The organism is Nonomuraea longispora (assembly GCF_004348345.1).
Classification (GTDB): Bacteria; Actinomycetota; Actinomycetes; order Streptosporangiales; family Streptosporangiaceae; genus Nonomuraea; species Nonomuraea longispora.
Genome location: NZ_SMJZ01000047.1, coordinates 1 through 46,737 on the forward strand (window position 1 = coordinate 1; position 46,737 = coordinate 46,737).

Below are 46,737 nucleotides of genomic sequence, written 5' to 3' on the forward strand. Positions count from 1 at the left end.
CCCCGCCACCCCGCCGCCGCCCGTCAGCTCTGCAAAATCATGGGTTTCGAGGTGGACGGCAGCGTGGCGGACTACCTGGAGGTGGGCCGGCACATACCGTTCGTGCGCTTCACCTTGGCAACGTGACACCCGCCCCACATCCCGCGTGCGGGGGCGTCATCGCCGGCCGTGGCGGGCGACCGTCCCGTAGTCGCGCGCCGGCATTCATGCGGCGTCCGCATCGGCGGATCATCCGAGCCGGGCCGGCGCCCACCGACCTCGCGGGTCCCGAGCCGCAGGACCTGGTCGGCATGGTCCGGCGTACTCATCAGGCGCGGGGCCGTACGGTGGGGGCCAGCGTACGGTGCCGGAAATTTTGCCAAAGCCCTGGAACGTCTGCGCACACGGCGGTCCAGGGCTTCTCAAGGTAAAAACACATTGCATGGGGATTTATACCGCTTGCAGCGTTTATGGGGCTGTATATACCTTTCTGGGGATTACGGCAGAGGCCGACGGTGATCGTTAGCCCAGCCCTTTGCCGCGACATTGACAGGCCGAATCCGCACAGCGCGGAACCGGGGACCCACCTTTCCGGGGTGAATCGCACGCCGGCCGACGGCCGCGTGCGTAGGGCACTTCCACGTCCGAACCCGTCAGCTAACCCGGTAGGCACATGGAAGCAAGGAGTCAATCCCCCATGCGCGAACTCACCCGACGCCTCACCCTTTCCGCCGCCGGCGCCCTGCTCGCCGGAACCGCCGCCCTGTCGGGCGCGACCGCGCCCGCGTACGCGTCCCCCGTCGAGCCGGACTCGGCCCAGGCGGCCCAGCAGCCGACGCTCACCTACGGCCAGGACGTGTCCAACTACCAGCCGCAGCACGACTGGGCAGCCAGCCCCGCACAGTTCGGCATCATCAAGGCCACCGAAGGAACCGACTTCCGTGACGCCGCCTTCGCCCGGCACTGGAGCGAGCTGGGCAAGAAGGGCATCGTGCGCGGCGCGTACCACTACGGGCACCCCGCCAACGACCCCATCGCCGAGGCCGAGCACTTCCTGTCCATGGTGAACTCGCAGTCCTCCCAGCCCGGTGACCTGCTGGTGCTGGACCTGGAGACCACCGACGGCAAGTCCGTCGAGGAGGTCAACGCCTGGGCCAAGGCCTGGCTGTCGCACGTGAAGGCCGAGACGGGGGTTACCCCGATGTTCTACAGCGGCTGGAACTTCGCCGACACCCACGGCAAGGGCCTGGCCGAGTACCCGCTGTGGGTGGCCCACTACAGCAAGCCTAAGGGGATGGTGACGCCGCCCGCCGACTGGAAAACCTGGACCATCCACCAGTACTCCGACTCCCCCGTCGACCAGAACGTCTCGGCGCTCTCCCCCGACGAGCTGCGGGCCCTGGGCCGCGCCTCCGCCTGACGCGCGGAGGGCCGGCCCGCCCTCCGCGCGCCGGTCAGGCCGCGTACGGGTCCCCGCCCGCGCGGATGCGGCCCGCCATGGCCTTGAGCGCGTCCAGCGCGGTCAGGTACGTCAACGGGCCGAACGAGACGCGGGCGACGCCGAGGGAGGCCAGCCTGTCCAGGTCCATGCCGGGCATGCAGGTGACGTTGACCGGCCCGGCGACGGCCTCCACCAGGTCGCCGACCACCTCCTCCGACGGGGCCAGGATGGGGAAGACGCAGTCGGCGCCGGCCTCCAGGTAGCGACGCCCGCGTTCCGCGACCTCCTCGGCCGACGTCGAGCCGGTCAGGAACACGTCGATCCGCGCGTTGATCACCAGGTCGGGGCCCGCCTCCCGGAGCGCGGCGATGCGCTCGGCCTGCGTGCCGGCGTCGACCAGCCCTCCACCCGGGTAGTCGGTGTCCTCGATGTTGAACCCGGCCGCGCCGATGGCGGTGAGCCGTTCGACGAGCTCGCCGGCCGGCAGGCCGTAGCCGCCCTCGGCGTCGACGGTCACCGGTACGTCCACGGCCCTGATGATCCTGGCGGCCATGTCGAGCATCTCCTCGACAGGCGCCTGCTGGTGGTCGCCGCGCCCCAGCAGGGCGGCGATGGACGCGCTGGCCGTCGCCAGGGCGGGGAAGCCGGCCTCGGCCACGACGGTGGCGCTGCCCGCGTCCCACACGTTCGGCAGGATCAGCGGGTCACCGGGCTTGTGCAGGTCACGCAGGAGAGCGGTACGGGTATCGGTCATGATCGTTCCTTGACTGTGAGGGTCATGTCCCTCTCATGACTCCCGCGGCCCTCGCTTCGTGACACCTTCCCGGTGTGATCGCGGGCACACAGTCCGGTACGTCAGCGCTCGCCCGGCCCGGCCGGCGGTTGTTCGAGGGCGGAGTGCCGGCGGCTGTAGGCGAAGTAGATGACCAGCCCCAGCACGAACCAGGCGGCGAAGCGCAGCCAGGTCACCGGATCCAGGAAGGTGATCAGCCAGATCGAGAAGAGCACCCCGACGGCCGGCACGACCGGCATCCCGGGCGTGCGGAACTGCCGGCGCAGGCCGGGCCGGCGGTAACGGAGCACGATCACGGCCAGGCACACGACGACGAACGCCAGCAGGATGCCGATGTTCGTCAGCTCGGCGGCCTCCTGGATGGGCAGGAACCCGGCGATCACGGCGGAGGCGACGCCCACGATCCAGGTGACGCGCGAGGGCACGCGCCGTACCGGGTGCAGTTTGGCGAACCACTGCGGCAGCAGCCCGTCACGGCTCATCGAGAACCACACGCGGGTCACGCCGAGCATGAACGTGAACATGACGGTGAGGATGCCGATGATGGCGCCCACCGCGATCACCGACGCCAGCCCGGACAGCCCGACCGAGACGAACGCCGAGGAGAAGCCGCTCTCGGGGTCGATCTCCCGGTAGTTCTGCATGCCGGTCAGCACGAGCGTGGCCAGCACGTACAGCACCATGGCGATGATGAGGGAGTAGATGATCGCCTTGGGCATGTGCCGCTGCGCGTCGCGTGACTCCTCGGCCGCCGTGCTCATCGCGTCGTAGCCGAACACCGCGAAGAACACGGTGGCGGCCCCGGTGATGGCCCCGCCGATCCCGTACGGGAAGAAGGGGTGATAGTTGGCGGTGTTGATGTGGAAGAAGCCGACCACGATGACGAGCAGCACGACCGCGACCTTCAGCCCCACCACGAACGTCTCGAACCGGGCGGCGGCGCGGATGCCGAGGTTCAGCAGGAAGGCGATGAGCAGGCAGAGCAGCACCGCGAACAGGTCCACCACGCGTCCCTCGCCGGTGCCGGGGGCGCCGAGCATCCACGCGGGCAGCCCGAACCCCAGCTCCTGGACGAGGAAGCCGAAATAGCCGGAGATGCCGATGGCGACGACCGCGACGATCGCGGTGTACTCCAGCAGCAGGTCCCAGCCGATGAACCAGCCGACGATCTCCCCCAGGACGGCGTACCCGTAGGTGTAGGCGGACCCGGCCTTCGGGATCATTCCCGCGAACTCGGCGTAGGACAGCGCGGCGGCGGCGCTGGCGACACCCGCGATGAGGAACGACACCAGCACGGCGGGTCCCGCGGTCTCGTTGGCGACCGCGCCGGCCAGCGCGAAGATGCCCGCACCGATGATGCCGCCCACGCCGATGGCGGTCAGCTGCCACAACCCCAGTGTCCTGGCGAGTTCCCCCTCGTGTTCGGTGGCGATCTGCTCCACCGGTTTGCGCCTGAAGACGCCTCGCGAAGTGACCATGACGCCTCCCAGCCGATCGCGGCCCCCGTGCATCCGCCTGCCCGCCTGCGGCGTCAAGTAAGCTCACGCGCCGGACAAGGGCGCGCGGGCGGCACCCGGCCAGGATGCCGCCCCGTTCACGCCTCAGGGCATCTTGTACTCGGCCGCCTGGCCGCAGTAGCTGGTTCCGAACGGGGAGTTGCTGTAGCGGCACACCTGCACGACCACGCGGTCGATGGAGGTGACTCCGGTCGCGTCGCGCCACAGGTGTGGGGGCGTTCGACGTGGAGATGACCTTGAGGTGGCCGCCGAGGCGGCCACCTCGGCCGACGCGGTACGCCTGGCGCGCGAGCACCGGCCCGACATCGTCGCCTCCGCGCTGACCGAGGACACCTCCCGCCACGCGGCCGCCCACCGCGCGTGGGAGGCGGGCTGGATCCAGCCCGCCGTCACGGGGCCGACTTGATGTTCTTCATCGTGAAGTTCGACGTGACGCCCCTCACGCCCGGGACCGTCATGACGTACTGGCTGAGGAAGGTCTCGTAGGCGGCCAGGTCGGCGACGGCCACGCGCATGAAGTAGTCGGGGGTGCCGAACAGGCGGCGCAGCTCGACGACCTCCTCGGCCTGCGCCAGGGTGCGCTCGAAGCGCTCCACGGTCCCCGCGTCCTGCGAGTCGAGGGTGAGGTCGATCAGCACCTCGAAGGACCTCCCCACGGCGGCGGGGTCGATGACGGCCCGGTAGCCGCGGATGACGCCGTCGGCCTCCAGCCGCTGGACGCGTCTCAGGCACGGCCCCGTGGTGAGCCCGACCCGGTGGGCCAGCTCGACATTCGTCAGGCGCCCTTCGCGCTCCAGCTCGCTGATTATTGCTCGGTCGATCGCATCCACGGTGAGAAGATTGCACCACAAGCCGCTTGACGGGCAATTCCGGCAACCACATGGCACGTGTTTCGCGAGACCATTGAGAAGTGCGAGAACACGTTCCCCCGCAGGTCACCATGTCCCTCCCAGCGTCCCTCCCAGCGTCCGTCCCAGCGTCCGTCCCAGCCACCCGGCGGCAGCAGCTCGCCGCGGGGGTGCGCGACTCGTTCTCCGCCGGGCTGGGCATCCTCCCGCTGGGGGTCGCGCTCGGGCTGATGGTCGTCCAGGCCGGCCTGCCCTGGTGGCTGGCCCCCGCCCTGTCGCTGTCCGCGTTCGCCGGCTCCGTGGAGCTGCTGGTGGTGGGGATGGCGGCCACGGTCACGCCGCTGGGCGCGATCGCCCTGACCGTCCTGGTGGTCAACTTCCGCCACGTCTTCTACGCCTTCTCCTTCCCGCTGCACGTGGTCAGGCACCCGCTGGCCAAGGCGTACGCCGTCTACGCGATGATCGACGAGGCGTACGCGGTCAACGCCGCCCTGCCCGAGGCCGAACGCTCGGCGCCCCGGCTGCTGGCGATGCAGGTCGCCTGCGAGGCGTACTGGATCGGCGGCGGCCTGGCCGGCGTCGCGCTCGGCACGGCCCTGCCCGGCCCGGTCAAGGGCCTGGAATTCGCCCTGTGCGCCCTGTTCACCGCGCTCGCCCTGGACGCGGTCCGCTCGCGCAGCGAGCTCCCCTCCGTCGTGCTGGCCGGGGCGAGCGTCGCGGCAGCGCTCGTGCTGACCCCGGAAGCAGCCCTGTTCACCGCGCTGCTGCTGTTCCTCGCCCTGCTGCTGGCCCGCCACGCGCTCGCCGCCCGCCGGAACGCGGGCCGCCCCCAGGAGGTGGCCGGCAGTGCCTAGCACGCCCTACCTGCTCGCCGTCCTCGCGATCGTCTTCGGCATCACCTTCGCCCTGCGCGCCGTTCCCTTCGCGGCGCTGCGCGGGCTCCGCACGTCGGCGACGGCACGGCACCTGGCGATGTGGATGCCGGTGGGCATCCTCGCGATCCTCGCCGTCACCGCCCTGCACGGCACCATCACCGCGGAACCACGGGCGGCGCTGCCCGCGCTGCTCGCCGTGGCCGTCACCGCGGGCGCCCATCTCGCCTTCGGCCGCCGCACGATCCTGAGCGTCGGCATCGGCACCACCGTGTACGTCGTCCTCGTCAACGCCTTCTGACCCGGGCCGGGGTCAGCGTACGACGGTCGTCTCGTACGTCTCGATCGCGTCGCCTCCGAACGTCAGGACCGCCCCTCCGGCGAAGGCCGCCACCAGAGCCGCCACCAGAGCCGCCGCCGCGGCGACGACCCGCCACCCCCGGGTCGGCGCCGCCCACCGCCGTGGCGGCCCCTCCGTCGGCCACTCCGGACGGGCCGACGGAGCGGCTGCCGGAGCGGCCACAGCCCCGGCGATGGCGGCGCGGGCGTCCGCCCAGGCTCGCACCTGCTCCTCGTCGAGGCCACAGGCCCGGACGAACGCCACGAGCACCTCGTGCCGGGGCAGCCGGTTCCTGCCGAGCATGGTGGAGGCGGTGGAGGAGGGCAGCACGTCCCCGGCGGCGGACGCGCGGCGTTCGAGCTGCCGGAAGCTCTGGCCCGACCACGCCTTGAGCCGGCGGAGTTCCTGCATGAATGCGGCCTCGCCGGTGACCGGTGGCGGCGGCGGTGTGGTGGTCATGATCGGCTCCTGTGTCGATCTGCGGGTGCGGGCCCGGGACGCTGACCTGGACGTACGGTGTCCCGTACGAACCCGGACACCCCGACATGTTGATCAGTCCTGGCGGCGAGAGTCAACTGGTGCCTTCCGATCGCTGGAGGCCCCATGCGTACAGGTGCGCTGCTGTTGCTCGTGCTCGCGATGACCGCGTGCTCGCCCGCCGCCGACGAACCGATATCCGACTTCCTGGCCAGGACGCTGCCGGAAGGGCCGGGCGGCACGGTCATCGCGGCGCGCGGCGACCGCATCGTGGACTGTGAGGGCTTCGGCCTGGCCGACCGCGCCGCCGGGACCCCCGCGGCCTGCGACACGGTGTACGACGTCATGTCGATCACCAAGCAGTTCACCGCGGCCGCGATCCTGAAGCTCGAGACGATGGGCAGGCTGCGCACCAGCGACCCGATCAGCGCCCACCTCGGGCAGGTCCCGCCCGGCAAACAGGGGATCACCGTGCACCACCTGCTGACCCACACGGCGGGCCTTCCCGAGTCGCTGGGCGACGACTACGAAGTGCTGTCGCGCGAGGGTCTGCTGGCCCGGGCGCTGGCCTCCGCACCGCTGTCGGCCCCCGGCGAACGGTTCCGCTACTCCAACGCCGGCTACAGCGTGCTCGCCGCGATCATCGAGAAGGTCTCCGGCCTCGGCTACGAGGAGTTCCTGGCCGAGCACCTGTTCGCCCCCGCCGGGATGACCAGCACCGGGTACGTGCTGCCCCACTGGGACCGCAGCCGGATGGCCGTGGAGTACGACGCCGGTGGCCGCGCGAAGGGCCGGCCCGACGAACATCCGCGGGCACCGGACGGCCCCTACTGGAACCTGCGCGGCAACGGCGGCATGCTGTCCACCGCCCGCGACATGTTCCGCTGGCACCGCGCGCTGATCGGCGACACCGTCCTGCCCGGCGGTGCCAAGGACAAGCTGTTCACCCCGTACGCGCCGATGCCCGACTCCGACGAGTCGTACGCGTACGGCTGGAGCATGCACGGCACCGGCGACGGCCGGATCGCCTGGCACGACGGCGGCAACTCCTGGTCGCTGGCGTCGTACGCCAGGTCGCTGGACGACGGCGTGATGACGTTCTGGGTCAGCAACCACGCCTACCGCGACTCCCGGTGGAACCTGGAGGACGTGCAGGAGGATCTGACGCTGGGCATCCTGGACCGGGCCCGCGCCTCCGCCGCGTGAACCCCGGGCCGTCGCCGGGGCCCGCCCTCGCGGCCCGTCGAGGCGACCGGTCAGTTTTCGAGAAGCATCGCTCTCATAGCGACCCATAACCTGATGACCATGCACATCACGGTTCACACCACCTCCATTCCGCACGACCCGGCGAGCCCCGCGCTCCGGCGGACGGCCTCGCGCCGCGTCCGGGACCCGCGCTGAGCCGATCCGCCGCTCATGGTCTCGCACGCGCCTTCCGTGCTCCGACGTCTCGTCCCCGCCGCCTACCGGCCGGTGCTCGCCCACCGACTGTTCCGGCGGCTGATCCTCGGCTTCGCCGTCTCCTATCTCGGGGACGGCATGAGCTTCGTCGCCGTGGCATGGCTCGCCATCGAGCTCGCGCCGCAGGCGAGCGCGGGGTTGTGGGTCGGCGGCGCGGTGGCCGCGTACACGATGCCGGGCGTGGCCGGCGCGCTGGTGCTGGGCCGGCGCCTGCGACGGGTGCCGGCCAGGTGGGTGCTGCTCGCCGACAACGTGGTGCGCGGCGTGTTCCTCGGCGTCGTGCCGCTCGCCTGGTTCGCGGGGCTCCTCAGCCTGCCGCTGTACGTCGCGCTGCTCGCGGTCTCGTCCCTACTGCACGCGTGGGGCAGCGCGGCCAAGTACACGCTGCTGGCCGAGCTGCTGCCGGGCGAGCATCGGCTCGCCGCGAACACCCTCGTCAGCTCGCTCGAATTCGCCGCCACGATCGCCGGGCCCGCGATCGCGGGTGTGCTGGTGACGTACGTGAGCACGGCGCTCGTGGTCGGCCTGGACGCCCTCACCTACGTCTTCCTCGCCGTGGTCGTGCTGCGCACCCGCCTGCCCGGATCGGGGCGGGTCTCCCCCGTCGACCGGACGGCCGCCCGCGGCGGGCTCGCGTTGTTGCGCTCCCATCCCGAGTTGCTCGGGCTGCTGACGCTCACCTGGTTCTTCAACCTGCTGTACGGCCCGGTCGAGGTGGCACTGCCGCTCCACGTGACCCACGATCTGGGCGCGCCGGGCACGCTGCTCGGCCTGTACTGGATGGTGTTCGGCGTCGGAGCCGTGTTCGGCGGGCTGGCCGTCGGCGCGCTGCGGCGGCTGCCGCTCTGGCCCGTGACCGTCGGCATCGTGCTCGGCTGGGGGATCCTGCTGCTGCCGTTCGGGTTCGGCGCGCCGACGGCCGTGACCGTCGTGTGCTTCGGGCTCGGCGGCGCCGTCTACGGGCCGTTCGTGGCGCTGTCGGTGACGCTCATGCAGGCCAAGGCGCCGCCGGAGCACCTGGCCGCGATGCTGGCCGCCCGCAGCGCGGCGCTGCTCACGGCAGCGCCGCTCGGCACCGCTCTGGGCGGGCCGGTCACGACGGCGCTGGGCGCGCAGGCGACGCTCGGCGTCTCAGGACTCGCCACCGTCGTGCTCGGAGCCCTCGCGTGCGTCCTGTTGCCGGCCGGCCGCCGCAGGCGGTGAGCAGGGCGGCCGGGACCGAGCGCTGGGGCGCCTTTGGCCCGGCCGCACGCCTCCGCCTATGTGGCCTTGTGCCTGGCAGTCGCCTGGTCGCGTGCGACCATGACGGTGACCCGGTGCACCAGCCATTCCAGCGGCCCGCGCTGGATCCATCGCAGCCACAGCGGCGAGAAGACGAAGGCGAAGACGACCATGCCGGCGAACAGGGTGAAGGCGTAGGGCGGGTCGCCGGCCGTCCGCTCGATGACGACCTGGTGGGCGGCGTACCACGTCAGCGACAGGCTTCCCGCGGCGGTCAGCGGCAGCAGCGCCCGCTGCCAGCCCGGCCGCTGCAGCAGCGTGAGGAACCCGGCCAGCAGCAGCAGGCCGACCCCGACCATCATCGGCGCCATCGGGATGCTCAGCGCGTACAGCTGGTGCGGCGGCAGGGTCAGCACCGACGCCCACGGCTGCACCATCGGCCCGCCCGCGGACTTCATCATGTCCGCCAGCGCCCGCTCGGCGCCCAGCGGGACGAGCGCCACCCACGACACCAGCCAGGAGACGGCCACGAGCAGCGCGCCGCAGCCGGCCATCTTCGCACGCACGGCGCGGCTGCGCAGGTCGAGCCGTCCGATGGCCAGCCCGGCCAGCAGCAGCGGGATCGCGTACGGCGTCTGGAAGCCACCGCCCAGTAGCAGCTGGTGCACCTTCGCGAGCCAGTCCTGCGGGTTCAGCAGCACCGCCAGGCCGAAGGCCTGCTCGGCACCGGCGCTGTTCATCGGGGAGATGGCCCAATCGCGGCCGTGGTTGAGCACGATGAAGCAGAAGACGGGGAGCGCGGCCCCGAGGACGCCGGCGGCCGCCAGCAGCGTGCCCGGGCGCAGCCGTACCAGCGGGATCAGCAGCAGCAGCCACACGGCGTAGAATTCGAGGATCGACAGGTTCATGCCGGACAGCTGATCCACGCACAGGCTGATCAGGAACAGCATGACCGCGCGGACGGCCAGCCGTTTCCTGGCCGTCGCCAGCCGGTCGCCGCCGAACGGCGCCGGCCCGCCGGTCATGAGCGCCACCGAGATGCCGGCCATCAGCACGAACAGGCTCATCGAGCGGCCGGAGACGGTGTGCTCGACCCAGTCGAGCACACCTGGTTTGTCCGGCATGGGAGCGGGGCCGAGCCAGCCGGTCGGGCTGACGTGCATGTAGACCATGCCGACGATGGCCAGCGCCCGCACGGCGTCCAGCCCCGGCAGCCGCCCCCGTGGGGGCCGGGAGCTGACCGTCGGCTGAGCGCCCGGCGGGGCGTCATGGGGAACGTCCACGGGATGGTTCATTTCTGGTAGGCCTCCCAAGACAGGGGCATGGTCCCGGCTTTCTCCGCCTGCTCGGCGAATTCGATGTCTTTCTCAGTGCGTCACGGAATTTCTCCGCGGGGGAACGCCTCGCGGCTTGCCGGCGGGCGCTTCCCGGCCGCCGTACCGGCCCTGACGAGCAGGCCGGTACGGCACTCGGCTCCTCGAAGGAGCTTCACGGCGTCCACCGTAAAGGCGGTGGCCGTCGATTCATTTCAGCTTTCACATCGAAATGCCAGCGGTAATCCATAGGTCTTGTAACAATGCGCGGCAATGTATTATCTGCGGCATGTCGTTGAGAAAACCGCTCGCCGTCGCGGGCGCCGTGCTGTGCGGGCTGGCCCTGGCCGGGTCGGCTGTCGTGGCCGGGTGCGGGATCGATCCGCGGGTGCGAGTGGAAGGGCAGCCCAGCCAGGGCACGGCCTCGCCCACGCCGGCGCAGACGGCCGCCGGCACCCGGTCCGACCTGGACGGGATGCAGGTGCTGAGCGAGGATCCGCGCCTGGGCACGCGGGAGACGGCCGCGATCAGACGGTGTGAGCACGGCAGGTTCCCCGTCCACGCCGAGGAGGTCTCCCTGTCCGGCGACTGGGGGCACGTCGACCTGGTGGTCGTCACCGTCTACGTCTGCCCGGGCCGCGCCTGCGGCTATGAGGGCACTCGTGGCACCTACGTCTACCGTCTCACCGGAGGGCAGCCGGACCGGCGCGTCTACGCCCACGAGGGCGTGGGCAGCCGCGTCGAGGTCCGCGACGCCGCCCTGGTCCTGGTGCGGCCGGAATACCGGCCGGGCGACGCCGCCTCCTGCCCGACCGCCACGAGGGAGACGCCGCTTCGCTGGAGCGGCCGCACGCTCGTCCTCGACGGCGCGTGAGACGACACGAAGGATGGACAGGGATTTCATGGACGCCGCCGAGACCCCGCACGTGCTGTTCGTCGAGGACGACGAGGTGATCCGGGAAGTGACCCAGCTGACCCTCGAACGCGACGGCCTGACGGTCACGACCGCCGCCGACGGGATGGCCGGGCTGGAGGCCTTCCGCGCCCGCACTCCCGACGTGGTGCTGCTGGACGTGATGTTGCCCGGCATGAACGGCGTGAGCCTGTGCCGGCGCATCCGCGAGGAGAGCCTCGTCCCGGTGATCATGGTGTCGGCCCGCGACGACGCCGTCGACGTCGTCGTCGGCCTGGAGGCCGGGGCCGACGACTACGTCACCAAGCCCTTCGACGGCTCGGTCCTGCTGGCCCGCATCCGCGCGGTGCTGCGCCGCACGACGCAGGGCGGCGCTCCAGCCGGACGGCGGGCCCGCCCGCTGCGCTTCGGCGACGTGGAGATCGACGTCGACGGCATGCGGGTGCTGCGCGGCGGCAGGCCGGTGGCGCTCACCCCGACCGAGATGCGGCTGCTGCTGCGCTTCGCCGAGTCGCCCGGCGTGGTGCTCAGCAGGGACGTGCTGCTGGAAAGCGTCTGGGACTACGCTTACGGCGGCGACTCGCGGCTGGCCGACATCCACGTGCAGCGGCTGCGCACCAAGATCGGCGGCGACCGCATCGAGACGGTACGCGGCTTCGGCTACAAGCTGCGCGCGGAGGGCGAGTGAGGTTCCCGCGCGCGAGGGGTCCACGGCGGATGAGCCTGCGCTGGAAGATCAGTGCCACGGTCGCCGCGGTCAGCGTCGTCGTGGCGGTGGCGCTGAGCCTCATCGTCCATCTCGCCTACGCCCGCAAGCAGGCCGACGACGCCCACCGCCTGCAGGCCGAACGCATCCAGCTGCTGCTGCGCGAATATCACCGCGGCAGCCAGCCGGCCTTCGGCAGCCGGCTGGACGACCCGGCCGTGCCCGCAGACCTGCGGGCGGCGGTGCGCGGCGGGAAGGTCGCCACCGCGCTGCGCCAGACCTCCGAGGGCACCTTCATCTGGGCGGCGGCCGGCACCGGCGACCACGTGCTGTCCTTGCGCTCCGACTACCGGGACAGCCTCGGCGACCTGGCCGCGCTCGACCGGGTCCTGCTGCTGGGCTCGGCCGCGGTCGTCGCCGGCGGCACCCTGGCCGGGATCGCGATAGGCGCGCGGCTGTCGGACCGGCTGCGCCGGGCCGCGACCGCCGCCCGGCACGTCAGCGCCGGCGACCCCACCGTCCGGGTGGGCGCGGCGATCGGCGGCCGCTCCCACGACGAGGCCACCGAGCTCGCCCACGCCGTCGACGCGATGGCCGGCGCCCTGCAGGCCCGCCTCGAAGCCGAACGCCGGGTCACCGCCGACATCGCCCACGAGCTGCGCACCCCGCTGACCGGCCTCACGACCGCCGCCGAGCTGCTGCCGCCCGGCAGGATGACCGACATCGTGCAGGAGCGCACCAAGGCCCTGCGCGCCCTCGTCGAAGACGTGCTGGAGGTGGCCCGCCTCGACACCGCCACAGAGCGCCCCGCCCTGTCCGACGTCGCGCTCGGGGAGTTCACCACGCACCGCGCGGCCGCTCTCGCACCGGACGCGCGGGTCGTGGTCCGCGTCGGCACCGTCGTGGCCACCGACCCGCGCCGCCTGGAGCGCATCCTGGCCAACCTGCTCACCAACGCCACCCGGCACGGCCGGCCGCCGATCACCGTGGTCGTCGACGGACCCCGCGTCACCGTCCGCGACCGTGGCCCCGGCTTCCCCGGCCACCTGCTGCGCGACGGGCCGGCGAGGTTCCGCAAGGGCGGCGACCGCACCACCCCCGGCCACGGCCTCGGCCTGACCATCGCCGCGGGCCAGGCCGCCGTCCTGGGCGCCCGGCTCACCTTCGCCAACCCGCGGGAAGGCGGCGCTCTGGCCACGCTCGACCTCGCCCCCGCCGCCGGCGGCGAACCCTCCCCGTGATATGATCGTTTTGTCATGGACACTCATGACACTTCCCGGCCTCACGTCGTGCTCGCGGGCGACCCCGCCGGCGCCGCCGCCCGTTTCGTGGCGGCCATGAACACCCACGACCCTGCGGCCCTCGACCACGTCTACGAGGACGACGCCGTGCTCGTCCCCGTCCCCGGCCATCCCGTCGCCGGCGCCGGCCTCCTGGCCGCCAACGAGCACCTGCGGAGCTTCGGCCTGCCGATCGAGGCGTGTCCCAGGCACGTGTACGTCGCCGGCGACATCGCCCTGCTCATCGTCGACTGGTCGATGCGCGGCACCGCGAGGGACGGCAGCCAGATCGACCTGTCCGGGACGGCCACCGACGTCGTCCGGTGCGGCCCGGACGGCCGGTGGCGCTACGTCATCGACAACCCCCACGGCACGGCCTCACCGCCGCTGAGCCCCTGACCGGCCGCCGCCCCTGACCGGCCGCCGCCTCGTCCGCCCGGCGGCCCGTCGGGTGGGCCGCGGCGCCGGCTGGGTCAGTCGCCGGTGAGCCGGGCGCGGTCGACCTTGCCGGTCGGGTTGCGCGGCACCGACGGCACGAACACGATGTCACGCGGCACCTTGAAGCCCGCCAGCTCCGCCTTCACCGCGCTCCTGAGCTCGTCGGCCGACAGGGTGACGCCCTCCTCCGCGACCACGTACGCCGCCAGCCGCTGGCCGTACTCCTCGTCGGGCACGCCCAGCACGGCCACGTCGGCGACGCCCGGCAGGCGGGCCAGGAGGTTCTCGACCTCCTGCGGGAAGACGTTCTCCCCGCCGGAGACGATCATGTCGTCGTCGCGGCCGTCGATGAACAGCAACCCTCGCTCGTCCCGGTGCCCCAGGTCGCCCGTGCTCATCAGCTCGCCCGCCCGCGCGCCAGACGCCAGTCCGCCGCCGACCAGGACCCGCCCCACCTCGCCCGGCGGCAGTTCCTCCCCGTCCGGTCCCGCGATCCGCACGGTGGCGCCGCGCGGCGGGCGGCCGATCGTCTCGGGGGCATCCCGCAGGTTCCCGGGCGTGGCGAGGGCCACCCAGCCGGCCTCGGTGGAGCCGTACAGGTTGTGCAGCACCTCGCCGTAGGCGTCCATGAACGCGGTGGCGAGGTCCGGCCGGAGCGCGGCGCCGCCGGAGACCACCACCCGCAGGGCGGGCAGGTCGCGGGGCTCGCGGGCCAGCAGCCGTGACAGCATGGCGGGCACGGCGACCAGCGCGCCGGCCCGGTGCCGCTCCAGGGCGTCGAGCACGGCGTCGGGGTCGAATCGGCGCATCAGGATGACGGGACATCCGAGCACGAGCGCGACCGCGTACCAAAGGATGCCGAGCCCGTGGAACAGCGGCGGCGCGATGAGCATCGGCTCGCCGCCGCGCACCGGCACGGTGGCGAGCATTGAGACGAAAGGCTCGGCCAGTTCCGCCATCGACAGCCGCCGGGGCGCGCCCTTGGGCAGGCCGGTCGTGCCCGAGGTGAGCAGCACCAGCCGTCCCGGCCGCCTCGGCACCGGAGCGGGCGGGGCGCCGGAGCGCATGAGCTCGTCGAGATCGTCGGCGCGCCGACCGGCGAAGTCCACCGGCGGCAGGCCGGGCGCGGCGATGAGCACGCCGACCTGTTCGCGGCGCAGCACGTCGCGCAGGGCCGGGCCGGCCAGCCCGGTGTTGAGCAGCAGCAGGTCCGCGCCCAGCCGGGACACGGCCGCGACCGCCTCGGCGAACCCTCGGTGGTTGGGCCACATGACCGCCACCGTGGTCCCCTCTCCCACGCCGAGCCGGTGGTACAGGCCGCCGGCCAGCGCGGCGGCGCGCTCGTCCAGTTCGGCGAACGTGAGCGCTCCGTCCTCGTCCAGGATCGCCTGCCGGTCCGGCCAGCGCGCCGCCGCCATCGCCAGCCCGGCGGCGGGGGTCACGTGGAAATGCCGGTACGCCTCCACCACCCGGGCGAGCGCGGCAGGGTGGACCGGGCGCAGCAGCCCGTTGCGGGTGAGGGCGACCGCGGCCTCCGCGCCGAACTCGCCCAGCTCGATCAGCCTCTCGATCATCGACGTACCCCTAGGCCTTTCTCACCGGAGGAAGTACGCGTACCCGCTCAGCCTGTACGGGAACCTCGCGGTGCCGCGATCAGCCGCCGCCGGGCCCGACGTCGCGGCGTGAGCACGCACCCGGCGCTTGACACCGCGCGGACGGCACGGTTGTAATGCTCGACGTGTCGTGTGACGCCGCCAGGTGGACGGCGGCGGGTGGGCGGCACCTGACACCCGGGGGTTGATCTTCATGTGCACGGACCTCACCTGATCCTTCCGCGAACCGCGTGACGTCTCCGTGCCCCTGACGGCGCCCAGCGCCCGGCACGGACCCGCATGAGTCTCCCCCGGCTCATCCCCGCGTGCCCGCGGCCACCGATGCCGCCGCCACGCCATGCTCACCCACGCTTGTCCACCTGATCGAAGGGATCCTTCGTGCAGCTCGCACACGTCTCCATCACGCCCGAAGCCAGGGCCGCCGTACGCGCCCGGCTGGGAACGCTGTTCACCGACCCGCCCACGCTCGACGCCGACGCCGACGTGACCCCCGTCCTGCCGCGGACCGGCCGCGTCCCCGGCATGTGGGTCACCGCGCCCGGAGTGACGCTCGACGCGGGCGTCACGATCTACGTGCACGGTGGGGGCTTCTCCCACAGCAACCCGGCCATGGAGCAGATCATGGCCCATCGCCTCTCCCAGGCGACGGGCCGCCCCGCCTTCGCCGTCGACTACCGGCTCGCGCCGGCCCACCCCTACCCCGCGGCCGTCGATGACGTGGTGGCCGTCCACCGGAGCCTGCTCGCCCAGGACGTGCCCGCCGGGCGGATCCTGCTCGCCGGCGAGTCGGCCGGCGGGACGTTGCTGCTGTCGGCGCTCCTGGTGCTCGCCGAGGCCGGCGACCCCCTGCCGGCGGGCGCCGTGGCGGTCTCCCCCATCACCGACTTCACGGATTCGAGCCCGTCCATCCGCACCAACAAGGGCCTCGACCTCATCGACCCGGACATCATGGGCCCCATCGGCGAGCAGTATCTCGCGGGGGCCCGGCCGGACCAGGCGCCGCAGTCGCCGCTCTACGGCGACCTGCGCGGGCTGCCGCCCCTCCTGATCGTCGCGGGCGGCGACGAGGTGCTCCTCGACGATTCCCGGCGCTTCGCCGAGGCAGCCTCCGCCGCCGGCGTCGACACGGCGCTCGACGTCTACGACGGCATGCCGCACGCGTTCCACGCCGTGGTGTTGTCCCCGGACGACGCTCACCTGCCGACCGCGACGACGTTCCTGCGGCGGGTGGCGGACTGGACGGCCCGGACCTGAACCGGCCGGGCCCTCGGTCACTGCTGGCCGGGGCGGCGGGCCGGAGCCGGGGCGGGACGTACGGCGCCGCCGGCGAAGCGGCCGGGACGGAACGGCGCCAGCAGCGCGGACTCCTCCCCGAACAGCTCGCCCGCCACCTCGTCCATCAGCAGCGGCGCCAACGTCACCCCGCTGTGCGTGGCCACGGTGTACACGCGCCGGCCGGCGTCGGCGAAGCCGGCCACGGTGAGCCCGTCGCCCGGCATCGCCCGCTGGCCGACGACCGCCCGCTCGGCCGTGGCGCCCCCGGTGGCGCGCAGCACCTTCGGCAGCAGGCCGAGGATCTCGTCGACGACCTCGCCCGGCACCGGGAGCGCCGGGTCGGCCAGCCCGTCCAGGCGCAGTGACTGCAGCAGCAGCCGGCCGCCGCCGTCGGGGCGCAGGTTGAGCGCGCCGGTGGTGAGCACCCGGGACAGCCGGGCGGGCACCGGCGACGTGGTGACCAGGAACCCGTTGGTGACCGTCCCGGACACGGCCGGGTCGAGCATGGGCACGTCCACCCCGGCCAGCGCGGCCACCTGCTGCGTCCAGCGGCCGGCGCACGTCACCACCACGTCGCCCGCGTACGTGCGCCCGTCGGCCAGCGTCACCTTGGCGCCCGCGCCGGACGCCTCCACGGCGGTGACCTCGGCCCCGCACTCGACCACCGCGCCACGGTCGCGCGCCTCGCCGAGCAGCCGGCCGAGCAGCCGCAGCGGCAGCACGTACGCCTCGCCGGGGAAGAACACGTACTCGGCGTCGCCGGGCGGCGGCACCAGGTCGGGCTCCAGCGCCCGCGCCCGCCGGGCGGTCACCCGCTCGACGGGGTAACCCATGGCGAGCAGCCGCCGTACGCGCTCCTCCAGCAGGCCCTTGTGCTCGTCGGTGACCGCGCATTCGAGGTTGCCCGTGGGGAAGTGCCAGTCGCCGGGCAGCTCGTGGTGCGCCCAGACGGCGGCGTGGTTGAGGTCGAAGTACTCCTTCGGGGTCTTGTTGTTGGCGTTGACCCAGGCGACCGAGGTGGACGTCGTACCGGAGCCCGGGGTCCGGGCCTCCAGTACGGTGACCTGCGCGCCGCGCCGGGTGAGACCGGCCGCGATCGCGGACCCGACCACCCCCGCACCGATGACGACGACTCGCACAGTGGCTCCTCTCACTTGTGGTCGGTGTCGGCGCCGAACAGCCTGGCCACGCCGACGAAACGTTCGATGACGACGACCGCGACCACGGCGAACAACACCATCAGCGTGCCGATGGCGGTGACGGTCGGGTCGTAGTCGTACTGCATGTAGTTGAAGATCCGCACGGGCAGGGTCTGCAGGTCGGTGGTGACCACGAACAGAGCGACGGTGAGATCGTCAAAAGAAGTAATGAACGCGAAGAACGCGCCCCCGACCAGCGCGCCGCGCACGGCGGGCAGCGTCACGTGCCAGAACACCAGGAACGGCGGCGCGCCCAGCCCGGCGGCGGCCTTCTCCGCCGACCGGTCCAGCCCGGCGAGCCCGGCGAGGACGAGCCGCACCGCGTACGGCACGGTCAGCACGAGGTGGGCCAGGAGCAGCGTGAGCGGGCTCGACGCCAGCCCCATCTGCGCGAACCACTGCAGCAGCCCGATGCCGAGCACGATCGTCGGCACCGCGAACGCGCTGGACAACACCGCCTCCAGCGCGCCGCGGCCGGGGAAGCGGTAGCGGTGGATGGCCAGCCCGCCGGCCAGCCCGACCACCGCGGAGATCGCCGCCGCGGCCAGCGCCACCCCGGCGCTGAGCACGAACGACGACAGGAACTCCGGCTTGCCGAACACCTCCGCGTACCAGCGCAGCGTGATGCCCTGCGGCGGGAACGTCACGTACGAGGTGGTGGTGAGCGAGGAGGCCACGGTGACGGCGACGGGAGCGATGAGGAACAGCCCGACGAGGACGGCGAAGACCGTGCCGAGCGCGCGGGTGAGCCGGGTCATCCGAACACCACCTCCCCGCGCCCCCGGCGCAGCAGCCGCGAGTAGCCGAGCAGCAGCCCGGTCGTCACGACGACCAGGACGAACCCGATCGCGGCCGCGTACGGCCAGTCGAGCGTGGTCGTCGCCTGCGTGTAGACGAAGTACGGCATGAGCTTCACCTTCGGCCCGCCGAGGATCGCGGGGGTGACGAAGCTGGACGCGGTCAGGCTGAACACGATCATGGCCCCGGCCAGCATGCCGGGAGCGGACAGCGGCAGCGTGATCCGCCAGAAACAGGTCCAGCCGGACGCGCCGAGCCCCTTGGCGGCGGGCACGAGTGTCGGGTCGATCCGGTCGAGGCTGCCCATCAGCGGCAGCACCATGTACGCCAGCATCACGTGGACCATGCCGATGAGCACCGCCGTGTCGTTGTAGAGCAGCTGCGGCGGGGTGATCCCGAACCACGCCAGCACACCCGCGACCGGCCCGTTCGGCCCGAGCACCACGAGCCAGCCGTACGCGCGGATGACCATGCTGATCAGCAGCGGCGACAGCAGCAGCAGCGCCAGCCAGTTGCGCACCCGGGGTGAGCGGCCGCGCATGTAGAGGGCGAACGGGTAGCCGATGAGCAGGCAGCCCACCGTGGTGAGGGCGGCGACCTTGAGGGTGTTCCACAACACCTCCCGGTAGAACGGGTCGCCGAGGAAACGTGCGTAGTTGCCGATCGTGAACGCGCCCGTCTGCGTCCTGAAGCTGTTGGCCACCAGCGTGAACAGCGGCGCCACGAACAGCAGCGCGAAGATGACGATGGCGGGCAGCGCGAGCAGCAGGCCCGTACGCCGGCGCGGATGGTTCGCGGGTCTGCTCACCTGGTCGCCAGTGAGGCGTCCGACGGCCGCCATGCGCAGGTCACCTCCTCCCCCTCCGCGGGCACCCGCGCGTCGAACGGCAGGGCCGCCGTCACGTCGCCCGCCCCGGTGGCGACGACGCAGCGGATGCGCGAGCCGAGGAAGCGGGTCTCCCGCACGGTGCCTGTGAGCCCGTCGCCGCCGGTCTGGACGCGTACGACCTCGGGCCGCACGTAGACGCGCACGCAGGCGCCGGGAGCGGGCGGGTCGCCCACCGGGGTGGCGCCGACCCGCGCCCCCGCGACCTCGCAGGTGTCGCCGCCCGTCGCGGTGCCGTCGAGGGCGTTGACCTCGCCGATGAACTGCGCCACGAAGTCCGTGGCCGGCCGCAGGTAGATCTCCCGCGGCCGGTCGAGCTGGTGGATGACGCCGTCGGCCATGACCGCGATCCGGTCGGACACCGCCAGCGCCTCCTCCTGGTCGTGGGTGACGAGGATGGTGGTGGTGCCGATGCGCCGCTGCAGCGCGACGACCTCCTCGCGCAGGCGCACCCGCAACTGCGCGTCGAGGTTCGAGAACGGCTCGTCGAGCAGCAGCAGGTCGGGCTGGATGACCAGGGCCCTGGCCAGCGCGGCGCGCTGCTGCTGGCCGCCGGACAGCTGGCGCGGGTGCCGGCCGGCCATGCCCTCGAGGCCGGCCATCTCCAGCACCTCCTCGACCTGTCTCCTGCGCGCGGCCGCCGGCACCTTCCGCATCCGCAGGCCGAACGCCACGTTGTCGGCGATCGTCATGTGCGGGAACAGGGCGTACGACTGGAAGACCATGCCCATGGAGCGGCGGTGCGGCGGAGTGCCGGTGACGTCGGTGCCGTCCACCTCGATCACGCCGCCGTCGGCGCTGAGATGCCCGGCCACCATGTTGAGCGTGGTGGTCTTGCCGCAGCCCGACGGCCCGAGCAGGGTGAGGAACTCGCCCGGCTCGGTCTCCAGGTCCACCGCGGAGACGACCTCCTTGCCGCCCAGCACCTTGCGCACGCCGTCCAGGCGCAGCCGCCCGCGCCGCGCGGACGGGTCCGCGGCCATCTCGGTGGTGCTCGTGCTCATCGAGCGTTCACCCTCCTGCCGGGTGGTGCGGGTCTTCACGACCGCTCAACCTCCTTCGTCCACCGGTCCGTCCACGCGGACCGCGCGTTGTTGACGACGGTCCAGTCCAGCGGCTTCATCTCGGCCGCCTGCTCGGGGCCCACCACCCGTTCCGCCACCGCCGGGTCGAGCTCGGCGTCGGTGACGGTCGGCCCGTCGTAGCCCTCGGCGGCCAGCTTGCTCTGGATGCCCGGCTGCAGGAGGGCGTTGACGAACTGCTGCGCCAGGTCCGGGTGCGGCGCCTTGTTCACCACGTTCGCGGTGGCCAGCAGCGGGATGGCGCCGCCCTCCGGATGCACGAACGCGATCGGGAAGTCCTTGTCCGCCAGCGTCTCCACCCGCGACCCGCCCCAGACGGAGGCGACGGCCTGCCCCTGGAGGAAGTAGTTGGACACGTCGGCCGTGGTGTCGAAGGTGAACGCGTTGGCCGCCACCTTCTTCACGCCTTCGAAGCCCGGACCGGCGTCCCGTTCGGAGCCGCCGTCGGCGCGGGCGGCCAGCATGAGCGCGCCCACGCCGTACGTGTTGCTGATCGACGGCAGCACGACCTTGCCCTTGAGCCTGGGGTCGGCCAGGTCGGCCAGGCGCTTGGGTGCGGGCACGCCGTGCTCGGCGTACCAGTCGCGGTTGTAGGCGAGCCCGGTGGCGGTCAGCGCGAAGCCGACCCCGACGTCCCCGTCGAGCCTGGCCACCTTCTCCACCTTGCCCAGGCGGGTGACCTTGGCCGGGTCGAGCCTGGCCAGCAGCCCGGCCCCGGCCGCCTGGGCCTGCGGCCCGTCGTCGATGAGGGCCACGTCGATCTGCGGCGCGTCCTGCTGGGCCTTGAGCTTGGCCGCGGTGTCGGTGGAGCTGCCGGCGATGTAGGTGACCTCGCAGCCGCAGGACTTCTCGAAGCCGGGCAGCACGGCCTGCTCGAAGGCCTCCTGGTACGAGCCTCCGTAGCCGGCCACCACGAGCCTGCCCGGCGAGGCGGCGGGGGTGGGCGGAGCGCAGGCCGCGAGCCCGGCGAGGGCCAGCGCCGCGGCGAGCAGCCTGGTCATGACGATTCGATCTCCTTGTTCCAGCGGTCGGTCCACGCGGAGCGGCTCTTGTTGATCGTGGCCCAGTCGAGCTTGCGCAGGTCGGCGGCGCGCTCCTGGCCGACGACCTGCTCGGCGAGCGCGGGGCCGAGGGTGACGCCCTCGACGACCGGGCCGTTGAAGTTGGAGGCGGCCATCGCCTGCTGCGCCGACGGTTCGAGCAGCGTGTTGACGAACTTCTGCGCCAGGTCGGCGTGCGGGGCCTTGTTCACCACGTTGACGGTGGCGATCAACGGCAGCGCGCCCTCCTCCGGGTAGACGAACTTGATCGGGAATCCCTTCTTGGCCAGCGTCTGCACCCGCGAGTTGCCCCACACGGTGGCGACGGCCTGCCCCTGGAGGAAGTAGTTGGACACGTCGGCGGTGGTGTCGAACGTGACGGCGTTGGCCGCCACCTTCTTCACGCCCGTGAAGCCGGGGCCGATGTCCTGCTCGGAGCCGCCGCCGACCTTGGCCGCCATGAGCAGGGCGCCCAGGCCGTACGTCTGGGTGATGGACGGCATGACGACCTTGCCCTTGAGCTTGGGGTCGGCGAGGTCGGCCAGGCGCTCGGGGGGCCGCAGGCCGTGCTCGGCGTAGTAGTCGGTGTTGTAGGCCAGGCCGGTGGCGTTCAGGGAGAAGCCGACGCCGACGTCGCCGGGCAGGCGGGCGAGGTCGATCACCTTGGGCAGGTTCGTGACGGTCTTCGGGTCGAGCTCGGCGAGCAGGCCCGCCTCGACCGCCTGGTTCTGCACGCCGTCGTCGATCAGCGCGACGTCGATCTGCGGCGCGTCCTGCTGCGCCTTGAGCTTGGCCACGGTGTCGGTGGAACTGCCCGCGATGTAGGTGACCTTGCACGAGCAGGTCTTCTCGAAGCCGGGGATGACCGACTGCTTGAACGCCTCCTCGTACGAGCCGCCGTACCCGGCGATGACCAGGGTTCCGGGTGCGGCGGACGGCGTGGGAGGGCCGCAGGCGGTGAGGGCGAGGGCTCCGGCGAGGAGCACGGCGGTCAGCGATCTGGATGTCATGGCGACCTCCGCAGGGTGCGGTTCGGGGCTAGGTGGCCGATGTCGCGCGCGGTCGCGCCGTTCTCGACCAGGTCGGCGACGATGTCGCCGAGGACGGGGGCGAGCTTGAACCCGTGCCCGCTGAACGCCGCGGCCAACACGGTGCGGCCGTGCCTGCCGAGCAACCCGTGCCCGTCGGGGGTGAAGGCGTCGCAGTAGGTCGCCACCCGCACCGGGTCGGGGCCGAGCCCCGGCAGGGTCCCGGCGACGGCGCGTGCCACCTGCCGGACGTAGGCGACGGGCACGCTGCGGGCCAGCGCGGCGGGCGAGGCGATCTCCTCCCAGGGCACGTGCAGGTTGATCTTTACGCCCGCGCCGTCGACGGCCGGGAAACACGAGTAGGCGGGCTCGCCGACGCGGATGGCGACCGGGCACCGGCCGGGGTCGAACAGGCTCTCGTCCCGGCGCGGGAACCACGTCGAGGTGATGGCCCTGGTGGTCAGGGCGCGGGCGAGCGGCTCGGGCAGCAGGCCGCTCGCCGCCGCCCACGGGCCGGGGGCCAGCACCGCGTGGGTGAAACGGTGTTCGCCGTCCTCGGCCAGGACGGTGACGCCGTCGGCGTCCTCGCGCAGCTCGCGCACGGGTGTGTAGCGGGCCACGCGCGCGCCCGCCCGCTCGGCGGCGGTGGCCGCGGCGCCGACGGCGGGTTCGGGACGCAGGAAGCCGGCGTCGTGGTCGACGACCATGATCTCGCCGTCGCGCAGGGGGTGCTCGGGCACCCGCCGCCGCGCCTGCTCGCCCTTCAGGACCTCGACGGGCAGGTCGTGGGCGCGGGCGGCGTCCAGCACCGCGCGCATCTTGGGGTGCTCGCGGGGCCCCGCCGTGACCCCGCCGACCGGGGCGAGCAGGCGACGTCCCGAGGTTCGCTCCAGCTCGGCCCACAGGCCGCGTGCCTCGCGCAGCAGCGGAACGTAGCGGGGCCCCTCCTTGTAGGCCGTACGGAAGATGCGCGACTCGCCTCCGGCGGCCCCTCTGTCGTGGCCGGGGGCGTAGGCGTCGAAGCCGACGGCGTGGATGCCGCGCTCGGCCAGCCGCCACAGGGCCATCGAGCCGACGGTGCCGGTGCCGACGACGGCGACTGAGGTCATGGCTCCACTCCTTTGGGGATGGGGTTTCCGGGCGTTGGGTTTCCGGCGTGGCGAGAACCAGGCCCGGCGCCGGACCTGTCGGGAGGAGGTGATTCAGCTGTGGTCGGTGGAGCCGCTCAGGTCCGTCTCCACGTAGAAACGCTCCGAGCGGGGCGGGACGATCATTTCCACGAGCTCCGCGATCTCGCCCTGCCTGGTCCAGGTCTCACGGGTCCAGCGGAACGCGGGGGTGCCCGCGGGCACGCCGAACGCCTCCGCCTCGGCGCCGCCGAGGACGTGCGGCTCGACGTACATCCTGGCCCGCACCAGCTCCGTCCCGCGGTCGCGCAGGTAGGCGTGCGTGGTGAGGGGCTCGAGCGGCTGGTCGAGCAGGTCGGGCGCCAGCCGGAACGGCAACACGTGCAGCTCGGTGTTGATCACCTGGCCGGTCGTGTCCATCTTGTGGCGCTCCATCTGGACGACCGCCTCCTCGCCCGGGACACCGGGCAGCCGCAGCCGCGCCGCCTGCGCGGGCATCACCCGAGCCGAGAGGACCTTGTGGTCGCCGTGTGTCTCCGGCCCCTGGATCAGCAGGCCGGTGAAGCGGAGCAGGTTGTGCCGGCCGACGGCCTGGGCGACGAAGCTGCCGCGCCTGCGGAAGCGCACGATCAGCCCCGCGTCGGCGAGGTCGCGAAGGGCCCGCTGCACGGTGATGCGCGAGACCTCGAACTCCTCGCAGAGCTCGGCCTCAGTGGGGATCCGGGTGCCCGGACCCCAATGGCCGCTGCGGATGCGCGCCTCCAGCGCCCTGCGGATCTGCACATGGAGCAGGAGGTCACGTTCCGACATGCCAAAATACTCGCTGTAGCATTTAGTTATGTCAATAGAAGATTTGACATAACTTATCCGCGTATGCCGTGGTGAGACGGTCACCGTTTCCCCCGACGGCCAGATCGGACGTCCTACGCTGGCCTCATGGACGCCGAACTCATCGCCACGGCCGGCGAACTCTGGGACGCCGATCCCGGCTGGCTCAACACCGCCTCCTACGGCCTGCCGCCGCGACGCGCCGCCGACGAGCTCCAGGCGGTACTGACCGACTGGCGGCACGGCAGCAGCGACTGGGCGCCCTGGGACACCTCCGTCACCCGGTCGCGCGCCGCCTTCGCCCGCCTCATCGGCGTTCCCGTGGCCGACGTGTCGATCAGTTCCACCGTCTCCCAGATCATGTCCACGGTCGCCACGGCACTGCCGCCGGGCGCGCGCGTCGTCGTACCCGAGGTCGAGTTCACCAGCAACCTGTTCCCCTGGGCGGTGGCCGCACAGGTGGAGACCGTCCCCGCCGACCGGCTGGCCGACGCCGTCGACGGCTCCACCAGCGCCGTCGCCTTCAGCCTCGTCCAGTCCGCCACCGGCCACGTCGCGCCGCTCGCCGACATCGTGGCCGCCGCCCGGGACTGCGACGCGCTCGTCATCGCCGACGGGTCGCAGGCCTGCGGCTGGCTGCCGGTGGACGTCGCCGGTGTGGACGCGCTGGCCTGCGCGGCGTACAAGTGGCTGATGGCGCCGCGCGGCGCCGCCTTCGGCTACCTGTCACCACGCCTGCGCGAGCGCATGCGGCCCCTGGCCGCGGGCTGGTACGCCGGCGCGGACGAGGGCGGCTCCTACTACGGCCCGCCGCTGCGCCTGGCGCCCGACGCCCGCGCCTTTGACCTGTCGCCCGCCTGGTTCTCGTACGTCGGGGCGGCCCCCGCCATCGAACTGCTCAACGAGCTCGGCGTCCAGCGCGTGCGCGACCACGACGTGGCGCTCGCCAACCGTTTCAGAGCCGGTCTGGGCCTGGAGCCCTCCGACACGGCCATCGTCTCCGTGGACGCCCCTGGCGAGCGGCTACGGGCGGCCGGGGTCCGCGCGGCCGTACGGGCCGGGAAGGTGCGGGCGAGCTTCCACGTCTACAACACTCCCGACGACGTCGACCGCGCGCTCGACGTGCTGATCTAGCGGACCCTGAGCGGAAAGCCGGCCCTCGTCATCTCCCCGGGCAGAGCACCGCTTCCGCGGCCTGACCGACCATCGGCCGCACCCCGTCGTTCCGGACGCTGAGCGTGACCGACATGGCGAACTGCAGGCGGCCATCGGCCGACACGTAGGTGGGCGCGTGGAAGCCGGGCGCGCCTCCGACGATCTCACGCAGCTCGAACAATCCGCCGCAGAGGCGCTCGCCGTCCGGCGGACCGGGGCGCTTGCGCCCGTCGATCACCTCCTGCAGCCGGGGCGGCAGCAACGTGCCCTGCGTGTAGGCGCGGTGGAAGTCGCTGACCTCCTCCGCGGTGGAGACCACGCCACCGGCCGCCCACAGATGGCTGGCGTTGATCCGGTCCACGTCGTGGAGCCCGCCCTGCTCGTCGGGTAGGTAGCCGTGGTTGTGCGGGCCCCTGATGCCCTCGGGCGGCTTCGCGGGCAGGTAGGTGCGGTGCATTCCCAGCGGGGTGAACAGCCGCCGGTCGAGCTCGTCGGCCAGGGTGTGGCCGGTCAGCCTCTCGATGATCATGCCGAGGAGGATGTAGTTGGTGTTGGAGTAGGAGGCCTTCTCACCGGGCTCCTGCTGCCTGGGCACGCCGCGGGCCAGCCTCACCAGGTGGGCCGGCCGGACGTAGGTCGTGAAGTCGAGGGGGTCGATCTTGCCCGACTCGAAGTAGTTGGGGACGCCGGAGGTGTGGTCGATCAGCTGCCGGACGGTGATCCTGTCGGCCAGCTCGACCAGGTCCTGCTCCGCCGTCTCCGGCAGCACGTCGGCGAGCGTGTCGTCCACGCGGAGTCTGCCCTCGCCGACCAGCTGCATGACCACCGTGGCGACCATCAGCTTGGTCTGCGACCCGATGCGGTAGCGGGCGCCGCTGGACACCGTCCCGCCCTTTCCGTCCAGCAGGCGGGAGCCCGCGGAGCCCTTGCCCACCCGCTTGCCGTCGACGTACAGCTCGCCGAGCGCGCCCACCACCCCGTCGGCCGCCGTCAGGGTGTCCAGGGCCCGCTGCGCGTCCCCGAACCTGGGCCGGCCGGCGGCCGTTGCGGCGGCGGGCGGCACGGCGGCGCCCAGCGCCAGCACTGCGCACGCCAGGCCGGCGATTCGAGTAACGATCGCACGGTTCATAGCGAAGTCCTCTCTGATCGAGCGGTCCGGGGAGACCCGGCAGCCGCACGCAGGTGATGACCGCCGTTGTAGCGCGAGCGCTGTTTCGGCGCCGTTTCCCGCCGTACCGGCCCGCCCCCCGCGCGTCCGGGATCGGGCGGCGGGCCGCCCCGCCCGCGGGCATACTTCAAGGAAGCTCGAAGCATGACAAGATGATCAAGGACTCTCCTGTTGGACGCCGAAGGCCCGGGAACTGGGCCCCCGGCGATGGTAGAAACTTGGTGCGATGCCCACTATCTACGATGTCGCCCGCGAGGCCGGCGTGTCCGCGGCCACCGTCTCCCGCGTGCTCAACGGTGCGAGAACGGTCGACCCCGCCATGGTCGCACGGGTGCTCACCGCGGTCCGCGAGCTCGGCTACCGCCCCAACGCGGTGGCCCGCAACCTGCGGCGCAGCCGCACCACGCTCTGGGCTGTGATCATCTCCGACATCGGCAACCCGTTCTTCACCGCCACCGTCCGGGGCATCGAGGACGTCGCCCAGCAGGCGGGCTACTCGGTCGTGCTGTGCAACAGCGACGAAGACCCGGCCAAGGAGGAGACGTACGTCGCGGCGGCGCTGAGCGAGCAGATGGCCGGTGTGATCATCGCGTCCTCCGGGAGTGCCAAGGCGGCCAGGAGCCTGCTCGACTCTCCCATTCCGGTCGTCGCCATCGACCGCCAGCTCCCGCGCGGCGAGGTCGACACCGTCGTGGTCGACAACGAGGCCGGCGCGGCCACGGCCACCCGGCACCTGCTCGACGCCGGCTACCGGCGCGTCGCCTGCGTCACGGGCCCCGAGGGCGTGAGCACCGCCGACCTGCGTCTGCGCGGCTACACCTCGGCCCTGTCGGCGCGCCGGCCGCCGGGAGAGCCCTTGATCGTCAGGACCGACTTCCGCGAGCAGGGCGGCTACGACGCCATGGAGTCGCTGCTGTCCTCCGCCGAGCGCCCCGACGCGGTGTTCGTGGCCAACAACCTCATGACGGTGGGCGCGCTGCGGTGCCTGGCCGACCACGACGTACGAGTGCCCGCCGAGATGGGAGTGGTCGGGTTCGACGAGATCCCGTGGGCCGACCTCGTCCGCCCGTCACTCACCACGGTGGCCCAGCCGACCTACGAGCTCGGCCGGATGGCCGCCCGCCTCCTCGTCGACCGCATCGCCACGCCCGCGGGCCGGCCCGCCAGGGTCGTCCTGCCCGCCGAACTGCGTCCCCGCCAGAGCAGCGCCCTCCAGAGCAGCGCCCTCTGACCGCACCGGCACACCCGCCGCGATATGCCGCCCCGCACCCCTAGACCCACCTAAACGCCTGGCCCTGGCGTCCTTATGGGGCAGGCCCTCTTGTTTGTCCATATATGGGCCTCTATCGTCGCAATAGGCTCTCATTCTCGTTAAATGAGCAGTAATACTCATTATTTGAGAAAGGCAGTGTTGTGGACGAAGGAGACCAACCGCCGCTCGCCGGGATCCGGGTCCTCGAACTGGGCAGCTTCATCGCCGCGCCGTTCGCCACGCGGATCTTCGCGGACTTCGGCGCCGAGGTCGTGAAGATCGAGCGGCCCGGCACCGGTGACGAACTGCGCGGCTGGCGGCGCGACAGGGGCCGGACGTCGATGATGTTCCGTACCATCGCCCGCAACAAACGTTCCGTCACCGTGGACCTGAGCACAGGCGAGGGCCGCGACATCGCGCTCGGCCTCGTGCGCCACTGCGACGTTGTCGTGGAGAACTTCCGTCCCGGCACGCTGGAGCGCCTCAGGCTCGGCTCCGACGAACTGACCGCCGCCAACGCCGACGTCGTGCTGGTCCGCATCTCCGGGTACGGGCAGACGGGGCCGTACCGGGACCGGGCGGGGTTCGGCGGCGTGGCCGAGGCGTTCGGCGGCCTGCGGCACGTCACCGGGCATCCCGACCGCGAGCCCGTCCGGCCCGCCGCGCCGGTCGGCGACGCCCTGGCCGGCCTGTACGGCGCGATCGGCGCGCTCATCCTGCTGCTGGCCAAGGCACGGGGACGCCCGCACGAGGGGTCGCGGGTCGTGGACGTGGCACTGTACGAATCGGTGTTCATGGCCATGGAGTCGCTGGTCCCCGACTACGACGCGTACGGCGTCGTCCGCCGCCGCACGGCCGGCAACCTGCCCGGCGTAGTGCCCAGCGGCATCTATCCCACCAGCGGCGGCGGATCCGTGATCATCGCGGGGAACTCCAGCGGCGTGTTCGGGCGCCTCATGGCCGCCGTCGGCCGCCCCGATCTCGGAGCGGACCCGACGCTCGCCGACGGCTCCGCCCGCGACGCCCGCGAGCCCGAGCTCAACGGGGCCATCTCGGCCTGGACCGCCCGCCACACCGCAGCCGAAGCGGTCGAGCTGCTCAGCCGTGCCGGGGTGCCCGCCGGGCCCATCTACGACGCCGCCGACATCGCCGGTGACGAGCACTACCAGGCCCGCGACATGCTGCGCCCGATCAAGGTGGCCGTCGACGGCGAGCCCGAGGAGATCCGCTTCCCCGGCGTGGTGCCCCGCGTGCCGGGCGCGCCGGGCGACGTACGCTGGCCAGGCCCCGACCTGGGCGCGCACACCGACCAGGTCCTGGGCGACCTGCTCGCCTACACGACCGAGCGGCTCGGCGAACTGCGCGCCAAGAAGGTGATCTGACATGCCCGCCCCTGGGCGGCACCCGGAGGAGGACCTGCCGCTTCCCGGTGACGTGACGATCACGGACGTCGTGCTCAGGGACGGCCTGCAGGACGAGCCCGTCGTGGTCGCCGTGCCGGACCGCGTCGCCGTCGCCGCCGCGCTGGCCGCCGCCGGGGTGCGCGCGATCGAGGCCGCCTCCTTCGTCAACCCGGCCAGGGTGCCGCAGATGGCGGGCGCGGAGGAACTGTTCGCCGCGCTCCCCCGCGGCGGCCGCGTGCGTTACAGCGCGCTCGCGCTCAACGCCCGGGGCGTCGCCCGCGCGGTGGCGGCGGACGTCGACGAGATCGTGCTGGTCGTGTCGGCGGGGCAGGGGCACAGCCTGGCCAACGCGGGACGCGGGGCCGAGGAGGTGCTCGCCGGCTTGCGGGACGCGGTGGCCGGCCACCCGGGGGCCGCGTTCACCGGGGCTGTGTCCACCGCGTTCACCTGCCCGTTCGACGGCGAGATCCCCCCGCACAGGTTGCTCGACGTGGCCCGCGGCCTGGCCGGGATGGGCGTGACCCGCATGGTCCTGGCCGACACGCTGGGCACGACCCGCCCCGAGCGGATCGCCCGTACGCTGGCCGCGGTCCGCGCGGCCCTGCCTGACGTGGAGTTCGGGCTGCACCTGCACGACGCCAGCGGCCAGGCGCTCGACACGGTCGACGCGGCGCTGGAGCTGGGTGTGACCCGCTTCGACGCCGCCGCCGGCGGCTACGGCGGATGCCCGTTCGCCCCTGGCGCGCACGGCAACCTCGCCACCGAGCGCCTGGTGGCTCACCTGCACTCCCGCGGGGTGCGCACCGGCATCGACGAGGACGCCCTCGCGGACGCGGTGAGCCTGGTCAGGAAGTGCCTGGCCCGCGGCACGCCCCTGACCTGAACGGACGTGGCGGCTTCCGGCCACGCCCGCGACGTGGGCGGCGCCCGGCAGGTCTCGCCTGTGTGACCTGCTTGCCGAACACGCGTGAAAGGGCCGGCCCGGGAAACGGGCGGAAAACGGCCCGGAGTGCCGCGGAGCAGACGATGGACCGTCCGGGAGGCGTCCGCGCAGGTCACGCGGAGATATCGATTCCTGTATTCGGCAAGCGGTGACGCAGGATTCTTGACGCTACGCGGGCTGACTTCTACATTTTCGGAGAAATCGATTGCTCCTTTCGAGCACTCCAACTCCAGGAGGATGCGAGATGTCGGCCTTCGCGAGAGTGACCCGCCGATCGCTGCTGCGCGGCGGGGCCGTCATGTTAGGTTCCGCCGCGGCGGCGCCGCTCCTGTCGGCATGCGGGGGCGGCGGCCAGGGCGGCAACCCGAAGGAGTTGACGTTCTGGAATTTCTACGGCCCCAACCCGCAGCCCGACGCGCAGAGCAAGTGGTTCACCGACCTTGCCGCGCAGTGGAACGCCAACAACGAGGTCAAGGTCAAGCTGCACTACATGCCCGTGACGGAATACCTGGCAGGCAGGGCGTTGCAGACCGCGTTCTCCGCCGGGGAGGGGCCGGACATCTTCCTGCTCAGCCCAGGTGACTTCCTGCGCTATCACAACGGCGGCGTGCTGACCGACCTCACGCCGTACCTCGGGCCCGACCAGATCGCCGACTTCGCCGACGGCGCGCTCGACACCCGCAAGGTCGACGGGAAGGTCTACGGCCTGCCGATGGAGCGGGAGCCGCTGGCCGTCTTCTACAGCGTCGACGCCTTCGAGCAGGCGAAGTTGTCGGAGGGCGACCTGCCGAAGACCTGGGACCAGCTGCTCGACGTGGCCGGCAAGCTGACCTCGAAGGACCGGTTCGGCCTGCTGTTCGAGACGATCCCCGGCTACTACCAGAACTTCACCTGGTATCCGTTCATGTGGATGGCCGGCGGCTCGGCGGTGCCGGAGAACGGCGGCCCCGGTTTCGACTCGCCCGCCGTGCACAGCGCGCTGAAGCTCTGGCAGGACGGCATCACCGCCAAGGTCTGCCCGCGCAAGCCGCAGGGCGACGGCGGCACCGACACCCCGGCCAACCTCGGCGCCGGGTTCGCCGCCATGCAGCAGACGGGCATCTGGGGCGTGTCGCAGCTCGCGCAGAACAACGCGCAGAACAACAAGGACTTCCGCTACGGCGTCTTCCCGCTGCCCGTTCCGGAGGGCGGCACCTACACGACCTCGGTCGGCGGCTGGGCTTTCGTGGCCAACGCCAAGGGCGCCAACCCCGAGGCCGCGGCCAAGTTCATCGCCTGGGCCCTGGGCGCGAACGACGCCGAGGGCGTCGAGCGGGGCCGCCGGTGGAACACGGTCGTCAAGGCGAACCTGCCGGCCCGCACGTCCGTGCAGGAGGCCGCCAAGTCGGCCGGCGCCTTCGACGATCCCGCGCTCAAGGTCTTCCTGGACAAGGTCGTCCCCGGCTCCCGGGGCGAGCCCCGCTACACCCCAGAGGTCTACAAGGCCGTGTCGGACGCCATCCAGGCCACCCAGCTCGGCGGCGCGGATCCGGCGAAGGCGGCGGCCGACGCCGCGGCGAAGATCGACACCTTCCTGAAGGGTTACAAGGGTGCGGCGATGTTGTGAGCGGCGTTCCCGGCCCGCCGCGTGCGCGCCGCCCGGCGACCGCCTGATCAGCGGAGAGGGGCGATAGAGCATGGCGACCGTTGCCGACTCCGGCACGGCGGTGCGCCGGCCGTCCGGCGCCGCGCCGCCCCCGGTGTGGAACCGGCGCAGGCGCGAGGCGCTGGCCGGCTACGCCTTCGTGGCGCCCGACCTGCTCGGCCTGATGATGTTCGTCGGGCTGCCCATGGTCCTGGCGATCGGCGTCTCACTGTTCAACGCGGACGGGTTCGGCGGCTACACCTACGTCGGCCTGGACAACTTCCGGCAGATGGCCGGGGACACCCAGCTCTGGCAGAGCGTCAGAGTCACGGTCACGTACACGGCGGCGTTCGTGCCGATCGGCTTCGTGGTCAGCCTCGGCCTCGCGCTGCTGGTGCGCGACCACTTCCCCGGCGTCGGGCTGGTGCGGACGTTGTTCTTCGTGCCGCACGTGATCAGCCTGGTCGTCGTCGGCATCGCCTGGCAGTTCCTGCTGGTGGACAAGCAGGGCGCGGTGCCCACGCTGCTGCGACCCGTGGGGCTGGGCGACACGTCCTTCCTCGGCGATCCGTCGCTGGCGCTGGGGTCACTGGTGGCGATCAGCATCTGGTTCCTGATGGGCTACAACATGCTCATCCTGCTTGGCGGGCTGAAGGACATCCCGAAGGAGTACGAGGAGGCGGCCGCCATCGACGGGGCCGGCGCGTGGCAGAACTTCCGCCACGTGATCTGGCCGCTGCTCCGGCCCACCAGCTTCTTCGTGCTGGTCAACTCGGTCGTCGGGTCGGTGACCGGGCTGCAGGCCTTCGACCTGGTCTATGTGCTGACCCAGGGCGGCCCCGCGGGCAGCACGTCCAGCGTGGTCTTCTACATCTACCAGCAGGCCTTCACCTTCAACGACCACGGCTACGCGGCGGCTCTGACCACGGTGGTCGTCGGATTCCTCGTCGCGGCCACGGCCACCATGTTCGGGCTCACGAAGGGAGGCCGGTTCGATGCCGGTTAGGCTGCGCGCGATCGTCGGATACGTGCTGGCCATGGTCACCGTAGCCCCGCTCGTCTGGCTGCTGGTGGCGGTGCTGAGACCGGCCGACGAACTGTTCGAGGTGTCGCTGCCGAGCAGGCTGACCCTGGACAATCTGCTCTATGTGCTGACCGAGGTGCCGATCGGCCGCTACATGCTCAACAGCGCCATCGTCTCCGTGGCGGTGACGGTGATCGCGCTCGTGCTGCACTCGATGGCGGCGTACGCGCTGGCCCGGCTGCGGTTCCCCGGGCGACGCGTGATCTTCTCCATGATCGTGTCCACGCTGCTGGTGTCGCTGCCGGTGATCCTCGTGCCGCTGTTCCTGGTGGCCAGGGAGCTGGGGCTGCTGGACACGTACGCGGGGCTCATCCTGCCGGCGATCTTCCACGCGTTCGGGATCTTCCTGCTCCGGCAGTACTACCTGACGATCCCGCGCGAGCTGGAAGAGGCGGCGGATCTCGACGGGTGCGGATATCTCCGGCGCTGGTGGCAGGTGGTGGTGCCGCTCAGCCGCCCGGTCCTCTCCTCACTCGCCGTGCTGTTCTTCCTGGCCAACTGGAATGCCTTCCTCTGGCCGCTGACCGCCACCCGCGACCCCGAGCTGCGCGTGGTGCAGGTCGGGATCTCCACCCTCCAGGGCCAGTACGGTTCGGCCTGGAACTATGTCCTGGCCGCGACGGTGATCGCGGCCGTGCCCACCTTGGTCGCTTTCGTGCTCGGCCAGCGCCGGCTCGTCGAGGCGATCAAGACCTCCGGATTGAAGTAAGGATGGAAATCAGCATGACCTATGGCGACTTCGGCAGCAGCCTGCGCGACCTGCCCCGGCTGCGGGCCTCCAGGCGCAGGCGCGTCTCCAGTTATGACCGCACCGGCGGCAACGACGACCGGCTGAAGGTGGAGGCGGGCACCACCGTCACCCTGGCCGACATCGAGGGCCCCGGCTCGATCAACCACATCTGGTGCACCGTCGCGCTGCCCAAGAACGGACCGGACGCGGCGGACCTCGACTACCTGCGCCGCCTGGTGTTGAAGATCACGTGGGAGGACCAGGAGCACCCCAGCGTGCTGGTGCCGCTGGGCGACTTCTTCGGCATGGGCCACGCCAAGACGGCGAACTTCGTCTCGGCGCCGCTGCAGATGAGCCCGCAGGACGGCAAGGGGTTCAACTCGTGGTTCCACATGCCGTTCGCGAGCCGGGCGAAGGTGGAGCTGATCAGCGAGCTGTCGTCCCAGCCGGTCTTCTTCTACTACTACATCGACTACGAGGTGTTCGACTCCGCCGCCGACGACGTCGGCTACTTCCACGCGCAGTGGCGCTGCGAGCGGCCGACGGACGGGATCGACCAGGGCGCGCAGAGCAACCGCGAGTTCCAGGTGGAGGGCGTCAACGACACCGGTGACGGCAACTACGTCATCCTGGACGCCGAGGGGCGCGGCCACTACGTGGGCTGCGTGCTCAACATCCGCAACCTGCGCGAGACCAGCGACTGGAACTGGTACGGCGAGGGCGACGACATGATCTTCATCGACGGGGAGCCGTTCCCGCCGTCGTTGCACGGCACCGGCACCGAGGACTACTTCAACACCGCCTGGTGTCCGACGCAGACGTACCACGCGCCGTACCACGGCATCACCATGCCCGGCGGCGACAACTGGAGCGGCGAGGTCTCGCTCTACCGCTTCCACGTCGAGGACCCGATCACTTTCACCGAGTCGATCAAGGTGACGATCGAGCACGGCCACGCCAACAAGCGCTCTGACGACTACACGTCGGTGGCGTACTGGTACCAGACGCTGCCGCACAAGCCGTTCGGGATCGCGCCCGTCGAGCAGCGCCTTCCGTTCCCACCCCGGTAGTAATCGATTTCCAAGACCCGCGCTAGACTGCCGTAGCACAGCCGCCGGGACTTGCCTGCCACGAGATGGGACGAGGTTGCTCAAAATCCAAGATGTCGCGCGACATGCCGGGGTCTCCGCCGCGACGGTCTCCCGCGTGCTCAACGGCCGTTCCACGGTCAACCCCGAGCTCGCGGCCCGCGTGCACTCCGCCGTCAGGGAGCTGGGCTACCGGCCCAACGGCGTCGCGCGCAACCTCAGGCGCCGGCAGACCACGCTGTGGGCGGTGCTCATCTCCGACGTCGGCAACCCGTTCTTCACCTCGCTGGTGCGCGGGGTGGAGGACGGCGGGCGGCAGTTCGGCTACTCGGTCGTGTTGTGCAACACCGACGAGAACCGCGCCAGGGAGGCGGAGTACATCGCGGTGGCGCTGGCCGACAACATGGCCGGCGTGATCATCTCCCCCGCCGACGACTCCACCGACATCAGCGCCCTGGTCGCCGCGGGCACCGCCGTGGTGACCATCGACCGCGAGCTGGCCGAGACCGAGGTCGACGCCGTGCTCGTGGACAACGAGAAGGGCGCGGAGATGGCCACGGCACACCTGCTGGAGTCGGGCTACCGCCGCATCGCCTGCATCACCGGCCCCCGCCGGATGTCCACGGCGATGCGGCGGCTGCGCGGCTACCAGCGGGCACTGCGCGCCTTCGGGCTGCCGTCGGACCGTTCCCTGGTCCGCCACGCCGACTTCCGCGAGGAGGGCGGCTACTCGGCCATGGCGGCGCTGCTGGACGAGGGGGTGGAGGTCGACGCGGTGTTCGCCGCCAACAACCTGATGACCGTGGGCGCCGTGGAGTGCCTCACGGAGCGCGGCGTGGCCATCCCCGCCCAGGTCGGCGTGATCGGGTTCGACGACATCCCCTGGGCGCGGCTGTTCAGGCCGGGGCTGAGCACGGTGCGGCAGCCCACGTACGAGCTGGGGCGGGCGGCCGCGCAGCTGCTCGCCGACCGCATCGACAACCCGGCCAAGCCCGCTGCCCGGATGGTGCTGCAGACCGAGCTGCACCCCCGCGAGAGCTCCAGCCCCCGCGCCTGCTGACCTTCCGGATCACCCTCGACTCTCCCGCCGCTGTTACCTGGTAGCGCTACCAGAACGCGGCTCCCGACACCGGCCTTTACTGTTGTCATTCTGTGACGTGAGGCGGCATTGACGGTTCCAGGGGTGCGATCTAGCTTGGGTGGAAATCGATTTCCGAGCAATCGATTTCCGAACCTGGAGGTCAAACACCCGTGGCACGTATCGGAGTGCTGAGCATCTCGGACGGACGCGACTTCGTCGCCCGCGATCTCGTGGACCACATCGGCGCCGCCACCACCGCCCTGGCGGAGGCGTTGCGCAAGGAGGGGCACGAAGTCATCGTGGCTCCGGAGATCGTGTGGACCAACGAGCTGGCCACCTCGCAGGCCCGCTGGCTGGCGGACCAGCGGCCCGACCTGACGATCTTCAATTACGCGGTCTGGGCCTTCCCGCATTTCACGATGCTCGCCGCCGAGGCCACCGCGGGCCCGCTGCTGCTCATGGCCAACATCGACCCCGCCCAGCCCGGCATGGTCGGCATGCTGGCCGGCGGCGGCGGTCTCGACCAGGTCGGCCGGGTGCACGCGCGGGCCTGGGGGGACATCGAGGACCCCGCCGTGCGGAACCGGGTGCTGACCGAGGTGCGCGCCGCCCAGGCCGTCCAGGGGCTGCGCGGATCGACGTTCGGCCGGATCGGCGGCCGGCCCATGGGCATGTACACCGCCGTCGCCAACACCGACCAATGGATGCGCACCTTCGGCGTGGACGTCGAGGAGATCGACCAGTGGGAGATCGTGCGCCGCAGCGAGAACGCGTCCCAGACCCGTGTGAAGGAGGCCCGAGAATGGCTCGAGACCAAGGGCAACGTCCACTACGACGGCAAGCAGCTCACGCCTGACCTGCTCGAACGTCAGATCCGTACGTACTACGCGATGCGCGAGCTCATCGACGAGTGGCGGCTGGACTTCTCCGGCATCAAGGGCCAGCCCGAGCTGACCACCCACTTCTGCACGATGGACATCGCCGAGGCCTTCCTCAACGACCCCTACGACTGGGAGGGGCCGAAGGAGACCCACGTCTGCGCGACCGAGGCCGACATGGACGGCGCGCTGAGCATGCAGATACTCAAGCTGCTGAGCGGCGACCCGGTCCTGTTCGCCGACGTGCGCCACTACCACGCCGACAAGGACGTGTGGGACCTGTGCAACTCCGGTCAGCACGCCACCTGGTACGCCGCCCGCTCCGACGACCCCGCCGAGAACCTGGCGAAGACCCACTTCTACCCCGAGGTGTTCTTCTTCCCCGCCGGCGGCGCCAGCGTGCACCACCTGGCCGCGCCCGGCGCCGCCACGTTCGCCCGCCTCACCCGCAGGGACGGCCGCTACCGCATGCACGTGATGCGCGGCGACTTCGAGCTGTACGACGACGCCACGAACGAGGCCATGGCCAGGCAGTCGACGTTCGAGTGGCCGCACGCCTTCACCAGGCTGCACGTGCCTGCCACCGAGTTCCTCGGGCGGTTCGGCTCCAACCACATCCACGCGGTGCCCGGCGACTACGTCGCCGAGCTGGAAGCGGTCTGCACGCAGCTGGGTGTCGAGTTCGAGGGGTTCGGCGATGCGGCTTAGGCGGCTTAGGCGGTTCAGGCGGCTCAGGACGACTCTGCTGGCCACCGTCGTGGCGGCCGGGGCGTTGTCGGCACCCGCGCAGGCACAGGCGCAGGCGGCGCCGGGCAAGGGCCCGGTCGGGTGGGAGGTCTACCGGCGGCTGGACCGGCTGCCGGAGCTGACGACCGGCGTGCAGACCAAACAATTCTCCAGCTTCGACCGCACGGCGGACAACAACGACGGGTTCGAGGGCACGTACTCGTGCCTGAGCACCTCGGAGAGCGGCTGTGTGCTCGCCGAGCACACCGGCGCCGGCGAGGTGCAGGCCCTCTGGTTCACCAGGGACGGCGGCGACGTCACCAAGACCGGCACGATCACCATCGAGCTCGACGGCCGCAAGGTCGTCGAGGCGAGCCTGCAGGACCTGGTGAACGGCGAACTCGGGGCGCCGTTCACCTATCCGCTCGTGGGCAACGCCGACCAGAGCTCCGGCGGCGTCTACGTCGAGGTGCCGATGCCGTACCGGAAGTCGATGCGCATCACCACCGAGCACAACCCGCTCTTCTACCACGTCTCCTACCGCACGTTCGCCGACGCGGAGGGCGTGCGCACGTTCGACCCGTCCGACAAGGCACGGGACGTCATCGACCGGCTCAAGGCCGGCGGCGACCCCAAGCCCGCGCTCCCGGGAGCTCGCACCCAGGACACCACGATCGACCTGGCCCCCGGCAGGTCGGTACGGCTCGCCCGCACGCAGGGCTCCGGCCTGCTGTCGCAGGTCAGGGTGCGGCTGCCCCAGGCCGAGCAGGTCCTGCCCGAGACCGAGGCCGACGAGGGGCGGGCGTTCGGCAAGGGAGGCTCCAGCGAGTTCACGGTCGCGATCGACCCCGGCAACGACGGGGTGCGGCTGACCCGGCGCATCGACCCGGCCATCGGCAAGCAGGTCGCCAAGGTGCTGGTGGACGGCGAGGAGGTGGCCCAGTGGCCGCCGAGCACGACCGGTGCCTCGGGAATGTGGGCCGAGGAGTCCGTCGACCTGCCGGCGAGCGCGACCAAGGGCAAGTCGAAGATCACCGTCAAGAACGTGTTCCACTCGTCGGACCTCGACTACAACGAGTTCACGTACTGGGTGGACAGCGGCGGCGAGCGCACGGACACCGTGGACGTCGGCGACGCGGCGGACGAGGCTGCGCACGGCTACACGATCGCCGGGCAGACCTGGCAGGGCGAGCGGACCTTCGCCTTCCCGATGGAGGAGGAGCAGCTCGCCAGGGTCAAGGCCGCGCAGGAGGTGCTGCAGAAGCTACGGCTGAGGATCACCTTCGACGGCGAGCGCACCGTGGACGCGCCAGTCGGCGAGTTCTTCGGCAGCGGGCACGCCATGATGCCGGTCAAGTCGCTGATGTACGCCGTCGACGCCGGGACGAGCACGATGTCGGCCTGGTGGCCGATGCCGTACAGGAAGGGCGCGACGGTCGAGCTGCACAACGGTTCGGGGCGGGCCATCGACGGCGAGGCGTCGGTCACGTCGGCCAACCACCCCATGGCAGGAAATATCGGTTATTTCGGCGCACAGTCGCATGCCGGCGCCACCACGCCCGGCAAGAGCTGGCCCTTCCTCAAAGCCACCGGCCAGGGCAAGTTCGTCGGCGTCAGCCACACCATGCGCGGCCCGACCAACCGCAACTACCTGGAAGGCGACGAGCGCGTCCACGTGGACGGCTCGCGCACCCCGCAGATCCACGGCACCGGCAGCGAGGACTTCTACCAGGCGGGCTGGTACTTCAACCGGGAGACCTTCAACACCCCCTTCCACGGCAATCCCGTGCACCTGGCCCCCGCCACCGGCTGCCCGGGCGAAAGCGACTGCACCAGCGCCTACCGGCTGATGATCGGCGACGCGGTGCCGTTCGGCAGCTCGATCACGTTCGACATCGAGCACGGCTGGACCAACAACGTCGAGGGCGTCTACTCCTCCACCGCCTACTGGTACGGCTCGGGCAAGGCCTCCATTAGGCGGACCGACGCCCTGACGGTCGGCGACCCGGCCAGCGAGCGGGCACACGGCTACACCGGCGAGGGCGAGGTCACGACGCTGGAGTCCGCGTTCGAAGGCGACCTGAAGAACGCCGACACGATGAAGGCCACCCAGCGGGTCACCGAGCGGCCGCACTCCTTCAAGCTGCGGATCGAGCGCGGCAACAACGGCGTCGAGCTGCGGCGTACGAGTGACCAGAGCCGTGCCGGCCAGCGCGCCGAGGTCACCGTCAACGGACGCCGGCTGCCCGACTGGGTGCAGCCGCTCGGCAACGAGAGCCGCAGGTGGCTGGAGGACACCTACCAGATCCCGGCCAGCGCGACCTGGGGCGGCGGCGAGATCACGGTCCGGCTCACGCCGAAGACGCCCTGGTCGGCCGCCTCCTACACCGCCTGGAGCCTGCGGTGACCGTTCTGACGATGCGGGCCATCGGCAAGTCATTCCCGGGTGTGCGGGCCCTCGACGGGGTCTCGCTCACCGTGGCGGAGGGCGAGGTGGTGGCCCTCCTCGGAGAGAACGGCGCCGGCAAGTCGACGCTGATGAACATCCTGGCCGGCGTGTTCAAGCACTACGAGGGCGAGATCGAGATCGGCGGACGGGTGGCGCACATCCACTCGCCCAAGGACGCGCGCCGCCACGGGATCGCGATGATCCACCAGGAGCTCAACCTCGTGCCGGAGCTGTCCATCGCCGACAACATCTTCCTCGGCAGGGAGCGCGCGATCCTCGACAGGAAGGCCATGGAGGCGCGGACCGCGGAGCTGCTGCGCGGTCTCGGCCTCGACCTGTCGCCGCGCCGGCTCATCAAGCAGTGCAAGATCGCCGAACGCCAGCTCATCGAGGTGGCCAAGGCGCTGTCGCAGAACGTGCGCGTCCTGGTCATGGACGAGCCGACCTCGGCCCTGGCCGACGCGGAGGTGCGGCGGCTGTACACGGTCATCCGCGACCTGACCGGCCACGGCGTGGCCGTCATCTACATCTCGCACCGCCTGGAGGAACTGGAGGAGATCGCGGACCGGGTGGTGGTGCTGCGTGACGGCGCCTACATCGGCGAGCGCTCCGAGGTCGACCGCGACGAGCTGATCCAGATGATGGCCGGCCGCCCGCTGGGCGAGCTGTTCCCTCGGGCGGACGGCGGCGGGAGCGGCGAGGAACTGCTGAAGGTCGAGGGGCTGTCGGTACCGGGCGAACCCGGCTCGGGCCGCACCCCGTTGCGCGAGATCAGCCTGTCCGTACGGGCGGGCGAGATCGTCGGCGTGGCCGGCCTGATGGGCGCGGGCCGCAGCGAGCTGCTGGAATCGATCTTCGGCCTGCACCGGCCGACCGCGGGCTCGATGAGTCTCGGCGGCCGGCCGTACCGCCCGCGACGCCCCAAAGGCGCGATCCGGCGCGGCGTCGCCCTGGTCGCCGAGGACCGTAAGGCGCAGAGCCTGGTGCTGGGCAACACCATCGCCTTCAACGCCAGCCTGCCCTCGCTCGGGCGGTTCCTGCGCTTCGGAACCGTGGACGCCCGCCGCGAGCACAGGGCCGTCGAGCGGCAGGTGAACGAGCTGCGCGTCAAGACTCCCGGCACCAGGTTCACCGTCGGGAACCTGTCCGGCGGCAACCAGCAGAAGGTCGTGCTGGCCAAGTGGCTGCTGACCTCGCCGTCGCTGATCCTCATGGACGAACCCACCCGCGGCATCGACGTCGGGGCCAAGGCGGAGATCCACGCGCTCATGTCCTCGCTGGCCGCCGGCGGCAAGGGCGTGCTGGTCGCCTCGTCGGAGCTGCCCGAGCTGCTCGCCATGTGCGACCGGATCCTCGTGTTGTGCGAGGGCCGGATCACCGCCGAGTTCTCGCGGGAGCAGCGGCCCACGCAGGAGGCGATTCTCGAAGCCGCCATGGCACGACAAAAGGTGACGACCCTATGACGGCCACGACCGAGCCGCCCCCGCCCGCGAAGGCGCCGGGCGAAAGCCGGCTGCGGCGCACGTTCTCCGCCCTCGGCGCGGCGCAGGCCTACATCGGCCTGGTCCTGATCCTCGCGGTCGGGATCGCGACGAAGGGCGAGGTCTTTCTCAACGAGACGAACCTCACCAACGCCGTCGGCGCCTTCGCCTCGCGCGGCATCCTGGCCGTCGGCGTCACGCTGGTGATCCTCACCGGCGGCATCGACCTGTCGGTCGGCTCGCTGCTCGGCATCGCCTCGATGACGGCGGCGATGATGTTGTCGAAGTACTCCCTGGAGCCGTGGCAGATCGTGCCGATCTGCATGGTGGTGGGCGGACTCTTCGGCTTCCTCAACGGCGCGGGCACGGCATGGCTGCGCATCCAGTCGTTCGTCATGACGCTGGCCATGCTGTCCGTCGTACGCGGCCTGGACCGGCAGGTCAGCGACAACGTCAGCGTCGGCACCCAGATCGCGGGGCCCGACGGGAAGCTGACGCCGCAGGCGGAGGCGTTCCAGCTGTTCGGCACTCCCGGGCACAACCTGTTCGACCGGATCTACTATCCGGTGCTGGCCTTCGTCGTGGTCTGCGTGGTCTTCCACCTGATCCTGACGAAGACCAGGTTCGGCCGGCACGTGTACGCGGTCGGCGGCAACCCCACCGCGGCCCGCTTGTCCGGCGTCAACGTCACGGCGATCACGATCGCGGTGTTCACGCTGTCGGGCATGCTCGCGGGGTTCGCCGGGCCCATCGACGCCGCCTACAGCGCCTCGGCCGATCCGCAGGCCGGGCAGTCGTACGAGCTGGACGCCATCGCGGCCGCGGTCATCGGCGGCGCGTCGCTGGCGGGCGGCAAGGGCACCATCGCGGGCACGTTCGTCGGCGCCCTCATCCTTACGCTGCTGGACAACGTGCTGGGGCTCAACGCGGTCAGCGACAACTGGCAGCTCGTCATCAAGGGCCTGATCGTCGTCGTGGCGGTGGTCCTGCAGCGCCCCGATCTCTTCAAGTTCTTCCGAGGAGGGTCTCGATCGTGAAGAAGGCCATCACCGTCGCGCTCTGCGCGGTTCTCGCCGCGGCGTGCGCGTCCAAGGCGCCCGGCCCGTCCACGTCGGCCGACGGCGGTGAGAAGAAGAAGTTCGTCGTCGGTTACTCGCAGTCGAACAACGCCGAGCCGTACCGGGCGCAGCTCAATCTACAGCTGCAGCACTATATGAAGAAATATCCGGACATCGAGCTGCTGCCGATCGCCGACGCGAAGCAGTCGAGCGCCACGCAGGTCTCCCAGGTCCAGAACTTCATCACGCAGAAGGTCGACGCGCTCATCGTCTCGCCCACCGAGCCCGCGCCGCTGACGGCGGCCGTCGAGCAGGCGTGCCAGGCCAAGATCCCCGTCATCATCCTCGACCGCACGGTGAACACCGACTGCTACAGCGCCTTCATCGGCGGCGACAACGTGCTCATCGGCGAGAAGGCGGGCGAGGAGGCGGTCAAGCTGCTGCCCGACGGCGGCAACATCGTCGAACTGCGCGGCATCATGTCCAACCAGCCGCAGATCGACCGCGACAAGGGCTTCCGCGAGGCCATCGCGGCCAACCCCAAAATCAAGATCATTGCGGATCGCGAGGGCAAGTGGCTGAAGGAGCAGGCCACCCCTATCATGCAGCAGTGGCTGGCGCAGCACGAGAAGATCGACCTCGTGTACGGGCACAACGACCCCATGGCGCTGGGCGCCTACCTGGCGGCCCAGGCCGCGGGCAAGGCCGGGCAGATCAAGTTCATCGGCATCGACGGGCTGGCCATCCCCGACGGCGGCATCCGCGCCGTGCAGCTCGGGCAGCTCTCGGCCACGTTCATCTACCCGACCGGCGCGGAGGAGGCGGCCGCGACCGTCAACAAGATCCTCCACGGCGAGAAGGTGGAGAAGAAGCAGGTGCTCGGCACCACGCAGGTCACCAAGGACAACGCGGCCGAGCTCTACAAGAAGTACGACCTGTCAGGGCAGGGCTGAATGTTCCTCGGCATCGACATCGGCACCTCCAGCTCCAAGGGGGTGCTGGTGGCGCCCGACGGGGCGGTGGTGGCCACGGCGGTGCACGAGCACCGCACCGCCACGCCCAGGCCCGGCTGGTTCGAGCACGACGCGGACGAGATCTGGTGGGCCGACTTCCTGGCCATCACCCGTGAACTGGCCCGCCCCGGCGTCGCCGCCGTCGGGATCAGCGGCATCGGGCCGTGCGTGCTGCCCTGCGACGCCGGCGGCACCCCGCTGCGGCCCGCCATCCTGTACGGCGTGGACACCCGGGCCACCGCCGAGATCGCCGCCCAGACCGAGCGGTACGGCGAAGCCGCGATCATGGAAAGGTGCGGGTCGCCGCTCACCTCGCAGGCGGCCGGGCCGAAGCTGGAGTGGCTGCGGGCCCGCGAGCCCGGCGTGTGGGAGCGCACCCGGCGGATGTTCATGGCGCACTCGTGGCTGGCCTACCGGCTGACCGGCGCGTACGTGCTCGACCACCACGCGGCCAGCCAGTGCACACCCCTCTACGACACCCGCGCCCACACGTGGATCACCGAGTGGGCGGACGACATCGCGCCGGGCCTCGAACTGCCCGAACTGGCCTGGAGCGGGGAGGTCGCCGGCACGGTCACGGCCGCCGCCGCGGCGACCACCGGGCTGCCCGCCGGCATCCCGGTGGTCGCCGGAACCATCGACGCCTGGGCGGAGGCGTGCAGCGCGGGCGTCACCGCGCCGGGCGACGTGATGCTGATGTACGGGACCACGATGTTCATCGTCGAGGTGCTCGCCGCACGGGCCGCCTCTCCGCAGCTGTGGGGCACGGTGGGGATCGCGCCGGGGACGTACAACCTGGCGGCCGGGATGGCCACCTCCGGGGCGATCACCGGGTGGCTGCGCGATCTGACCGGCGCGTCGTTCGAGGACCTCACCGCCGGGGCCGCCGCCATCGGGCGGGGCGCGGAGGGGCTGCTCATGCTGCCGTACTTCGCCGGTGAGCGCACGCCCGTCTTCGACCCGGACGCGCGCGGCACCCTGATCGGGATGACCCTGCGGCACGGGCGCGGCCACCTCTACCGGGCGGCGCTGGAGGCCACGGCCTTCGGCGTGCGCCACAACCTGGAGACGATGCGGACCGCGGGCGGGACGGGCAGGCGGCTGGTGGCGGTCGGCGGCGGCACGCAGGGCGGGCTGTGGACCCAGATCGTGTCGGACGTGCTGCAACAGCCGCAGGTGCTGCCCGCGCACACAGTCGGGGCCGCGTACGGCGACGCCATGCTGGCCGCGCGGGCGTGCGGCGTGGCGAGCGAGGGGTGGAACCCGGCCGTCGCCACGGTCGAGCCCGATCCCGGCGCGGCCGGCGACTACGACCGGCTCTACCACCTCTACCGCGACCTCTACCGGTCGACCCGCCACATCGCCCACGCACTCGCCTGAGCGGGCCGGACCCGAGCGGCTCGGCGAGCGGGCGGGCGTACCGGACGAGCTTCGTGGGAGGCCGTCAGCCGGACATGATGAGCTTCTCGATGCGCTCGGCGCCCGCCACGACGAGGTCGCCGTACTGGTGGCCGGGCCCTTCCGGGCCGACCCGCGACAGCGGGGCGGACAGGCAGAGGGCCGCCACCACCTCGTCGTTGAGCCGGACGGGCGCGCTCACCGAACTCAGCCCCAGCATGCGCTCGGAGACGCTTTCGAGCCAGCGCCGCTCGGGATGCGCGGGGTCCGGCGGGTCACCGGCCTCCAGGATGCGCGCCGCCGAGCCGCGCGCCGCCAGCGGCAGGCGCGAGCCGACGGGCAGGGAGGCGCGCAGCTCGGCCTCGGACTCCGCGCAGGCCACGCAGAGCCGGTGGTCGCCGCGGCGCACCCAGATGGCCGCCGTCTCCCCCGTGCGCGCCCGCAGATCGTCGAGCACGGGGCCGGCGACCGTGATCAGCCCCGAGGAGGTGAAGCGCCTCCCGACGTGGTAACGCCCGTGCCGGTCGCGCCGCAACAACCCGTGCTTGACCATGGACGCGGCCAGCCGCTGCGCGGTCGGGACGGACAGGCCGAGGTGGCGGGCCAGCTCGCTGGCGCCCATCGGGGCACGCTCGACGGTGTCGAGGATTGCCACCGCCCGGTCGATCACCCCGACCCCCGTGACCCGGCTATCCCGCTCGTCATCCCTCACGTCACGACCTTAGCTCCGCCGGGCAGGCCGCGCCACGACACCGGTCGGTTCCTGATCCCGGTGAGCGTCACGCCGCCGACGAGGCACCGCCGCAGCAAGAGCCCGGCGAGCGGCGCACGTGCCGGACGCGCCGTCGTGCCGCTCCAACCACGCGCGGGCGGGCCCGCTGACTCCGGCGTACAGGAAGGAAGCTCTGCCGGAGCGTCTCGTCGCGCGTCCGGTCCTGGAGGCGGTGGATGTGGTCGAGCGACGATCGAGCGTTCCGGTGGCTCACGTGCCCCCTCCCCCGGTCCCTTTCCTGTGAGGAAAGTAGGCGCACGGGCCCCGAGCGTTCCCGGGACCCCGCGAGAGCTAGCGCCAGGTGATGTCGGAGGAGGAGTAGAGGCAGTTCACGCCGTCGGCGCCCTCTCCGATCTTCTCCGGTTCGTCACCCTTCGGAACGCCCCGGTACTTCTCGCAGATCGTGGTGTCGTCGCCGTACACCGTGATCCTGCTGAAGCGGGCCGTGTCGCCCCAGTTCGTGTTGATGCCCGCCAGCACGTCGGTGGAGCGGGCGGTGACGCCGTCCATGACCACGTGGCGCTGGTAGGAGCTGGAGCAGTTGCCGCAGGCGCGGTAGAGCTTGCCCGCGTTGTGCGCCTGGAAGTCCCTGATGGTCAGCGTCCCGGCGCCGTTGTGCTGGAACACCTTGTCGGAGGCGGACCTGGCGCCGCCACCGTCCACCAGGTACGTGGCCGACGAACTGGACGACCTGAACGTCGCGGCGTCCTCTCCGACGTCGTTCCACCACACGTTGCGGATCGTGCACGAGCCCTCGCAGTGGATGCCGTCGCCGGCCGGGGCGTCGATGATGACGTTCTGGATGGTGCCGCCGTTGCCCACCACGAACATCGGGTCCTGGCTCTCGCTCTGGCCGCCGTCGCCGATGCCGTAGTAGCGCTTCATGCCGCCGTCGAAGAACGTGCCGACGTCACGGGTCTCGGTGATGTGCACGCTGCCGGTGTCGGAGGGCCACTCGC

General features: G+C 71.6%; 43 protein-coding genes and 1 riboswitch. Of the genes, 26 read left to right on the forward strand and 17 right to left on the reverse strand.

Translation table 11 applies throughout. The features are described 5' to 3' along the window. Positions 1-521 precede the first annotated feature (521 nt). Positions 522-666, forward strand: a riboswitch (cyclic di-AMP (ydaO/yuaA leader). A gap of 10 nt (positions 667-676) precedes the next feature. Beyond that, on the forward strand, positions 677-1,399 hold the full coding sequence (locus E1267_RS14825; RefSeq protein ID WP_165959620.1) for a glycoside hydrolase family 25 protein: 723 nt from the start codon (positions 677-679) through the stop codon (positions 1,397-1,399). Between the two features lie 34 nt (positions 1,400-1,433). Here the strand turns inward: E1267_RS14825 and E1267_RS14830 are convergent, their stop codons facing one another. Next, complete coding sequence (locus E1267_RS14830; protein ID WP_132333034.1) at positions 1,434-2,174, reverse strand: isocitrate lyase/PEP mutase family protein; 741 nt, start codon at positions 2,172-2,174, stop codon at positions 1,434-1,436. A gap of 101 nt (positions 2,175-2,275) precedes the next feature. Further along, positions 2,276-3,691 (reverse strand): amino acid permease, encoded by a 1,416-nt coding sequence (locus E1267_RS14835; protein WP_132333035.1) that lies wholly within the window; start codon positions 3,689-3,691, stop codon positions 2,276-2,278. A 280-nt stretch (positions 3,692-3,971) separates the two neighbouring features. Here E1267_RS14835 and E1267_RS45320 point away from each other — a divergent pair, with 280 nt between their 5' ends. After that, complete coding sequence (locus tag E1267_RS45320) at positions 3,972-4,136, forward strand: hypothetical protein (RefSeq protein WP_181957802.1); 165 nt, start codon at positions 3,972-3,974, stop codon at positions 4,134-4,136. On the opposite strand, the gene E1267_RS14845 is transcribed toward E1267_RS45320, so the two are convergent. Further along, positions 4,120-4,560 carry an Lrp/AsnC family transcriptional regulator gene (locus E1267_RS14845; RefSeq protein WP_132333036.1) on the reverse strand — a complete coding sequence of 147 codons (441 nt, stop codon included), beginning with the start codon at positions 4,558-4,560 and terminating at the stop codon, positions 4,120-4,122. The genes E1267_RS45320 and E1267_RS14845 overlap by 17 nt on opposite strands. An 80-nt stretch (positions 4,561-4,640) precedes the next feature. Here E1267_RS14845 and E1267_RS14850 point away from each other — a divergent pair, with 80 nt between their 5' ends. Continuing rightward, the gene (locus E1267_RS14850; protein WP_246063877.1) at positions 4,641-5,432 is read left to right on the forward strand and encodes an AzlC family ABC transporter permease; all 792 of its coding nucleotides are present in this window, start codon (positions 4,641-4,643) and stop codon (positions 5,430-5,432) included. Then, positions 5,425-5,751, forward strand: a complete 327-nt coding sequence (locus tag E1267_RS14855; RefSeq protein WP_132333037.1) for a branched-chain amino acid transporter permease — start codon at positions 5,425-5,427, stop codon at positions 5,749-5,751. Before E1267_RS14850 ends, E1267_RS14855 begins: the two co-directional genes overlap by 8 nt. 12 nt (positions 5,752-5,763) lie before the next feature. Here the strand turns inward: E1267_RS14855 and E1267_RS44335 are convergent, their stop codons facing one another. Beyond that, a complete protein-coding gene (locus E1267_RS44335; protein WP_165959621.1) occupies positions 5,764-6,249 on the reverse strand; it encodes a helix-turn-helix domain-containing protein in 486 nt (161 codons plus the stop codon). Between the two features lie 144 nt (positions 6,250-6,393). On the opposite strand from E1267_RS44335, the gene E1267_RS14860 reads away from it, so the two are divergent. Both E1267_RS14860 and E1267_RS14865 read left to right on the forward strand, forming a co-directional pair. Beyond that, a complete protein-coding gene (locus E1267_RS14860) occupies positions 6,394-7,473 on the forward strand; it encodes a serine hydrolase domain-containing protein (protein ID WP_132333038.1) in 1,080 nt (359 codons plus the stop codon). Between the two features lie 231 nt (positions 7,474-7,704). Next, entirely contained in the window at positions 7,705-8,931 is a 1,227-nt protein-coding gene (locus E1267_RS14865; RefSeq protein ID WP_220449493.1) for an MFS transporter, read from the forward strand. A gap of 56 nt (positions 8,932-8,987) precedes the next feature. Here the strand turns inward: E1267_RS14865 and E1267_RS14870 are convergent, their stop codons facing one another. After that, positions 8,988-10,232, reverse strand: a complete 1,245-nt coding sequence (locus E1267_RS14870) for a DUF418 domain-containing protein (protein ID WP_165959622.1) — start codon at positions 10,230-10,232, stop codon at positions 8,988-8,990. 319 nt (positions 10,233-10,551) lie between these two features. On the opposite strand from E1267_RS14870, the gene E1267_RS14875 reads away from it, so the two are divergent. From E1267_RS14875 to E1267_RS14890, 4 genes are read left to right on the forward strand one after another with little or no spacing between them, the layout of a single operon-like run. After that, positions 10,552-11,136 (forward strand): hypothetical protein, encoded by a 585-nt coding sequence (locus E1267_RS14875; RefSeq protein ID WP_132333041.1) that lies wholly within the window; start codon positions 10,552-10,554, stop codon positions 11,134-11,136. 13 nt (positions 11,137-11,149) lie between these two features. Beyond that, positions 11,150-11,863: a two-component system response regulator CseB gene (gene cseB, locus E1267_RS14880; RefSeq protein ID WP_281283633.1), complete on the forward strand. Its 714-nt coding sequence runs from the start codon at positions 11,150-11,152 to the stop codon at positions 11,861-11,863. Between the two features lie 29 nt (positions 11,864-11,892). Then, on the forward strand, positions 11,893-13,122 hold the full coding sequence (locus E1267_RS14885; protein ID WP_132333042.1) for a sensor histidine kinase: 1,230 nt from the start codon (positions 11,893-11,895) through the stop codon (positions 13,120-13,122). A 15-nt stretch (positions 13,123-13,137) separates the two neighbouring features. Beyond that, the gene (locus E1267_RS14890) at positions 13,138-13,560 is read left to right on the forward strand and encodes a YybH family protein (protein WP_132333043.1); all 423 of its coding nucleotides are present in this window, start codon (positions 13,138-13,140) and stop codon (positions 13,558-13,560) included. 74 nt (positions 13,561-13,634) lie between these two features. Here the strand turns inward: E1267_RS14890 and E1267_RS14895 are convergent, their stop codons facing one another. Further along, positions 13,635-15,173: an AMP-binding protein gene (locus E1267_RS14895; protein ID WP_132333044.1), complete on the reverse strand. Its 1,539-nt coding sequence runs from the start codon at positions 15,171-15,173 to the stop codon at positions 13,635-13,637. A 417-nt stretch (positions 15,174-15,590) separates the two neighbouring features. Between E1267_RS14895 and E1267_RS14900 the strand changes: the two genes are divergently transcribed. After that, positions 15,591-16,466, forward strand: a complete 876-nt coding sequence (locus E1267_RS14900; RefSeq protein WP_246063879.1) for an alpha/beta hydrolase — start codon at positions 15,591-15,593, stop codon at positions 16,464-16,466. Between the two features lie 17 nt (positions 16,467-16,483). On the opposite strand, the gene E1267_RS14905 is transcribed toward E1267_RS14900, so the two are convergent. The 8 genes from E1267_RS14905 to E1267_RS14940 form a co-directional block, all read right to left on the reverse strand. Next, the gene (locus E1267_RS14905) at positions 16,484-17,626 is read right to left on the reverse strand and encodes an NAD(P)/FAD-dependent oxidoreductase (RefSeq protein WP_132333045.1); all 1,143 of its coding nucleotides are present in this window, start codon (positions 17,624-17,626) and stop codon (positions 16,484-16,486) included. An 11-nt stretch (positions 17,627-17,637) separates the two neighbouring features. Further along, the gene (locus E1267_RS14910) at positions 17,638-18,444 is read right to left on the reverse strand and encodes an ABC transporter permease (protein ID WP_132333046.1); all 807 of its coding nucleotides are present in this window, start codon (positions 18,442-18,444) and stop codon (positions 17,638-17,640) included. Further along, the gene (locus E1267_RS14915) at positions 18,441-19,292 is read right to left on the reverse strand and encodes an ABC transporter permease (RefSeq protein ID WP_138198779.1); all 852 of its coding nucleotides are present in this window, start codon (positions 19,290-19,292) and stop codon (positions 18,441-18,443) included. Before E1267_RS14915 ends, E1267_RS14910 begins: the two co-directional genes overlap by 4 nt. Beyond that, positions 19,289-20,413 carry an ABC transporter ATP-binding protein gene (locus E1267_RS14920; RefSeq protein ID WP_181957803.1) on the reverse strand — a complete coding sequence of 375 codons (1,125 nt, stop codon included), beginning with the start codon at positions 20,411-20,413 and terminating at the stop codon, positions 19,289-19,291. The genes E1267_RS14915 and E1267_RS14920 overlap by 4 nt, the downstream gene beginning before the upstream one ends. Further along, complete coding sequence (locus E1267_RS14925) at positions 20,410-21,453, reverse strand: ABC transporter substrate-binding protein (RefSeq protein WP_132333048.1); 1,044 nt, start codon at positions 21,451-21,453, stop codon at positions 20,410-20,412. The genes E1267_RS14920 and E1267_RS14925 overlap by 4 nt, the downstream gene beginning before the upstream one ends. Beyond that, positions 21,450-22,502, reverse strand: coding sequence for an ABC transporter substrate-binding protein (locus E1267_RS14930; protein WP_132333049.1), 1,053 nt, complete (start codon positions 22,500-22,502; stop codon positions 21,450-21,452). The genes E1267_RS14925 and E1267_RS14930 overlap by 4 nt, the downstream gene beginning before the upstream one ends. After that, complete coding sequence (solA, locus tag E1267_RS14935) at positions 22,499-23,629, reverse strand: N-methyl-L-tryptophan oxidase (RefSeq protein ID WP_132333050.1); 1,131 nt, start codon at positions 23,627-23,629, stop codon at positions 22,499-22,501. Before solA ends, E1267_RS14930 begins: the two co-directional genes overlap by 4 nt. A 93-nt stretch (positions 23,630-23,722) precedes the next feature. After that, positions 23,723-24,457, reverse strand: coding sequence for a GntR family transcriptional regulator (locus tag E1267_RS14940; protein ID WP_132333051.1), 735 nt, complete (start codon positions 24,455-24,457; stop codon positions 23,723-23,725). 126 nt (positions 24,458-24,583) lie between these two features. On the opposite strand from E1267_RS14940, the gene E1267_RS14945 reads away from it, so the two are divergent. After that, positions 24,584-25,609, forward strand: a complete 1,026-nt coding sequence (locus E1267_RS14945) for an aminotransferase class V-fold PLP-dependent enzyme (RefSeq protein ID WP_132333052.1) — start codon at positions 24,584-24,586, stop codon at positions 25,607-25,609. A gap of 28 nt (positions 25,610-25,637) precedes the next feature. On the opposite strand, the gene E1267_RS14950 is transcribed toward E1267_RS14945, so the two are convergent. Beyond that, positions 25,638-26,759, reverse strand: coding sequence for a serine hydrolase domain-containing protein (locus E1267_RS14950; RefSeq protein ID WP_132333053.1), 1,122 nt, complete (start codon positions 26,757-26,759; stop codon positions 25,638-25,640). Positions 26,760-27,024: 265 nt separating this feature from the next. Here E1267_RS14950 and E1267_RS14955 point away from each other — a divergent pair, with 265 nt between their 5' ends. From E1267_RS14955 to E1267_RS15020, 14 genes are all read left to right on the forward strand, one after another. Continuing rightward, positions 27,025-28,029 carry a LacI family DNA-binding transcriptional regulator gene (locus tag E1267_RS14955; protein WP_132333054.1) on the forward strand — a complete coding sequence of 335 codons (1,005 nt, stop codon included), beginning with the start codon at positions 27,025-27,027 and terminating at the stop codon, positions 28,027-28,029. Positions 28,030-28,211: 182 nt separating this feature from the next. After that, positions 28,212-29,432, forward strand: coding sequence for a CaiB/BaiF CoA transferase family protein (locus E1267_RS14960; RefSeq protein ID WP_132333055.1), 1,221 nt, complete (start codon positions 28,212-28,214; stop codon positions 29,430-29,432). A 1-nt stretch (position 29,433) separates the two neighbouring features. After that, complete coding sequence (locus tag E1267_RS14965) at positions 29,434-30,336, forward strand: hydroxymethylglutaryl-CoA lyase (RefSeq protein WP_132333056.1); 903 nt, start codon at positions 29,434-29,436, stop codon at positions 30,334-30,336. Positions 30,337-30,640: 304 nt separating this feature from the next. Then, positions 30,641-32,002 (forward strand): ABC transporter substrate-binding protein, encoded by a 1,362-nt coding sequence (locus tag E1267_RS14970; RefSeq protein WP_132333057.1) that lies wholly within the window; start codon positions 30,641-30,643, stop codon positions 32,000-32,002. A gap of 70 nt (positions 32,003-32,072) precedes the next feature. After that, the gene (locus E1267_RS14975) at positions 32,073-33,026 is read left to right on the forward strand and encodes a carbohydrate ABC transporter permease (protein WP_132333058.1); all 954 of its coding nucleotides are present in this window, start codon (positions 32,073-32,075) and stop codon (positions 33,024-33,026) included. Then, entirely contained in the window at positions 33,016-33,813 is a 798-nt protein-coding gene (locus E1267_RS14980) for a carbohydrate ABC transporter permease (RefSeq protein ID WP_132333059.1), read from the forward strand. The genes E1267_RS14975 and E1267_RS14980 overlap by 11 nt, the downstream gene beginning before the upstream one ends. Before the next feature lie 14 nt (positions 33,814-33,827). Further along, a complete protein-coding gene (locus E1267_RS14985) occupies positions 33,828-34,904 on the forward strand; it encodes a glycoside hydrolase family 172 protein (protein WP_132333060.1) in 1,077 nt (358 codons plus the stop codon). A gap of 76 nt (positions 34,905-34,980) precedes the next feature. Beyond that, on the forward strand, positions 34,981-35,982 hold the full coding sequence (locus E1267_RS14990) for a LacI family DNA-binding transcriptional regulator (protein ID WP_132333061.1): 1,002 nt from the start codon (positions 34,981-34,983) through the stop codon (positions 35,980-35,982). Positions 35,983-36,173: 191 nt separating this feature from the next. Then, a complete protein-coding gene (locus tag E1267_RS14995) occupies positions 36,174-37,589 on the forward strand; it encodes an L-fucose/L-arabinose isomerase family protein (RefSeq protein WP_132333062.1) in 1,416 nt (471 codons plus the stop codon). Next, the gene (locus tag E1267_RS15000) at positions 37,579-40,014 is read left to right on the forward strand and encodes a glycoside hydrolase family 172 protein (protein ID WP_132333063.1); all 2,436 of its coding nucleotides are present in this window, start codon (positions 37,579-37,581) and stop codon (positions 40,012-40,014) included. The genes E1267_RS14995 and E1267_RS15000 overlap by 11 nt, the downstream gene beginning before the upstream one ends. Next, positions 40,011-41,519 carry a sugar ABC transporter ATP-binding protein gene (locus E1267_RS15005; protein ID WP_220449494.1) on the forward strand — a complete coding sequence of 503 codons (1,509 nt, stop codon included), beginning with the start codon at positions 40,011-40,013 and terminating at the stop codon, positions 41,517-41,519. The genes E1267_RS15000 and E1267_RS15005 overlap by 4 nt, the downstream gene beginning before the upstream one ends. After that, a complete protein-coding gene (locus tag E1267_RS15010; RefSeq protein WP_132333064.1) occupies positions 41,516-42,574 on the forward strand; it encodes an ABC transporter permease in 1,059 nt (352 codons plus the stop codon). Before E1267_RS15005 ends, E1267_RS15010 begins: the two co-directional genes overlap by 4 nt. Beyond that, positions 42,571-43,548: a substrate-binding domain-containing protein gene (locus E1267_RS15015; RefSeq protein WP_220449495.1), complete on the forward strand. Its 978-nt coding sequence runs from the start codon at positions 42,571-42,573 to the stop codon at positions 43,546-43,548. The genes E1267_RS15010 and E1267_RS15015 overlap by 4 nt, the downstream gene beginning before the upstream one ends. Continuing rightward, positions 43,549-44,988: an FGGY-family carbohydrate kinase gene (locus E1267_RS15020; protein ID WP_132333065.1), complete on the forward strand. Its 1,440-nt coding sequence runs from the start codon at positions 43,549-43,551 to the stop codon at positions 44,986-44,988. Between the two features lie 64 nt (positions 44,989-45,052). Here the strand turns inward: E1267_RS15020 and E1267_RS15025 are convergent, their stop codons facing one another. Then, positions 45,053-45,718, reverse strand: a complete 666-nt coding sequence (locus E1267_RS15025) for an IclR family transcriptional regulator (RefSeq protein ID WP_132333066.1) — start codon at positions 45,716-45,718, stop codon at positions 45,053-45,055. Positions 45,719-46,069: 351 nt separating this feature from the next. Beyond that, positions 46,070-46,737 (reverse strand): pectate lyase (locus tag E1267_RS15030; RefSeq protein WP_165959623.1); only part of this gene is annotated, 668 nt, incomplete at its 5' end.

Excerpts from the sequence above, each read along its gene's own strand:
- E1267_RS14825 (WP_165959620.1), top strand. The coding sequence starts at position 677 with ATGCGCGAACTCACCCGACGCCTCACCCTTTCCGCCGCCGGCGCCCTG.
- E1267_RS14830 (WP_132333034.1), bottom strand. The coding sequence starts at position 2,174 with ATGACCGATACCCGTACCGCTCTCCTGCGTGACCTGCACAAGCCCGGT.
- E1267_RS14835 (WP_132333035.1), bottom strand. The coding sequence starts at position 3,691 with ATGGTCACTTCGCGAGGCGTCTTCAGGCGCAAACCGGTGGAGCAGATC.
- E1267_RS44335 (WP_165959621.1), bottom strand. The coding sequence starts at position 6,249 with ATGACCACCACACCGCCGCCGCCACCGGTCACCGGCGAGGCCGCATTC.
- E1267_RS14860 (WP_132333038.1), top strand. The coding sequence starts at position 6,394 with ATGCGTACAGGTGCGCTGCTGTTGCTCGTGCTCGCGATGACCGCGTGC.
- E1267_RS14875 (WP_132333041.1), top strand. The coding sequence starts at position 10,552 with ATGTCGTTGAGAAAACCGCTCGCCGTCGCGGGCGCCGTGCTGTGCGGG.
- cseB (WP_281283633.1), top strand. The coding sequence starts at position 11,150 with ATGGACAGGGATTTCATGGACGCCGCCGAGACCCCGCACGTGCTGTTC.
- E1267_RS14885 (WP_132333042.1), top strand. The coding sequence starts at position 11,893 with ATGAGCCTGCGCTGGAAGATCAGTGCCACGGTCGCCGCGGTCAGCGTC.
- E1267_RS14890 (WP_132333043.1), top strand. The coding sequence starts at position 13,138 with ATGGACACTCATGACACTTCCCGGCCTCACGTCGTGCTCGCGGGCGAC.
- E1267_RS14895 (WP_132333044.1), bottom strand. The coding sequence starts at position 15,173 with ATGATCGAGAGGCTGATCGAGCTGGGCGAGTTCGGCGCGGAGGCCGCG.
- E1267_RS14910 (WP_132333046.1), bottom strand. The coding sequence starts at position 18,444 with ATGACCCGGCTCACCCGCGCGCTCGGCACGGTCTTCGCCGTCCTCGTC.
- E1267_RS14925 (WP_132333048.1), bottom strand. The coding sequence starts at position 21,453 with ATGACCAGGCTGCTCGCCGCGGCGCTGGCCCTCGCCGGGCTCGCGGCC.
- E1267_RS14930 (WP_132333049.1), bottom strand. The coding sequence starts at position 22,502 with ATGACATCCAGATCGCTGACCGCCGTGCTCCTCGCCGGAGCCCTCGCC.
- solA (WP_132333050.1), bottom strand. The coding sequence starts at position 23,629 with ATGACCTCAGTCGCCGTCGTCGGCACCGGCACCGTCGGCTCGATGGCC.
- E1267_RS14940 (WP_132333051.1), bottom strand. The coding sequence starts at position 24,457 with ATGTCGGAACGTGACCTCCTGCTCCATGTGCAGATCCGCAGGGCGCTG.
- E1267_RS14945 (WP_132333052.1), top strand. The coding sequence starts at position 24,584 with ATGGACGCCGAACTCATCGCCACGGCCGGCGAACTCTGGGACGCCGAT.
- E1267_RS14950 (WP_132333053.1), bottom strand. The coding sequence starts at position 26,759 with ATGAACCGTGCGATCGTTACTCGAATCGCCGGCCTGGCGTGCGCAGTG.
- E1267_RS14955 (WP_132333054.1), top strand. The coding sequence starts at position 27,025 with ATGCCCACTATCTACGATGTCGCCCGCGAGGCCGGCGTGTCCGCGGCC.
- E1267_RS14965 (WP_132333056.1), top strand. The coding sequence starts at position 29,434 with ATGCCCGCCCCTGGGCGGCACCCGGAGGAGGACCTGCCGCTTCCCGGT.
- E1267_RS14970 (WP_132333057.1), top strand. The coding sequence starts at position 30,641 with ATGTCGGCCTTCGCGAGAGTGACCCGCCGATCGCTGCTGCGCGGCGGG.
- E1267_RS14975 (WP_132333058.1), top strand. The coding sequence starts at position 32,073 with ATGGCGACCGTTGCCGACTCCGGCACGGCGGTGCGCCGGCCGTCCGGC.
- E1267_RS14980 (WP_132333059.1), top strand. The coding sequence starts at position 33,016 with ATGCCGGTTAGGCTGCGCGCGATCGTCGGATACGTGCTGGCCATGGTC.
- E1267_RS14985 (WP_132333060.1), top strand. The coding sequence starts at position 33,828 with ATGACCTATGGCGACTTCGGCAGCAGCCTGCGCGACCTGCCCCGGCTG.
- E1267_RS15000 (WP_132333063.1), top strand. The coding sequence starts at position 37,579 with ATGCGGCTTAGGCGGCTTAGGCGGTTCAGGCGGCTCAGGACGACTCTG.
- E1267_RS15010 (WP_132333064.1), top strand. The coding sequence starts at position 41,516 with ATGACGGCCACGACCGAGCCGCCCCCGCCCGCGAAGGCGCCGGGCGAA.
- E1267_RS15020 (WP_132333065.1), top strand. The coding sequence starts at position 43,549 with ATGTTCCTCGGCATCGACATCGGCACCTCCAGCTCCAAGGGGGTGCTG.